This is a genomic window from Aurantivibrio infirmus, assembly GCF_054767315.1.
In genome coordinates this window covers 115344-173014 of the sequence record NZ_BAAFSK010000006.1, presented here as the reverse complement: position 1 = coordinate 173014, position 57671 = coordinate 115344, and the positions used below count along the sequence as shown (strand labels likewise).

The 57671-nt window shown below is 43.6% G+C and carries 52 protein-coding genes and 1 tRNA gene (1 of these 53 only partly in view); 29 read left to right on the top strand and 24 right to left on the bottom strand.

Translation table 11 applies throughout. The features are described from left to right. Positions 1 to 69: 69 nt before the first annotated feature. From ACYUCY_RS14540 to yrfG, 3 genes are read right to left on the bottom strand one after another with little or no spacing between them, the layout of a single operon-like run. Positions 70 to 1551: a S1C family serine protease gene (locus ACYUCY_RS14540; RefSeq protein ID WP_460227241.1), complete on the bottom strand. Its 1482-nt coding sequence runs from the start codon at positions 1549 to 1551 to the stop codon at positions 70 to 72. A gap of 44 nt (positions 1552 to 1595) precedes the next feature. Continuing rightward, entirely contained in the window at positions 1596 to 1994 is a 399-nt protein-coding gene (locus tag ACYUCY_RS14535) for an RNA-binding S4 domain-containing protein (RefSeq protein WP_460227240.1), read from the bottom strand. After that, positions 1994 to 2662 carry a GMP/IMP nucleotidase gene (gene yrfG, locus ACYUCY_RS14530; protein WP_460227391.1) on the bottom strand — a complete coding sequence of 223 codons (669 nt, stop codon included), beginning with the start codon at positions 2660 to 2662 and terminating at the stop codon, positions 1994 to 1996. The genes ACYUCY_RS14535 and yrfG overlap by 1 nt, the downstream gene beginning before the upstream one ends. A gap of 106 nt (positions 2663 to 2768) precedes the next feature. Here yrfG and cysQ point away from each other — a divergent pair, with 106 nt between their 5' ends. Together cysQ and ACYUCY_RS14520 are read left to right on the top strand one after the other, a co-directional pair. Beyond that, a complete protein-coding gene (gene cysQ / locus ACYUCY_RS14525; protein WP_460227239.1) occupies positions 2769 to 3614 on the top strand; it encodes a 3'(2'),5'-bisphosphate nucleotidase CysQ in 846 nt (281 codons plus the stop codon). 155 nt (positions 3615 to 3769) lie between these two features. Continuing rightward, complete coding sequence (locus ACYUCY_RS14520; protein WP_460227238.1) at positions 3770 to 3976, top strand: hypothetical protein; 207 nt, start codon at positions 3770 to 3772, stop codon at positions 3974 to 3976. A gap of 49 nt (positions 3977 to 4025) precedes the next feature. On the opposite strand, the gene ACYUCY_RS14515 is transcribed toward ACYUCY_RS14520, so the two are convergent. From ACYUCY_RS14515 to ACYUCY_RS14500, 4 genes are read right to left on the bottom strand one after another with little or no spacing between them, the layout of a single operon-like run. Then, positions 4026 to 4889: a phosphate ABC transporter ATP-binding protein gene (locus tag ACYUCY_RS14515; protein ID WP_460227237.1), complete on the bottom strand. Its 864-nt coding sequence runs from the start codon at positions 4887 to 4889 to the stop codon at positions 4026 to 4028. A 33-nt stretch (positions 4890 to 4922) separates the two neighbouring features. Then, positions 4923 to 5759, bottom strand: coding sequence for a phosphate ABC transporter permease PstA (gene pstA / locus ACYUCY_RS14510; RefSeq protein ID WP_460227236.1), 837 nt, complete (start codon positions 5757 to 5759; stop codon positions 4923 to 4925). A 31-nt stretch (positions 5760 to 5790) separates the two neighbouring features. Further along, complete coding sequence (pstC, locus tag ACYUCY_RS14505) at positions 5791 to 6675, bottom strand: phosphate ABC transporter permease subunit PstC (RefSeq protein ID WP_460227235.1); 885 nt, start codon at positions 6673 to 6675, stop codon at positions 5791 to 5793. Then, on the bottom strand, positions 6632 to 7447 hold the full coding sequence (locus ACYUCY_RS14500) for a phosphate ABC transporter substrate-binding protein (RefSeq protein WP_460227234.1): 816 nt from the start codon (positions 7445 to 7447) through the stop codon (positions 6632 to 6634). The genes pstC and ACYUCY_RS14500 overlap by 44 nt, the downstream gene beginning before the upstream one ends. A 266-nt stretch (positions 7448 to 7713) precedes the next feature. Between ACYUCY_RS14500 and djlA the strand changes: the two genes are divergently transcribed. Continuing rightward, positions 7714 to 8511, top strand: a complete 798-nt coding sequence (djlA, locus tag ACYUCY_RS14495; RefSeq protein ID WP_460227233.1) for a co-chaperone DjlA — start codon at positions 7714 to 7716, stop codon at positions 8509 to 8511. Positions 8512 to 8655: 144 nt separating this feature from the next. Here the strand turns inward: djlA and trhO are convergent, their stop codons facing one another. From trhO to mutY, 8 genes are all read right to left on the bottom strand, one after another. Beyond that, positions 8656 to 9666, bottom strand: a complete 1011-nt coding sequence (gene trhO / locus ACYUCY_RS14490) for an oxygen-dependent tRNA uridine(34) hydroxylase TrhO (RefSeq protein ID WP_460227232.1) — start codon at positions 9664 to 9666, stop codon at positions 8656 to 8658. Between the two features lie 187 nt (positions 9667 to 9853). Next, entirely contained in the window at positions 9854 to 10948 is a 1095-nt protein-coding gene (locus ACYUCY_RS14485) for a PQQ-dependent sugar dehydrogenase (RefSeq protein WP_460227231.1), read from the bottom strand. A gap of 117 nt (positions 10949 to 11065) precedes the next feature. After that, a complete protein-coding gene (locus tag ACYUCY_RS14480) occupies positions 11066 to 11677 on the bottom strand; it encodes a Tll0287-like domain-containing protein (RefSeq protein WP_460227230.1) in 612 nt (203 codons plus the stop codon). 265 nt (positions 11678 to 11942) lie between these two features. Further along, positions 11943 to 12749, bottom strand: coding sequence for a calcium-binding protein (locus tag ACYUCY_RS14475; RefSeq protein WP_460227229.1), 807 nt, complete (start codon positions 12747 to 12749; stop codon positions 11943 to 11945). 24 nt (positions 12750 to 12773) lie between these two features. Beyond that, the gene (locus ACYUCY_RS14470; protein ID WP_460227228.1) at positions 12774 to 13802 is read right to left on the bottom strand and encodes a hypothetical protein; all 1029 of its coding nucleotides are present in this window, start codon (positions 13800 to 13802) and stop codon (positions 12774 to 12776) included. A gap of 999 nt (positions 13803 to 14801) precedes the next feature. Next, a tRNA-Phe gene (locus ACYUCY_RS14465) sits at positions 14802 to 14877 on the bottom strand. A 100-nt stretch (positions 14878 to 14977) separates the two neighbouring features. Then, complete coding sequence (locus tag ACYUCY_RS14460; protein WP_460227227.1) at positions 14978 to 15262, bottom strand: oxidative damage protection protein; 285 nt, start codon at positions 15260 to 15262, stop codon at positions 14978 to 14980. 13 nt (positions 15263 to 15275) lie between these two features. Continuing rightward, a complete protein-coding gene (gene mutY / locus ACYUCY_RS14455) occupies positions 15276 to 16361 on the bottom strand; it encodes an A/G-specific adenine glycosylase (RefSeq protein ID WP_460227226.1) in 1086 nt (361 codons plus the stop codon). Positions 16362 to 16604: 243 nt separating this feature from the next. On the opposite strand from mutY, the gene gcvT reads away from it, so the two are divergent. Together gcvT and gcvH are read left to right on the top strand one after the other, a co-directional pair. After that, entirely contained in the window at positions 16605 to 17690 is a 1086-nt protein-coding gene (gene gcvT / locus ACYUCY_RS14450; RefSeq protein WP_460227225.1) for a glycine cleavage system aminomethyltransferase GcvT, read from the top strand. Positions 17691 to 17804: 114 nt separating this feature from the next. Next, a complete protein-coding gene (gcvH, locus tag ACYUCY_RS14445; protein WP_460227224.1) occupies positions 17805 to 18197 on the top strand; it encodes a glycine cleavage system protein GcvH in 393 nt (130 codons plus the stop codon). Positions 18198 to 18280: 83 nt separating this feature from the next. On the opposite strand, the gene ACYUCY_RS14440 is transcribed toward gcvH, so the two are convergent. Continuing rightward, on the bottom strand, positions 18281 to 19507 hold the full coding sequence (locus ACYUCY_RS14440; RefSeq protein ID WP_460227223.1) for an imelysin family protein: 1227 nt from the start codon (positions 19505 to 19507) through the stop codon (positions 18281 to 18283). Between the two features lie 23 nt (positions 19508 to 19530). After that, entirely contained in the window at positions 19531 to 20223 is a 693-nt protein-coding gene (locus tag ACYUCY_RS14435) for a histidinol-phosphatase (protein WP_460227222.1), read from the bottom strand. A gap of 448 nt (positions 20224 to 20671) precedes the next feature. On the opposite strand from ACYUCY_RS14435, the gene rppH reads away from it, so the two are divergent. Together rppH and ptsP are read left to right on the top strand one after the other, a co-directional pair. Continuing rightward, positions 20672 to 21277, top strand: a complete 606-nt coding sequence (rppH, locus tag ACYUCY_RS14430) for an RNA pyrophosphohydrolase (protein WP_460227221.1) — start codon at positions 20672 to 20674, stop codon at positions 21275 to 21277. A 3-nt stretch (positions 21278 to 21280) separates the two neighbouring features. Continuing rightward, positions 21281 to 23542, top strand: coding sequence for a phosphoenolpyruvate--protein phosphotransferase (gene ptsP, locus ACYUCY_RS14425; protein WP_460227220.1), 2262 nt, complete (start codon positions 21281 to 21283; stop codon positions 23540 to 23542). Positions 23543 to 23784: 242 nt separating this feature from the next. Here the strand turns inward: ptsP and ACYUCY_RS14420 are convergent, their stop codons facing one another. Next, positions 23785 to 24552 (bottom strand): NRDE family protein, encoded by a 768-nt coding sequence (locus ACYUCY_RS14420; protein ID WP_460227219.1) that lies wholly within the window; start codon positions 24550 to 24552, stop codon positions 23785 to 23787. Positions 24553 to 24728: 176 nt separating this feature from the next. Between ACYUCY_RS14420 and lgt the strand changes: the two genes are divergently transcribed. The 9 genes from lgt (at position 24729) to ACYUCY_RS14375 (ending at position 32432) form a co-directional block, all read left to right on the top strand. Next, a complete protein-coding gene (gene lgt, locus ACYUCY_RS14415) occupies positions 24729 to 25556 on the top strand; it encodes a prolipoprotein diacylglyceryl transferase (protein ID WP_460227218.1) in 828 nt (275 codons plus the stop codon). 28 nt (positions 25557 to 25584) lie between these two features. Continuing rightward, positions 25585 to 26418 (top strand): thymidylate synthase, encoded by an 834-nt coding sequence (locus ACYUCY_RS14410; protein ID WP_460227217.1) that lies wholly within the window; start codon positions 25585 to 25587, stop codon positions 26416 to 26418. 68 nt (positions 26419 to 26486) lie between these two features. Beyond that, positions 26487 to 27011 carry a dihydrofolate reductase gene (locus ACYUCY_RS14405; RefSeq protein ID WP_460227216.1) on the top strand — a complete coding sequence of 175 codons (525 nt, stop codon included), beginning with the start codon at positions 26487 to 26489 and terminating at the stop codon, positions 27009 to 27011. A 288-nt stretch (positions 27012 to 27299) separates the two neighbouring features. Then, complete coding sequence (locus ACYUCY_RS14400; protein WP_460227215.1) at positions 27300 to 28082, top strand: DUF3450 domain-containing protein; 783 nt, start codon at positions 27300 to 27302, stop codon at positions 28080 to 28082. Continuing rightward, positions 28079 to 29467 carry a MotA/TolQ/ExbB proton channel family protein gene (locus ACYUCY_RS14395; protein ID WP_460227214.1) on the top strand — a complete coding sequence of 463 codons (1389 nt, stop codon included), beginning with the start codon at positions 28079 to 28081 and terminating at the stop codon, positions 29465 to 29467. The genes ACYUCY_RS14400 and ACYUCY_RS14395 overlap by 4 nt, the downstream gene beginning before the upstream one ends. A 12-nt stretch (positions 29468 to 29479) precedes the next feature. Further along, entirely contained in the window at positions 29480 to 30010 is a 531-nt protein-coding gene (locus ACYUCY_RS14390) for a MotA/TolQ/ExbB proton channel family protein (RefSeq protein ID WP_460227213.1), read from the top strand. A gap of 71 nt (positions 30011 to 30081) precedes the next feature. Next, positions 30082 to 30486: an ExbD/TolR family protein gene (locus tag ACYUCY_RS14385; RefSeq protein ID WP_460227212.1), complete on the top strand. Its 405-nt coding sequence runs from the start codon at positions 30082 to 30084 to the stop codon at positions 30484 to 30486. Positions 30487 to 30492: 6 nt separating this feature from the next. Beyond that, entirely contained in the window at positions 30493 to 31098 is a 606-nt protein-coding gene (locus tag ACYUCY_RS14380) for an energy transducer TonB (protein ID WP_460227211.1), read from the top strand. Positions 31099 to 31130: 32 nt separating this feature from the next. Next, the gene (locus ACYUCY_RS14375) at positions 31131 to 32432 is read left to right on the top strand and encodes a tetratricopeptide repeat protein (protein ID WP_460227210.1); all 1302 of its coding nucleotides are present in this window, start codon (positions 31131 to 31133) and stop codon (positions 32430 to 32432) included. 112 nt (positions 32433 to 32544) lie between these two features. Here the strand turns inward: ACYUCY_RS14375 and ilvD are convergent, their stop codons facing one another. The 6 genes from ilvD to ACYUCY_RS14345 form a co-directional block, all read right to left on the bottom strand. Further along, positions 32545 to 34389 carry a dihydroxy-acid dehydratase gene (gene ilvD, locus ACYUCY_RS14370; protein WP_460227209.1) on the bottom strand — a complete coding sequence of 615 codons (1845 nt, stop codon included), beginning with the start codon at positions 34387 to 34389 and terminating at the stop codon, positions 32545 to 32547. 179 nt (positions 34390 to 34568) lie between these two features. Further along, positions 34569 to 35885 carry an amino-acid N-acetyltransferase gene (gene argA, locus ACYUCY_RS14365; protein WP_460227208.1) on the bottom strand — a complete coding sequence of 439 codons (1317 nt, stop codon included), beginning with the start codon at positions 35883 to 35885 and terminating at the stop codon, positions 34569 to 34571. Positions 35886 to 36011: 126 nt separating this feature from the next. Continuing rightward, positions 36012 to 37187, bottom strand: coding sequence for an acetylornithine deacetylase (gene argE, locus ACYUCY_RS14360; RefSeq protein ID WP_460227207.1), 1176 nt, complete (start codon positions 37185 to 37187; stop codon positions 36012 to 36014). A gap of 47 nt (positions 37188 to 37234) precedes the next feature. Continuing rightward, positions 37235 to 38017 carry a PhzF family phenazine biosynthesis protein gene (locus tag ACYUCY_RS14355; RefSeq protein WP_460227206.1) on the bottom strand — a complete coding sequence of 261 codons (783 nt, stop codon included), beginning with the start codon at positions 38015 to 38017 and terminating at the stop codon, positions 37235 to 37237. A 205-nt stretch (positions 38018 to 38222) separates the two neighbouring features. Next, positions 38223 to 39494 carry an inorganic phosphate transporter gene (locus ACYUCY_RS14350; RefSeq protein ID WP_460227205.1) on the bottom strand — a complete coding sequence of 424 codons (1272 nt, stop codon included), beginning with the start codon at positions 39492 to 39494 and terminating at the stop codon, positions 38223 to 38225. A 91-nt stretch (positions 39495 to 39585) separates the two neighbouring features. Beyond that, the gene (locus ACYUCY_RS14345; RefSeq protein ID WP_460227204.1) at positions 39586 to 40266 is read right to left on the bottom strand and encodes a TIGR00153 family protein; all 681 of its coding nucleotides are present in this window, start codon (positions 40264 to 40266) and stop codon (positions 39586 to 39588) included. A gap of 276 nt (positions 40267 to 40542) precedes the next feature. Between ACYUCY_RS14345 and ACYUCY_RS14340 the strand changes: the two genes are divergently transcribed. From ACYUCY_RS14340 to hldE, 13 genes are all read left to right on the top strand, one after another. Further along, positions 40543 to 42318, top strand: a complete 1776-nt coding sequence (locus ACYUCY_RS14340; RefSeq protein WP_460227203.1) for a GspE/PulE family protein — start codon at positions 40543 to 40545, stop codon at positions 42316 to 42318. 75 nt (positions 42319 to 42393) lie between these two features. Then, entirely contained in the window at positions 42394 to 45381 is a 2988-nt protein-coding gene (gene glnE, locus ACYUCY_RS14335; RefSeq protein WP_460227202.1) for a bifunctional [glutamate--ammonia ligase]-adenylyl-L-tyrosine phosphorylase/[glutamate--ammonia-ligase] adenylyltransferase, read from the top strand. Between the two features lie 117 nt (positions 45382 to 45498). Continuing rightward, positions 45499 to 46428, top strand: a complete 930-nt coding sequence (locus tag ACYUCY_RS14330) for a branched-chain amino acid transaminase (RefSeq protein WP_460227201.1) — start codon at positions 45499 to 45501, stop codon at positions 46426 to 46428. Positions 46429 to 46559: 131 nt separating this feature from the next. After that, a complete protein-coding gene (waaF, locus tag ACYUCY_RS14325) occupies positions 46560 to 47648 on the top strand; it encodes a lipopolysaccharide heptosyltransferase II (protein ID WP_460227200.1) in 1089 nt (362 codons plus the stop codon). Positions 47649 to 47752: 104 nt separating this feature from the next. Next, complete coding sequence (gene rfaC / locus ACYUCY_RS14320) at positions 47753 to 48790, top strand: lipopolysaccharide heptosyltransferase RfaC (protein WP_460227199.1); 1038 nt, start codon at positions 47753 to 47755, stop codon at positions 48788 to 48790. After that, positions 48787 to 49971 carry a glycosyltransferase family 4 protein gene (locus ACYUCY_RS14315; protein WP_460227198.1) on the top strand — a complete coding sequence of 395 codons (1185 nt, stop codon included), beginning with the start codon at positions 48787 to 48789 and terminating at the stop codon, positions 49969 to 49971. The genes rfaC and ACYUCY_RS14315 overlap by 4 nt, the downstream gene beginning before the upstream one ends. Further along, positions 49968 to 50777, top strand: a complete 810-nt coding sequence (gene rfaP, locus ACYUCY_RS14310; protein WP_460227197.1) for a lipopolysaccharide core heptose(I) kinase RfaP — start codon at positions 49968 to 49970, stop codon at positions 50775 to 50777. Before ACYUCY_RS14315 ends, rfaP begins: the two co-directional genes overlap by 4 nt. Before the next feature lie 53 nt (positions 50778 to 50830). Then, a complete protein-coding gene (locus ACYUCY_RS14305; RefSeq protein ID WP_460227196.1) occupies positions 50831 to 51643 on the top strand; it encodes a lipopolysaccharide kinase InaA family protein in 813 nt (270 codons plus the stop codon). Further along, positions 51643 to 52446, top strand: a complete 804-nt coding sequence (locus ACYUCY_RS14300; RefSeq protein ID WP_460227195.1) for a BUD32 family EKC/KEOPS complex subunit — start codon at positions 51643 to 51645, stop codon at positions 52444 to 52446. The genes ACYUCY_RS14305 and ACYUCY_RS14300 overlap by 1 nt, the downstream gene beginning before the upstream one ends. Before the next feature lie 2 nt (positions 52447 to 52448). Then, the gene (locus ACYUCY_RS14295) at positions 52449 to 53402 is read left to right on the top strand and encodes a glycosyltransferase family A protein (RefSeq protein WP_460227194.1); all 954 of its coding nucleotides are present in this window, start codon (positions 52449 to 52451) and stop codon (positions 53400 to 53402) included. Between the two features lie 40 nt (positions 53403 to 53442). Beyond that, entirely contained in the window at positions 53443 to 54561 is a 1119-nt protein-coding gene (locus ACYUCY_RS14290) for a glycosyltransferase family 4 protein (protein WP_460227193.1), read from the top strand. Positions 54562 to 54646: 85 nt separating this feature from the next. Beyond that, the gene (gene msbA, locus ACYUCY_RS14285; RefSeq protein WP_460227192.1) at positions 54647 to 56563 is read left to right on the top strand and encodes a lipid A export permease/ATP-binding protein MsbA; all 1917 of its coding nucleotides are present in this window, start codon (positions 54647 to 54649) and stop codon (positions 56561 to 56563) included. Positions 56564 to 56610: 47 nt separating this feature from the next. Further along, positions 56611 to 57671: the 5' portion of a bifunctional D-glycero-beta-D-manno-heptose-7-phosphate kinase/D-glycero-beta-D-manno-heptose 1-phosphate adenylyltransferase HldE gene (hldE, locus tag ACYUCY_RS14280; protein WP_460227191.1), read on the top strand. 364 nt of this gene lie beyond the right edge of the window; the window shows 1061 of its 1425 coding nt (coding positions 1-1061); it begins with the start codon at positions 56611 to 56613; its stop codon lies beyond the right edge, outside the window.

Here is a 57671-nt window from a genome sequence, read left to right as displayed (position 1 = left end):
CTAAAAGCAATTTTTTATTTTTTAACTAGCCGATCGCCTGCTTTTGAAAAATAGGACCAAAACAAATAATTAATCAAATAAACCAATCGAATAGGGACTGGGTATTTGATAAAGCTTCATTATCTGTTCTTCGGTTGCGCGGGCTTGTTGGTTATCGATTACGATTTTATAACCATCTTCGTTACTAAAAATTACGTGTGGCCCCACAGAGTTGTGAACTAATTGTGCGAATTGATCAAAATCTCTAATGGGTACGCCATTGACTGAGTCGACAATCCAATTTTTCCAGTCGTGGTAGCCTAAGTTGACGTCTGCCGCCAACACTTTTAGTGCGACCACAACTTCGCGCTTATCTTCGGTGCTCCACTGTCTACGTAAATGTAAAAAATCTATCGGCGCTTGACGGCTCCAGTTACGCCCCCAGCGTTTGATCAAATTCATGTTCAAAGGAACAAAAACGACACCACCAAAAATATAATATTCGGGAAGTTGATCAAATTGTTCGGTGACGACTAAGCTATAACTCGCTAATCGACGTTGCGCGACGATATCAACGTTATGCACTTCTCCATTGCGAGAAATTTTTAATTTGATCGTATCACCGACATGATATTGATCGATGACATATTTGTAATTAGTCCGCAAATCTTTTCTCACTTCTATCGAACTGTCATCAGCGATCTCATATCCGTTGATTGCAAGTAAAACGTCATTTGGTTGTAGAGACTGACTGGCCGGCGAATCTTTAAAAATTTTTGTGAGTAAGATGCCACCTTGGTCTTGTGGTACGCCGTACGCGGCTTTCATTGCCGGACTATCCAAATCTTGGGTACGAAACCCTAAATCCGGGACGCCATCGTGCGTTCCATCTTCTGCGTCTTTAAGCACGTGTTTTATAACGCTGGGTGGAACAAAATAACCCAAGTTTTCACCACCTGGAATACCTTGCATGACGACACCAACAATTTTCTGGTCGACGATTACGGGGCCGCCACTATTGCCAGGGTTGATCGCGGCATCAATTTGTCCGGCCAGTAAATAACTACCGCTGTGTGAGTAATATTGGTGTTCGACTCGCGATAAAATTCCTTGGGTAATGCTCAGCGAATTGCCGCCATAGGGGTAGCCATAAACTGAAACTTCTTGAAGCGGCTCCGGTAGGCTGCCAATACTAAGTGGTTTTAGGTCTTTAAAAAAATCATCGGATTCAACTTCGAGTACTGCGAGATCAGCTTCGTGAGATACAAAAACAACTTTCGCTAAATATTTTCTTGGGTCACCGTTTTTTTGCGCTTGCAGATATCGTGCATCAGCGACAACGTGAGCGTTAGTTAAAATCCGATTACCTTCTATAACTGAACCGGAACCGCTGCTTTGACCCGGGTTGAGCAAACGCCAGGGTGTAAAATAATCCGGCGCCGCCGCAGTTGCGTGAATTTTTACCACCGCACTTTTTAAACGTTGGATTTCTCGTTCATTGGTTTGTGCTTGACTAAAGCTAGCGAGACAAACGCATGCAATTAAGCTTGTCGTTACAAAAAGTTTTTTCATTATTGTCTTTCCGTTGTTAAAGAGCCGTTGTCGAAAATGTGATGTTAGAGATCTTGTTCTCGAAATCGATGAATCTGGCGGCGTTGTTTTTTGGTGGGTTTTTTTGGTGGGAAATCTGACATGTTGTTAAATAACTTGCGTTCACCTGCTTGTTTTTCCCGTTTCGTAATGCTGTCAATGGTTTCTTTATAAAGTAGTTGAGCTTCTGGGGCGCCTCGACGTTGATCAGATAAGGCAATAACCTCGATTTCTCTATCATCCCAGCCAATCTTTATCGTTAACATAGTGCCTATAGTGATGTCACGGCTGGCTTTGATACGTTGACCAAGACTTTTAACCTTGCCGTTTTCAAGCGCGTTTTTTGCTAGGCTGCGAGTTTTATAGAAGCGCGCAGCCCAAAGCCATTTATCAATTCTTACTTTACTAGAATTCGTATCTTTCATTATAGATCGAATGTCGATTGTGGAAATATTTCGTCAAAGTGATTAATGACAGGAAAATCTATAATAGGTTCACGTTCACGCTGACTATCGGGCTGCTGGATACAGAGTAAATGATGTATGCCGAAGGTACTCGCTGATTTAAGTATCCGAGTTGTATCGTCGATGAACAATGTCCGTTTTGGGTCGAAATCTTCTTTTTCCTTAAGTAGCTGCCAAAATTCCTGTTCCTCTTTGGGGTATTGAAATTGATGAGAAGAAATAACCAAGTCTAACCATTGGTCAATTTTGGTAATTTCTAATTTCAAATCAAGACCAAGCGGATGAGAATTTGTAATCAACACCAAGCGTTTCTGCTGTGATCTTAGCCACTTAAGAAATTCAACAGCAAAGGGACGTATTTGTATCTTATGTTTTAAATTCTGTTTTAAATCAATAATATTGAGCTGCAACGATTCCGACCAATGCTCCAAACAATACCAAAGCAGAGTCCCTTCATGGGCTTTTATGTGCGCACGTAATACTTTTTGCGCTTCATCAAGATCTACTTGATGAGCAGCGGCATAGTGTTCAGGTAAATATTTTTCCCAAAAATAGTTATCAAAATGTAGATCGAGTAAAGTACCATCCATATCCAGCAATACGGTATCGATGGCATGCCAAGGGATCAGAGTCGGTTGATTTTTTTGCGTCATAGTGCGTGCAAGTATGACGATTTTTGAGACGATAGAGAACCGTTTTATGTTGCAAATAGTTTATTAAAATTAGGATATTTCCGTGAACAAAGACTTCGATCTACATCTAGATAATGTAATTAGCCAAACACTGCTAGAGCGAGTTCAGTCAATATGTGTCGACGCTGGTATCGCGATAATGGGGATTTATCAAAAGAATACTGAATTTTCAGTTGAGCTAAAAAAAGACGATACGCCGCTTACCCAGGCTGATATGAGCGCACATAAAATATTAGTCGAAGGCCTGAGCCAACTTATTGTAGACACACCAATATTATCCGAAGAAGCAGACCTCCCCCCTTTTGAAGAGCGCCGCACTTGGCCGCTGTACTGGCTTATTGATCCTTTAGATGGCACCAAAGAATTCATTAGCCGTAATGGTGAATTTACCGTTAACGTCGCGCTGATCTATCAGGGCAAGCCTGTGTTAGGTGTCGTTTATGTTCCGGCGAGTGGTGAAAGCTATGTAGGTGCCCGCGGTTTAGGTGCGTATAAAGTGCTTGATGGGGAAAAGAAAACAATATCGGTGCGAAAGCTGGAAGCAAATCAAGACCCCACAATTGTTGCGAGCCGCAGACATGGTGTAGAGCAGGTTGAGAAAATTCTTGCGAAATTAAGAGTGAATTTTGGTGCTGCAAAAGCCATTTCTATTGGCAGTTCGCTTAAATTTTGTCTGATTGCTGAAGGTAAGGCCGACCTATACCCTCGAACTGGGCCAACTTCAGAATGGGATACCGCAGCCGCCCAAGCTGTTTTGGAAGCAGCGGGTGGGCAGGTTGTGGATACCGAGTTTTCACCGCTGGTTTATAACCAGAAAGATAATATTCTCAATCCGAATTTTTATGCAATTGGCGACAAAAATTATGATTGGCGTGCCGTTCTGGCCTGATCTCGCCTAAAAATTGGCGGCCCAGGATTTTCTGGTCTACGCTGACAGAACACCGACTAATTCTGTGATGTTAGAAAGTTTTGAGAAAACGACAAATAAATCAGCTAGATATCGGTGAACCTGAACAGAGATTATAAACTTAAGAGTTACTAAAAATGAGACAACCACGCGCAGCCCACGTCGGAATTACGTTCAACAACATGGTATTTCTTCGTTCACAATTAGAAGATGAGATTACAAAATTGGAACGTCAGTTACAAAGCTTACGACTCGCGGACCAAGGCGCCAATTTCGCCATGGTCGAAAGTTACAAAGAAATGATTCATTCCCGTCGCGGCATGCTTACCGAGCTGCCCCATTAAGTAGCTAAGTTTTTACTCTAATTGCATCAATAAATTGCGTGGTTAATGTTTACCCGCGCATGCCTGATACATATGCCGCCGTTAAATCGCTTGAAGGTTTTTCGAATAAACTTTGACAGCGATTAAATTCGATTAACTTTCCTACTTTTTCTCGCATCCAAAAAAACGCTGCATAGTTAGCAATTCTTCGCGCTTGGCCGAGATTGTGTGTGACGATAACAACGGTAAAGCGCCCTGCTAATTTCTGAATAAGATCTTCAACCACAGCAGAGGCAATTGGGTCTAAGGCGCTACACGGCTCATCCATAAGTAATACCGAAGGCTGTAACACAATTGCTCTGGCAATACATAAACGTTGTTGTTGGCCACCGGACAATGCTAAAGCCGGTGAGTCGAGGCGATCACTTACTTCATCCCACAAGCCGACATCGCGAAGTGCGGTTTCTATTTTGTCATCCAATTCTGCACGTTTTTTAATGCCATGCTCACGTAAAGGCAGTTCAATATTTTTCTTGATCGACAGTGGAAATGGATTTGGTTTTTGAAAAATCATGCCTATTTTTCGTCTTAACATTAAGACATCAGTTTTTTCGTGGTAAATATCCTTTCCTTCAAATTCAATTTGGCCAGATATTTTTGCATCAGAATTTAGTTCTGCGAGGCGATTCAGTGAGGATAAAAAACTTGTCTTTCCACAGCCAGATGGACCTATTAGCGCAGTGATACAACCTTTGTAAATACTAAGCGAAACATCTGCTAACACAATTTTATTTTGATAAGCGACAGTAAGGTTTGAAATAGATAAATGAGCTTGCGGGTCACAACAGGGTGGACCTACTGTAATATTACTTAAAGTGTAAGTTGTCGATTGTTCAGTATTATCTAGAACATCTTGATCAAAATTATTTTTCATAATACCTGCACTTTTTTAAAATACTCTATTCGTTTATTTTGTTGATATTCGTCGTGCTAGCCAGCGGTCTGTCAATGTAATTGCGATCAGATTAAGCATGATAATGAGTAATATTAATACCAGTGCTGAAGCGTACGCAGCTTGATCGCCGCCACTGACGTTCATTGATAAATCGTAAATATGAACTGCGAGTGCCCGTCCGGAATCAGAAAGTGATTCAGGCATTCTGTCAACGTAACCACTGGTAAAAATAAGTGCCGCAGTTTCTGCCGTTGCTCGGCCAATAGCTAAAACTAAACCTGCAGCAATGGCTGGTGCAGCGGCAGGCAACAAAACTTGCCATAGTATCGATGTTCTCGACATGCCCAACGCTATTCCCCCACTACGCCAGTCGTTTGGAATTGCAGCGAGCCCGGATTCCGTTGTGCGAATTATTAGCGGCAACATCATGCAAGCAAGTGTCAGTCCACCAGATAATATTGAAAAACCCAAGCCTAAAAAATTTGCAAAAAAAGCGTAGCCGAATAAACCGAAGACTATCGAAGGCACGCCTGCAAGGACGTCTAAACTTAAACGTACGGAATGAGCGGTTCGATTACCGCGAGTTGTAAATTCCGCAAGCCAAATTGCCGCTGCGACGCCTAAGGGAACAGATGCGAGAATGGCAACAAGTAAAATTAATAAGGTAGAAACAAGTATTGGCGCAATCCCACCGGAGCGGCCAAAATTACTGGGTTCGTCAACGATAAAACGCCAAGATAAGTGAGAGGCGCCCTCAATTATTATATCCCCTAATAAAAACACCAAAAACGCCACAACAGCAACTGCACAGGAATAAATGAGTGATGTGAAAGCTTTGTCTAAAAACATTATTTTGTTCTGATATTTAATTGTGACTAAATCAACGCTGAATATGAGCGTCGTTATGTGCATTGCGATTTGCCAGCCACGCTAAGATAAAAACTAACATCGTTAATAATAAGCCAGAGGCAAATAAACTCGCTCGGTGTTGATCCACAGCATAGGCCATTTCTAAAGCGATATTTGCGGTCAAAACACGGACGGGATCAAATAAGCTGCTCGGCGTGTTGACCACGTTACCCGCTACCATTAGTACCGCCATTGTTTCTCCGAGGGCACGGGCTAGCGCTAGCAATATTCCGCTGAAAATGCTTTTTCTTGCAGCGGGAATAGCGACACCAATAATTATTCCTTTTCGTGTCATCCCCAAAGCGGAAGCCCCTTGTAACCATTGCGTTGGCACGGTGGCGAGGGCTGATGCGGAGGTAATTGCCACCGTTGGTAAAATCATTAACGACAGAATTAAAATCGCCGCGAGTAAATTTGCGCCGGGCGGCTGCAAGTGCGCGAGTATTGGTACTAAGACGGTGAGACCCCATAAACCATAAACAACTGAGGGAATTCCAGCGAGTAAACCGATCAGCGAACGAAATATTCTAGCAACTAGGCCTTCGGCAAAAAAAGTTTGAAAAACCGCACAAGCTAAACCAAGTGGTGCAGCGATAGTAATTGCACCAAACGCTGCGGCCAATGTCGCCCATAACATCGGCAGCAGCGCATATTTGTTTTCCAAGGGGAACCAACCTTCATCCTCAAAAAATAATGTCCAATGCGCATTGTTTAGCGCTGGCCAGGCTTCTTTGACTAAGAAAATAAAAACAAAAATAACAATGATGGCCGCGATTATCGCGAGCAAAAATAAGACGGAAGAGACAGTTTTATCAATTCGCCAGGGGAACAAAATACTGTGCTTCGATAAGATCATTAACAGCCTTCGATTGCGCGAAATCAATAAATTGTTTTGCTAAACCTTGTGGTTCAGACTTACTGACGAAATTTAGCGGCCGAGATAAAGGGTAAGTACCTTCGCGAACGTTACGAACGCTGGCTTCGATATCAGACATAGGTAGTAATTTTATAGGTGTTCCCATCGAAGCCTCATATTCGGCGGCACCAATGGATACATAACCGATAGTTTGAGGGTTTCCAGAAACGGTTTTTATGCCCTGTTGATTGTCACCAATAATGACGCTTGCTTTAATCTGAGAATTTTTTAAGTCGAAGTGCGCGAGAAATAATTCTAATGTTGAACGACCTTCTGCTTTATTAACGACATTGATTATCCCTTGTTTTCCATTCACGCTCTGCCAGTGACTTATTTTACCGGTAAAAATATCGATAATTTGTTGCTCGCTTAATGTGGTCAAATTATTACTAGCGTGAACGATAATACCGATTCCATCTTTGGCGATAGTGTGCGCGATTAAATCAGTTTCATTAGATTTAAGCGCACGAGACACCATTCCTAAATCTGCACGACCTGAACGCGCGTCAGCAATACCTCGTGACGAGCCGCCGGATTGCACATCAATTCGAGTTCCCGGATAGGTTTTTTCAAATCGCTTGGCGATTTCGAGGGCCAAAGGTGCCACTGTGCTGGAGCCGGTTATGGTGAGTCTTTCGTCCGCCGCGAATACAGTCTGAGCCAATAACAGCACGCCGGCTAAGAATAATGTAGAGAATATTGTTTTGCCCATATAAGCCTTTCGTAATTTCGTTCTCGATTCTCATCTCTCGAGTTATTTTCTACCAGACAATCTTCGTCGGCTTATCGTTTAAAGAAGAATGTGGTTCGAGATGGGAGCCATCGACATGATTTTTCCACCGTTGTTCCCTATACTCGCCCATTAACTTGAGTTTACGCACGACGGCCTATTTAGATGCATTGCTTCCGAGGCAATAAAACTGATACGTCGAATGTTAAAAACAAGTTACACATCGAAATTGCAAATTGGGACTTTGAATGATTTTAGGTAAATTAATTGGCGGAATACTAGGGTATTTAATCTATGGCCCCATAACCGCCATAGTCGGTCTTTTTGTAGGCCATATGTTCGATAAGGGCTACGCGCTTATTAAAATGGGCGGTGCGCCAGTTCAGCAAGTCCAGAAACAATTCTTTGAATCTGTTTTTATACTTATTGGCTATCTCGCCAAAGCCGATGGCAGAGTATCAGAAGCTGAGGTAAAACAAACCGAACACTTTATGGAGCAAATGCGTCTGAACGCAGAGCACAAGCGTGAGGCCATTCGCTTGTTTAAGTTAGGCGCCGAACCAAATTTTAATCCCGATGAAGTCATTCAAAAATTTCGACTGAGTTGTGGCCGCTTTCCGAACTTAGTTCAGCTATTGTTGGTTCATCTCATTAATGTTGCTTTGGCAGATGGTCGTTTCGATCCAGCAGAAGAATCTGTATTAAAGAAAGTCGCGCAAGGCTTGGGGCTTTCTCAAGCGGCATTTGAACAAATGCTCCGCATGATTAAGGCACAGGATGCTTTCGGTGGTGCTGGTTACGACAGCGGTAGTTTTGGTTCTGGCGCGTCTCAAGCGAAGGCCGTAGATCTTGCGTATCAGGCTTTAGGTGTCAGTGAAAGTGCGAGCGATAGTGAAATCAAAAAAGCCTATCGAAAACTAATGAGCCAATACCATCCCGATAAACTCATGGGCCAAGGTGTGCCAGACGATATGATTCAAGCGGCGACAGAGCGTTCACAAGAAATCCAACGGGCCTACGACCTGATTAAAAAATCCCGCGCCTGAAGCCTCGTAAAATTGTCTATATTTACCGTTGCGGCGACACCGGTTCTTGTTCCTCGACAATTGCTCTTGCGTTGCTCAAGAACACTTACTGTTAGTGGCCTTATAAGTTACATCTATGTAACGATGCAAAACCTGCCGACAAATTCACTGTTGTTGTTGAATTTGTTGTTGCGCTTTTTTAAGTCGCTCTTTTTCCTTTTTTTCACGTTTTTTTTCTGTTGTCTTGCGTGCGTCTTCGCCCATGTGGAACTCGTTGCGTTGACGCGCTAATTCCATTTGTTTTTCTCTTTCAGCAAAACGTTTTTTCTGGTCTCCGCTGACTTTGCCAAAACAATGCGGGCAACTTACACCTTGCTGGTAATGTTCGCTGGCTTTATCTTCTTCGGTGATTGGCAAGCGACAAGCAAAGCACTGGTCGTAACTACCTTTTTCTAAACGGTGATTGACTGTTACCCGATCATCAAAAACAAAGCATTCACCTCGCCATAGTGAATTTTCTTCAGGTACGTCTTCTAGATACTTAAGTATCCCGCCTTTTAAATGAAAAACTTGATCGAAACCTTGTTGTTTTAAATACGCGGTAGATTTTTCACAACGTATTCCGCCGGTACAAAACATCGCAATTTTTTTATCTTTGCATTCTTCCAAATGATCTTTTACATATTGGGGAAATTCACGAAAGGTTGTGGTGTGCGGGTTTATCGCATTCTCGAAAGAGCCGACTTCAACCTCGTAGTCATTGCGGGTATCAACCAACAGAACATTTGGATCGCTGATTAAGGCATTCCATTCTTGAGGATCAACATAGGCACCAACAGATTCGTTGGGATCGATATCTTCAACGCCCATGGTAACGATTTCGCGTTTCAATTTTACTTTTGAGCGCTTAAAAGGTGGCTTGTCAGTGAGAGACTCTTTGGTGTCAATGTTAGTGAGACGGGGATCTTGATTTAACCAAGCGAACACTGCATCGATACCGGCTCTGCTTCCCGCGATAGTGCCGTTGATACCTTCATGGGCAAGCAACAAAGTACCGCGTACCTGTTGGTTCTCCATTACTTTTTTTAAAGGTTCGCGAAGATCTTCGAAATTATTGAGTGAAACAAATTTATAGAGCGCACAGACCACGATGGGGCCGCTATTGGAAACTGACATGCGTATTACCTTATTCTGCAAGCTGGAACGTAAATCCAGGGCTATAGAAGGGGCGCTATTGTAGCGGAAAATTAAGGGAGGGTGAATGCCGGAAGATTAATGTGGAATTAAAAAAGCCGGAGTAACTTTTTGTTAATCCGGCTTTTAGTTATGTATTGCGAGGCTTATGTGGCTAAAACTAAGGGGTTTACGACTTAGGAATAACGCGCACTATGCCCTTGCCTTCGGTAGCGACATAAATAAAACCGTCGGGGCCTTGGCGAACGTTGCGAACTCGGCCAATATCTTCCATCACTGGTGTTGCGGAAGTCACTGCGTTGCCTTCGACTTTACATAACGCGAGATAACGAAATTTTAACGAGCCTGCTAATACATTGCCTTTCCAATCCGGATACTTATCGCTCGTCACAAAAGTCATCCCGGAGGGGGCAATAGACGGTACCCAATACCAAATCGGGGATTCCATGCCTTCGCGTTCGGTTCCTTTGGCAAATTCAGTTCCGCTGTAATTGATGCCGTAACTTAAAATTGGCCAGCCGTAATTCGCACCCGCTTTAATAATATTTATTTCGTCACCGCCGCGGGGGCCATGTTCGTGAACCCAAATGTCACCGCTTACGGGATTTTTTGCCATGCCTTGTGGATTGCGATGACCATAAGAAAACACTGCTTCTTTAGCCCCTGCTTTGCCGATAAAAGGATTGTCTTGGGGAATTTTTCCGTCGTCATGTAAGCGATAAATTTTTCCGCCATCACGAGTAATATCTTGCGGATTGTCATCACGTTGTCCGCGCTCACCGATAGAGAAAAATAAATAGCCGTCGTTATCAAATTCAATACGGCTTCCATAATGTTGTCGTGCCCCGGTATTTGGCCCAGCCTTGTACAACACTTCTTGTTCAACGAGGGAGTTGCCTTGCAACTTCGCACGCATGATCGCGGTATGGCTTCCACGCCCTTCTCCTTCGGGGCTTGAATACGAAATATAAATCCAACCATTGTCGGTGTAGTTTGGGTGCAGTTCGATATCGAGCAAACCACCTTGGCCATTGGCATGAACTTCGGGTACGCCAGCGATGGTTTTGCTGGGCTTCTCGTCACCTGCTCGATATAGCTCTCCGGCGCGATTAGTTACAAGCATGTCGCCGTCTGGCAGCCACACCATGCCCCAGGGGACAGCAATGTCGTCAATGATCGTTTCGGTGGTGTAGTCGGCAGCAAAGGACAAAGTTGAAAAGAGAAACAGAGTACAAAAGCTTAGAATTGTGGTTATTTTTTTCATGGTGCTCTCGGGTAGTTTTTTAGGAGGATGAGTAAAGTGGAGATGGGATAATAGTCTGTATCCGGGAGAATTGGTTCCCCAAATTCGGATATTTTATATGGTCACGTAAAGAAAGGTTTAAAGATCTCTCGATAAACTAAATGCCCCGCGGACCTGACCGAGAGAGTAGCCGGTCGCTTCATCATCTGGATAAAATTCCTTAATTGCTAGGCTCAACTTGTGATCAATTGTTTCTCCGTGACAAAGCAAACATATACTTTCGACTTTTTGCGCTTTTAAAAATCGAAATTGACCATCGATGATCTCAGCGTGCTGTAAATTATCCGACGATATCGCGGCTATTGGTTGCTGATCAAATTGCTCTAAAATTTTTTCCTCCCAATCGCTGGGTATCGCAGATTGTTTGTTGCGAGGTTTTAAACTGACACGTTTTACTTGCCAGCCACTTTCAAGACTTATTTTTTTTGTGATCATAGGTGCAGTGATCGAGCAAACTTGAATGGCCGCGATTGATCCTTGTTCTTCGATTGTCTTCTTTAATGTTGGTTTTAATTCAGCAACAAATTTACCGACGATAGTCTCTGCCTCAGCTTCCAAGGTCCTTAGGTTTTCCTCCGTTGCTAAATTTTCTACGGTTCTAAAAGAAGTGGGGTCAGAATTTTTTTGGCCGCAGCTGACCAAGGCAACGCAAAATAGCGCCAAGCCAAGCAGTTTCAATAAGATTTGCATTTTTATCTTCCTCAATCTATCTGCGTTCAGGGTAGCGTGTACCCTACCTTAAATTGTTGACACAAAACAATCGCTCGGTCGTTAGTTTTAAAAGACCAAGCGATCGACGAAGATAATACTTTTGATTCAGGTATTTTGCGTCTCAAAGGCTCGATAAAATGAGATTGTTTTATGCGTTGAGAGTTATTAGAAAGTGATCGTAAAGAAAAGAGCAGGGTATTTTCCGCATCTAGAAAATAATCCTGCTCTCATTTTTAGCGCTTATTTATTTACATTGTGTTTTAACCCAGTTTTGGCAATTAGCGCTATTTACCGGGCGAGTGAGACTGCGAGCGGTGTCATTCTCATTGCCACTAGGGCCGCAGATAATTCTGGCGGTACTGCAGCCAGAGCTAATGTTGTCTGCCCCCGCGCCGCCAATCAGGAAGTCATTATTTCCCTTTAGGTCTCTAATGACGTCATTGCCGCTGCCGCCATTTGTCAAGGAACGATTTCCGGTGGAACCAACAACTACATCCGAACCCGATTCACCGAAGCTGTAATTCAAATCACCTTTATTAGCATCGATCCAATCGACGCCACTACCGCCATGAATCTTATCGCGGCCGTTTCCGCCCTTGATGAGATCGTTGCCGCCACCGCCATAGATCGCGAGCCGGTAGCCATTGTAAATAAAAGGGTACAAGGAAATCTTTCCGTTCCCGCAAGAAAAGGTGGTGGTTTTAGTAAGCACTTGTACCTGATCATCCTTATCGCCGAGACATAAATTGGCATTTTCCTGCAAGCCATTTCTGCCACTTTTACCATCGACGGTGAAGGCAAAGTATCCTCCTAGACATTCTCCATTGCGGAATACTACCGAGGTCAAGGTTTTTTCTTGTGAGCCCCGAATATCACCCGCACCCAGAAATAATTTATAGGCCCCATCACTAAAATCGAGATTACCGGTTGATCCTTGTGGTGCCATAATTATTCGATTAGATGAGGGACAGTTAGCGTTTTGTGAAAATACCTGTATCGAAATACTAAACAAACAAATTAGTTTAATAAAATTAGTAATTATTTTTTGCATAACGTTGGTTTTCTCCTGTAGTTTCTAAATATCGATTTGTTGTTGAACTTTTTCCAAGGTGCTGGCGGGTAATTGAAATTTTAGCGCTTCAAAATATTCCTTTCGTTGTTCGTAGGGCGTTACGTTGAGAAACTCAACTAGAAATTCTGGCTGCGTTAGAACTGCGAGACTACTCGTCGCGTCAATGCATGGGAAACCGCAGTGCCCAAGCGCGGGAGCCACTGCATCAATCCAGCCGGGCCATTCCAAGTCATGGTAATGCTGTAACGTCCATACTGTTTGGTTAAGAAAATTGGAAGCTTGATGATTCGCTAAGCTTAGTAAAGCTGCACTATACAAGCGCTGATCCGTATCAGGATTCGCCGCTATGCTTGCGACCCACTGAAGACTCTCTTCACTACCGGAGCCTGCGTAAGTGTAGCGTTGCAGTAATAGTTGCGCTTCAATCACAGGTTTCGCTTCTAAGTCCTGTAATAGCTTATCGGGTAAAACTAAGCTGGATAACTCGGGTAAGCGATTGAGTAGCTGCAATAATGTGACTCTATTTATAGCATCATCGGATTCCAGAAGAAGAGTGGAAAAATAGCGCTGTAAATCTGGTTTTGATGTAGCGTTTATTTCGAGCACAGAGCCGATTTCTTCTATCGCTGGGATCAAAATTAAATCATTGACTTGATACAAAGCAGCGGATAATTCTTCTAAGCACTCGTTTCCAGTGCTTTCTAAGCATTGTAAATACAGTTGGTATTGATAGTTTTCAGAAAGTGCCTGTCGCGTTAAACGATCGAGATGGATAATATTCTGGCGGGTGTCGACCTGTTCGAATTTTATTTCAGTTGTTTCTTGCGTAGCTTGGTTATTAGCTAACTCGGTATTTTCATGTCGGTTATTGACGGGGAGAAAAAATTGCTCGGCGGTCTCAGATTTTTGATGTTTTTTGTGTGCAATAAAAATTATATTTTTATAATTAAACTTCCAAAAAATAGTAACCATCAGTAGTACTAAGGCGGCAACTAGAGCTATCCGAAACCGAGTAGTAAGTGTTTTATTCATAATTAAGCTACAAACTTATAGGCGGTCTTAGATAAAAGCGTTATGAATGTAGCGAAATAAGAAACCTTAAGTCAATGGTGAACTGTAAACCTTCTAAAAAAACCAAACTTTGATTAACATTTGTTAAAAATAAGACCTAAGCAAATTCAGTTTTTGAGTGGAGAAGTAATATTCTGTTTTGGGGAAGTGCATTCGACAGCAAGAAAAACAAATCTTTATTAGTATTTCTTATTTGGAGAAATAATTTTCCTTTATCTCGGAATTTGACGTGCTTACATAAGCCTTGGTTGATGCTGTAAAAACATAATTGATTTTTTAAGAATATATTATCCATTATATATTTATAATTATTTTAGTGGGTCAATGGAGTCTATAAGTGTCGGTATTCCGAAACCCAAAAAAATCATCAATATTTATCAATTTGAATACTCCTGACTACTAAGCACGAAAAGACTTAGCTTTGGAAAAGAGCCCGAGTGGCGAAAATTTTTGCGGTTACTTTATTTAGTAGAGAGTCGTTGAGTAGAGCATCTCGGCAAGAATGAATTTCTCTTTAGTACTTCGAAGTGTTCTATCGGAGTTGTTTCAGAAAAGCTGGATTCGGTGTGCGAAATATATTGATGTTTAATAGTTGTTGCAGGTCGGTATATTGTTCGCTTGGTGGCAAGTTGTAAGACAAGGCCTGAGCTTTCGAGTAATCATTTATTCTTCAATCCGCAAGAATTGACCCCATTATTTTTTAATATCTTTACTTAGTTGATGTAGGTTCAACGTTTGCAGCTTCTGCAGCATTGCGTGCTTCAATCCGGTAGAGCCACATCCTGAAGTTATCTCAGGTGGATCCATACACCTGGCCCTCCGGGTGCTAGGTGGATTAAAACGTTCTCGATGTTGTGTCATCTCCTGTGGGGAACATTGCTAGGCCATCATGCAGTCGTGGACATCATTAAAATCCAGACACAAAAAAACCCGCAATAGCGGGTTTTTTCAGAATTTGAATGGTGCCCAGAGGCGGAATCGAACCACCGACACGGGGATTTTCAATCCCCTGCTCTACCGACTGAGCTATCTGGGCCTTGCTTTATGGCTTGTCTTTAGGAGACCCGCCAGCGAAGAGCCGCGTATTAAACCCGCTCGACTGCTAGGAGTCAAGACAGACTTAACAGCTTGTGATGCTAGTCTTTGGAAGCGTCTGTTGGCGCGACATATCCCTCTGCTTTGTCTACTTCTTCGCCACTGAAGAACTTGCTCATTTGTTCTTGCAAATAGGCGCGCGCCGTCATGTCCATCATATTGAGCTGCTTTTCGTTGATGAGCAGGGTTTGGTGGGCTAGCCATTCCTGCCAGGCCTGTTTGGAGACATTGTCGAAGATGTCTTGGCCTTTGGGGCCGGGCATGGGTGGGAGGTCTAGGCCTGTAAGGTCTTTTTGGTATTTCCGGCAAAACACGGTTCGGGTCATAAGTTGTCGATAATTAGGTTGGTGAGTGGACGTTTATTGTGTCGAGAGATTGTTTGGCAAGCTTGTCGAGCAAGCGCTTTACTGGGGCGGCTAAACCGACGGCAGCGGGTTGGGTCACGTTATACCAAATGCGTTCGTTACTGGCCATGACTTGATGATGGCGTTTTTCTAGCCGAATCCATATTGGCTGAATATCGAGATGATAGTGGCTAAAGGTGTGACGATAGGTCGCCCAACTCTCGATGAGCTTGGCCTCACCGAAATGATCTAGGCAATAATCGAGCGGGTTTTCATCTTGAGTGATTTCAGGGAAGCCCCATAACCCTCCCCAGATTCCAGCGGCGGGTCTTTTTTGTAATAAGTAATGCCCATCCGGGTCTTGGAGCATCAGCATTTGGGTGGCTTTAATGGGTAGCGTTTTCTTCGGTTTTTTACCGGGGAAGTTCTGGATCGTATTTGATGCATAGGCTTGGCAGTGCGAGACTAATGGACAGGTTGAACACTGGGGTTTACTGCGAGTACAAAGTGTTGCGCCGAGATCCATCATCGCTTGGGAGTATTTTCCCGCTTCGTCTTTTGGGGTGAGCGCTTCGGCCTGTTGCCACATTTTTTTAGTGACTTGAGTCTGCCCCGGCCAGCCTTCGATGGCAAAGCAGCGAGCGAGAACACGCTTAACGTTGCCATCTAAAATCGCGGTCGGCAGGTTCCAGGTAATGCTACAAATGGCTCCGGCAGTTGAACGACCGATGCCGGGAAGCTCTGATAGTTCTTCGACGGATTGTGGGAACTCGCCATTGAAATCGGCAACGATTTTTTTAGCGCATGCGTGTAAGTTTCGACCCCGAGCGTAATAACCCAAGCCCGTCCATAAATGCAGTACTTCGTCGAGGGGAGCGGCAGCCAAGGCATGAACATTGGGAAATTGTTGGATGAACTTTTCAAAATAGGGGATCACCGTCGCCACTTGTGTTTGCTGCAACATGACCTCAGACAGCCACACGCGGTAGGCGCTTATATCTTGCTGCCAAGGAAGGTGCGTGCGCCCGTGCTGGTGAAACCAATCAAGTACGGCGGCAGAAAAATTAAAATTGGATGTCATTACTGTCTAATTGAAATAAGGCTAAACGAATTGCGGAAGTACTTTCGCTGAGCTAGGTTTTTGTTTTCCATCGATATTCTTGGGAGTGTATCGACTAATAGAGCATGAAGCTCATATATTTTGTCAGAGAATTTTCGACCTAGCTCAAGCATTCAAAAATTGAGGGCAATCAAGCCTGGGTTTGTCTGTTGAATATCAGTAAAATGCCGATCTCTTTTTCGCAACCAAGTTTAGATGTCTACTATGGGTCAACGAACTCCCCTCTATGATCAACATGTGCAAATGGGCGGCAAGCTTGTCGATTTTGGCGGCTGGGATATGCCCTTACATTACGGCTCACAGCTGCACGAGCATCGACAAGTTCGCGATGTAGTCGGCATGTTTGATGTATCTCACATGACGATCATTGATATCGCCGGTGTTGATGCTGAAAACTACTTACGATTCTTGTTGGCAAATGATGTTGCTAAGTTAGCGAGTGTTCCCGGGAAAGCGCTCTACACCGCTATGTTGAATCATAGTGGCGGCGTAATTGATGATTTGATTGTCTATCGGATGGGCGATTGGTTTCGCACGGTGGTTAATTGCGCGACTCGGGAAAATGATTTGGCCTGGATGCAAGAGCAAGCTAAAGCCTTTGCCGTTGATATTCATGAGCGCCCTGCGTTATCGATGATTGCGGTGCAGGGGCCGAAGGCTATCGAGAAGGTTGCTGAGGTTTTACCTGATTACGCAAAGCCTTTGCATGAGCTAAAAGTTTTTCAAGCGATTGAATGTGATCAATGGTTTTTTTCACGCACCGGCTATACCGGTGAAGATGGTTTGGAAATTATTTTACCGGCAGAAGAATCCGTAAATTTTTGGCAAGCTTTGGCTGCGGTGGATGTAGCACCCTGTGGCCTTGGCGCTCGCGATACGCTGCGTTTAGAGGCTGGAATGAATCTCTATGGGCATGAAATGGATGAAAGTGTTTCTCCATTGGCGGCGAACATGGCGTGGACCATTGCTTGGGAACCCAGTGAGCGAGATTTTATCGGTCGCACGGCTCTAGAAATTGAAAAGTCCAAGGGCGATAGCCAGCAGTTAGTTGGTTTAGTGATGTACGAACGGGGTGTCTTGCGCTCTCATCAACGAGTACTCATTCCTGGTGGTGACAAAGAAGGCGAAATAACCAGCGGCACTTTTTCACCCACTTTAGGCGCGTCAATCGCATTGGCGCGAGTACCTATGCCAGTTGGGGATACTTGTTTTGTTGAGGTTCGCAACAAGCATTGTGAAGTAAAAGTGGTGAAACCTTGTTTTGTGCGAAAGGGACAAAAATTAATTTAACTAGAATTTAATTTATAGATTTTCGCGAAAACAATTATCGAGAATAGTTTTTTCGTGATGATACATTTATTATCCATATAATTTTAAAGTACACACATCGTGAGGGGTGGGAGCATGAGTGAATTTAGGGGCGATCTAAAATATTTGGCGAGCCATGAATGGGCGAGAGTCGAGTCAGATGGAACGGTGACCGTTGGTATTAGTGACCATGCTCAAGATAGTTTAGGAGACGTGGTTTACGTAGAGTTACCGGAGCTCGGTAGTGAAGTTACCGCAGGAGAAGAAGCGGGTGTTGTCGAATCGGTTAAAGCCGCATCGGATATCTTCTCGCCAGTTTCTGGCGAAGTTATCGAGATTAATGAGTTGTTGGAAGAAACGCCAGAAACTGTTAACGCCTCGCCTTATGATGATGGTTGGTTCTACAAAGTTAAGCCTTCGGATCTAGGCGATTTAGACGATGCCTTAGACGCTGATGCTTATCAGGCGGCGATTGAAGACGAAGAATAAAAACCTGAAATATTTATCAATAAAAAAAGCGCAAAGTATTGCGCTTTTTTTATGCTCGATTGTTAAGAGGTTTCTAACCTGTTCTATTCCTCAACACTTGGTGGAGCAATTGCTTCAGCAAATAACGATAAACTGCCTATCATTTCAGCTCGCTCCGTTTCGTTTGGCGGCCAAATAAAATCTTCCGCTGAAATCATCTGAATAGTTTCTTGAAATTGCGCTAATAAGGGTAATTGTTCATTTGATAAAATCCAATCAGCAAAGCCAATATTTTCATCAAATAGAATATTGTTAATTGTGCGTAGCTCTATATAAAATAAAGTCGCCTCGTCGGCGGAGAATTGATTATGCAATATCGGATCGTTGGCGGCGTTGGTACTAGCTTGTTCAATCGTTTCTTCTTGTTCAGAAATCGCTTCCGCTTCACTTGCGTTAAAATTATTTATCCATTCGATACGTTGAGCTAGCATAGAGTAGGCTGCTGCTTGTAATAATTGCATGCGACTTAAGGGTGTCAATGCAGAATAATTCTGTCGAACCGTATCCGCCGGGTTCTCCAATTGTTGTTTTAATTGGCTGATGTCATCGGTTAATAAAACTGATAATAAATTTAACAACACCCGGCGTCGATTATTGGGCAGGTCGATTATTCTCACCCCAGTGGATCTTTGTGTCGTGTCTAGTTCTTGTATATCAAGATAATCATCCGCTAAGCGCGCACCTGTTTCGCCCCATAATAAATACTCAATAGCATGGAATCCCAAGCTCACTTCAGTTTCATCGCTAAAACCATGTTGCGCACGCAGCGATTCTGCGGCTAACGGCATGGCGATATCATTTACGATGCCGCTATTTGCATAGACATCAAAGTAATCAAGATAGCCAGGCAAAATTGGCTGTGCGTCGATCAAAAAATTGGTAGGAATGAGTTGACCAAATAAACCAGGATTACTAAGACCAAGCGTGATAAACATCTCAAGTTGTGTGTAGGTTGTATGTGATGTATGCCAAGACTCCCTCGCTGCTGTCAGTGTTTCGTCGTTGGGATCCTGCAAAAATTTTTGAATAGCATTTTGCAACGATTCAGCTTCATTAACGCTTTCGTTTGCAAAACTAATCCCTTTTAGCCATGCGGCTTCAGTTCTTGGGAGAATGCTCGGGTCAACACTTACGACTTTCTCTGTTGGTGTGACGCTTTCCTCAATCGGTTCTTTTCTATCGCAAGCAATTACTACAAGAAGTAACAGCGCACAACAAAAAAATTGCGATAAAGAAAATCGCGATAAAAAGAGTATCTTGAATATGTCCATAAGACGCCTTTTATTTCTATCGACTAACTAGGGCTCGCATCTCGCAAACTAATAATGGGCCATTGTCGTTCTTTGGCGACTTCTGCCAATTTTTCATCAGGATCTACTGCAAAAGGAAAATTAACTTTTTCCAAAAGTGGTAAATCATTAATAGAGTCACTGTAAAAATAACGGTCCATCTCGGCGATAGGATCTTTTGGGTCTTCAGTTTCCGAAAGTTTGGCGAGCCAACGTTCGAGATGGATGATTTTTCCTGCTTGGTAACAGGGCTCTCCTTCAAGGTTGCCGGTATAATGTCCATCAATAATTTCAAGTTCGGTAGCGAGTAAATGTTCTATCTTCAACAAGCTCGCAATCGGTTGAGTAATAAATCGGTTTGTGGCGGTGACGATTGCGATGATGTCGCCCTTCTCTTTGTGATGCTCAATTAATAACTCTGCTTTAGGAAGTCTCAGCGCTTGAATTTTCTCGGCGATAAACTTTTCTCGAAGTGTAGAAAGTTTGGTGGCTGAAAATTTGCTCAGAGGTTCCGCCGCAAATTTTATGTATGCCTGTATATCCAGCTCGCCACGGCAATAAGCTTGATAAAATTCCTGGTTGCGTTGTTGGTAGGTTTCCGTGTCGACAAGTTTTTGTTCCACCAAAAATTCGCCCCAGCCAAGATCACTGTCACCCGCGATCAAGGTATTGTCTAAATCAAAAAGTACCAATGCCACTGCTATAAGCTCTCCAATTTTTTGTAAACGCTCATTGCTAACCTTGCTTTGCTGAAAATTACATTTTTGTTTGCTTGCTGTACAGGTGTGAACTATGCCGTCGAAACCCGCAAACATTCAAATTAAGAGGCGAGATTTTACACGCCTAGTACCTGGATGTAGACCACGTGAAACCTTTATTTCTTTGCTGGTATAGCGGATTGACGATGGTACACTGCGGTGCGAGAAAGAAAATAAAAAGTAGCGCCCAGATCATTATAATTGCCTGTTTTTCAACAACTTAACAATTAATGATTGAATTGCGCTGAAGTTGTGGAACAATGGACAGCTTCGCTTTTTGCGATCTGGGCATGGGGAATCAGGGGTACAACAGACTATTATTTGCCCCTGTATGGTTTTGGCTGGGAGAGTTTTCCTGGCTTGGCCCAAGAATATTGAGGGTAAAGTCGTGATTGACGTCGATGGTTTTCGACCAAATGTGGGAATAATCCTAACAAACCCACAAGGTCAAATATTATGGGCACGTCGTATAGGTGGCCAAGACGCTTGGCAATTTCCACAAGGCGGCATTCAACAAGATGAGTCTCCTGAGGAAGCTCTCTATCGAGAGTTAACCGAAGAAGTCGGGCTTGAAGAAAATGACGTAGAAGTTTTGGCCTGCACTCGTGGCTGGTTACGTTATCGCCTGCCAAAGAATTTTATTCGCCATCAATCCAAACCAGTGTGTGTTGGCCAAAAGCAGAAATGGTTTTTGTTGAAACACGTGTCTGACGAAAATAGAATTTGTCTCGATGGTGCAGATGACGCAGAGTTTGATGAATGGCGTTGGGTGAGCTATTGGTATCCCCTAGAAAAAGTTATTTCATTTAAGCGTGATGTTTATCGCCGCGCATTGAAGGAGTTAGCACCGGTTTTTTGTGATTTTCAAAAAAAACAAATTAATGGCGAACAGCATAGTCAGGCGAATAGTAGCCAGAAAAATAATAATAAAAAAAATAAAAAAGCTAAGAAATCGAATCATCTAAAAAAAGTCACCTCTTCAGGTAGGTTCTAACTTATGTTGTCGTCGTTGCGCAGTATTGTCCAAGAGCTGAATGTCGCGCGCGATTTGCAATCTGTATTGGAGATCATTGTTAATCGCGTTAAGTCCGCGATGAAAACTGAAGTGTGTTCTATCTATCTACGTGATGGCCAAGGCAGTTATTTAATGATGGCAACGGATGGTTTGAATCCCGACGCCGTCGGCAAAGTTCGCCTGAAGCCTAGCGAAGGTTTGGTTGGTTGGGTTGCGATGCGTGAAGAGCCCATCAATCTCGACGATGCTGAATCCCATCCCAATTTCCAATATTTTCCCGAGACCGGTGAAGAGCGTTATTCCGCGTTTTTGGGTGTTCCTATTATTCATCAACGTGTCGTCTTGGGGGTGCTTGTTGTTCAGCAAGGCGAGCGTCGCCGTTTTGATGAAGGTGAAGAAGCATTCTTGGTGACAATGTCTGCGCAATTAGCGGGGGTCATCGCACACGCTGAGGCGACAGGCTTGCTCAGCAACATGGGGCAGCAAGCGAAGGAAGGTAAGTTTAATGGCGTGGCGGGCGCTCCTGGCGTTGCGATGGGAACGGGTGTCGTTATGATTCCCGCCGCCGATTTAAACTCAGTTGTGTTTCGACAAATCGAAGATATTGATGGCGAGAAACAATTTTTTCAACGCTGCTTAATAAAAGCCCGAGAAGAAATAAAAGATCTCGGTTTGCAATTGAAATCTCGTTTAAACCGCGAAGAGCAGGCCTTGTTTGATGCCTATTTAAGTATGCTCGACGATACATCGCTAGCTGGTGAAGTCATTGAGAGAATTAACCAGGGCGTTTGTGCTTCGTTCGCATGGAGTGAAGTTATTCTTGAGCACGAACGAAATTTCTCAACGATGGAAGACGCTTATCTTCGTGAGCGCGCGGCAGACGTACGAGATTTAGGTCGTCGCGTATTGATGCATCTACAGGAATCATTTCAAGAATTACGTGAATATCCAAACAACGCCATTCTCGTTGGCGAAGAGCTAACCGCAGCAATGTTAGGCGAAGTGCCTAAAGAGCATTTGTTGGGTTTAGTGTCTGTTAAAGGCTCGCACAATTCTCATGTGGCCATTCTGGCTAGAGCCATGGGCATACCGACCGTTGTTGGTGCAGTCGAACTCCCTTTCAAAAAAATCGATGGTCGTGAGTTAGTCGTCGATGGTTACAATGGTGTTGTCTACAGTGACCCCGGCCCTGAATTACGCAAACGTTACCAAGCAATTTATCAAGAAGAACAAGAGCTCGTAAAAGGTTTTGAGGCCTTAAAAGATTTACCTTGTGAGTCGCTAGATAACCATCGTGTTCCGCTTTGGGTGAATACCGGTTTGATGGCTGACGTAGTTCGCTCTTTAGAGCGCGGTGCTGAGGGTGTTGGCCTTTATCGAACTGAGGTTCCATTTCTATTGCGCGATCGTTTTCCTACGGAAGAAGAGCAGCGAATTATTTACCGCGAGCAGTTAGAAGCCTTTGCACCCCATCCAGTTACGATGCGCACCTTAGATATTGGCGGCGATAAATCTCTTCCGTATTTTCCTATTGAAGAAGACAATCCATTTTTAGGGTGGCGTGGGATTCGCGTCACTTTGGATCATCCTGAAATTTTTCTCGCGCAAGTGCGAGCAATGTTGAAAGCCAGTGAAGGTTTGAATAATTTACGCATTATGTTACCGATGATTGCGAGCACATCGGAATTAGAAATCGCGCAAACATTAATTTATCGCGCCTATCATGAATTACTTGAGGAAGGCCACACCATCGACTTGCCGCCAATCGGGGTCATGATCGAAGTGCCTGCTGCTGTTTATCAAGTGCGAGAACTTGCTGCACGAGCAAATTTTTTATCGGTGGGCAGTAACGATTTAACTCAGTACATCCTTGCGGTGGATAGAAATAATGCCCGTGTTGCCGATTTATATAATTCATTTCATCCGGCGGTTTTACGCGCATTGCAATTCATTGTTTCTGAGGCGCATTCCCAAAGTGTGCCTGTAACTATTTGTGGTGAAATGGCAGGCGATCCCGGCGCAGCAATTTTACTGGCGGCAATGGGTTATGATGTATTATCGATGAACGCGACTAACCTACCAAAAGTGAAATCTGTTATTAGAAATATCACTATGGTACAGGCCGAAGAATTACTCGATAAAGTGATGTCTTTAATTGACGCTGATGAAATAAATAATTGCGTAAATGAAATGTTGCAGGAAGCAGGCATTACGCGCTTGTTAAGACCCTCTCGAAGCCATTAATCGCAAGGCTTTTGAATCTCCTTCTGCTATACCCAGTAACACGCGAAAAGCTTTGATTTTCGTTGTCCGGTGTTTCGAACACAGCGGTAAAATTTCTTATGTTATTCCAATTCCAGCAATGATTGGTTCTCAGGCCCTATACACGGTAGAGCGATCAGGTAATTGAATAAATAAAGATTACTTAAGTGTTTTCGCTAAAAATTCTAGCGCAGAAAATTTGTGAGATCTAATTGGCTTGGCTATTAGTCGACGATAAAACTAAAACTTTTATCACCAAAAGGTGCTTCGTAAAAACTGCGTTCTTTGAATTGAACTTGGTTTGAGCTATTAATAATTATCGACGTCGATAAGCAAGTTCCATAGGTTTCAGATTCTATAAACATCGGCGATAAGGTACGTTCGAGTTCAATGTCGATACCAGTGTTTGGTAACTCATGATCGCCTGCGATTGACTTGTCGCCGAGAATTGACAGTAGTTGATCGTTATTAATGGGGCTAGTATTCGAGTGCTTCTGTATAATTTTTTCGAGGCTTTCTTTGCCTCGTATTACCTTAGGCCAGGGCGAATTCAATTTGTGATTACTCAAGCCATAGATGCCGGGAGTCAAAATTTCCAGCGCTTTGTCGTTGTTGCAGTAAACAAATTCTTTTTTGTCGCCGATTAATAAATTGAAACCATTGTAGCGATCGGCTTTGGCAACGACGCTTTCGCAGTAGTCGACGGGGTCGACATCACTAACTAGAAAATCACTAACCAGATGCCCTCTCGATATGAGATCGGCTTGTGTGTTAGCGCCACCTCTTAAATTCGTGATAGCGGCAAATTTGCCCTGTCGAGTGATGCCAAGCCAAGAGCCTCCAGCTTTCATGTCGCGACCGGCGAGCACCTTGGGAGAATCTTGCCAGAATGCCGCAGGGGCAGTTGGGCGATCGTATCGCTCATCTCGGTTGGCGGCCAAGATCAACGGGAAGTCTTGGTGAGAGCGATAGGCAAAAAGTATTAAACACATATAAATTCGGCTTTTTTAATTTCGTCATCTAAAAGGGTCTCGTAGTGTAACAGACGATGTTTTCAGCAATTCTGATCATCCGAGGGCAAGTTCATTGGCATCACGAATTTGGTCAATGGTATCATCTCGGCCTCGCCGAAAAATCGACTAATAACGAAGCAGTTTAGTACCCCTGTATGAGCACCTCATTTATAGACCCCATCGCATTCTCTATCGGCCCTCTATCAATTGCAGGGAAAGAATTTGGCCCTTTAAGCGTTCACTGGTACGGGATCATGTACCTGTGTGCTTTTGCGGCGGCTTGGTTTATAGCCTTTAAACGCAGTGAGCAGAAAAATAGCGCGGTTAAAAAAAACCAAGTTGAGGATTTGATCGTTTACGGGGCCCTCGGCGTAATTGTTGGTGGGCGCCTTGGTTCAGTATTTTTCTATCATTTTGATGATTTTCTAAATGACCCATTGTGGTTATTTCGTGTCTGGGAAGGCGGCATGTCATTTCATGGCGGCTTGCTCGGCGTCATTGTTGCAATGGTGCTCTACGCGCGGCGTATAAACGTGCCATTTTTAAGTTTGATGGATTTTGTCGCGCCATTGGTTCCTTTGGGTTTGGGTTTTGGTCGTTTGGGAAATTTTATTGGTCAAGAACTTTGGGGGCGAGCGACTAGTGTATCTTGGGGGATTGTTTTTCCACGAGATCCAGAAAAAATTCTGCGCCATCCCTCTCAACTTTATGAGGCAGCCCTTGAAGGCTTGGTGCTATTTATTATTATTTTTTGGTTCTCGATGAAGCCAAAACCTCGTGGGGCGGTGTGTAGTTTGTTTGTATTGTTGTACGGTGTTTTTCGTTTCACGATTGAATTTACGCGTGAACCCGACGCACATATATCGTATTTGTTTGGCTGGATGACTCGCGGCCAGCTATTGTCTCTGCCAATGATTATCGTCGGCTTGTTGGTTTTTCTTTGGGCCTACAAAAACAAGCAAGCGAAACTAGGCAGATTGTGAAATTCCTTATCTCAAAAGACTAATTATTATGAAGCAATATTTAGATTTAATGCGCCATGTTCGTGATCATGGTGTGCAAAAAGGCGATCGTACCGGTACTGGAACCAAGAGCGTGTTTGGCTACCAAATGCGATTCAATTTGGCTGATGGATTTCCTTTGGTAACCACCAAGAAGTGCCATTTAAAATCTATTATTTACGAATTGCTTTGGTTTTTAAAAGGCGAGACGAATACGGAATACTTGAAAAAAAACGGCGTAAGTATTTGGGATGAATGGGCGACTGGAGAAGGTGATTTAGGCCCTGTTTATGGTTATCAATGGCGTTCTTGGCCATCACCCAGTGGTGCGGCTATCGATCAAATCTCGCAATTATTAGATCAGATTAAAGCGACGCCCAATTCGCGAAGGCTCATCGTGTCGGCGTGGAATCCCGCACAGTTACCTGATGAAACTAAGGCGCCACAACAAAACGTTGAAGAAGGGCGTATGGCACTTGCGCCCTGCCATACTTTTTTTCAATTTTATGTTGCAGATGGAAAATTATCATGTCAGTTATATCAGCGAAGTGCTGATATTTTTCTTGGTGTCCCGTTTAATATTGCCGGTTACTCGTTGTTGACGATGATGATTGCGCAAGTTGTGGGTTTGCAGCCTGGGGATTTTATTCATACTTTGGGCGATGCGCATCTCTACTCAAACCACAGTGCACAGGTTGAAGAGCAGCTTTCGCGCCAGCCGCGTGCCTTGCCAACGATGAAACTTAATCCAGCGATTAACGATTTGTTTGCATTTGATTTCGACGATTTTGAATTGCAAGGCTACGATCCGCTACCTGGGATAAGCGCTCCCGTAGCAATTTAACTCGGCTATTTAAATTTAGTATTAACAATATAATTTGTTTAAATTAATTCAAATGTTTTGGTAAAAAAATGTTGATCTCTATTATCGTTGCAGCGTCGACAAATAATGTCATCGGCAAAAACAATGAGCTACCGTGGCGAATTTCCGAAGACTTGCAATATTTCAAGCGTAAGACGATGGGTAAAACGATAATCATGGGCCGCAATACATTTGATTCGATAGGTAAGGCGCTTCCTGGTCGCACTAACGTAGTGATTACTCGACAGAAAAATTGGTCCGCGCCGGGGGTAAAAGTCGCTCATTCTATTGCGGAAGCAATACAATTATCTGAAAGTTTGTCGTTGATTGATGGAAACGAAGAGGTTATCGTTATCGGCGGCGCACAGGTTTACCGTGAAGTGTTAGCGATGGCTAGCCGAGTTTATTTAACCAGAGTTCATGCACAAATTGAGGGCGATGCGTACTTTCCTCCGCTGGGCTCTAATGGTGATGAATGGAGGCTTATAAGTAGCGAAGAATTTCCTGCAAGGCTGCCAAATAATTATGATTATGCCTTTGAAGTGTATGAACGCGTTATAAGTAACCAAACGTAACAAGAAATAAATTGATAATAAGCGAGTAGGCACTTGCTAAGCTCGCTAAAGCTAGATAATCCGCTGTGTTTGCGGTGGCTGATAAGGATAATAAGTAGTTGTTACCAAAATACACAAGCGAATTGAAGCGATCACAAATCATTGAATGTTCATGCTAGCTATTATTAAATGTCGCGCTCTTAAACGACATCCGTATTTTATTACAGTTTAATTAATCAAAACCCAGCCTAGACTTGTACGCAATGTGCATTGTTTTTGGCTGATTAAAAGAACCCAATTGGGGGAGCTATGAAGAAGCAACAACTCAGGACCGCAGCGTTGGTAGCAACGTTGTCACTTGGTCTCGGCGCTGGATCCATCCAGGCAGACCAAACTCTCGATGGTATTCTCAAGGAAGGCCAGTCAATCGCAGCAGCAGGTGCTCAGTCTCAACAGCGAATCGATAGGCTGCAAGACGAAACCAGTGACCTGTATCAGCAATTTAAAGTGGTCAACAAAGAGATCGAAGGCCTGAGGGTCTATAACGACCAGCTTCAAAAGCAAATCGATAACCAGCTGGTAGTTATTAAGCAGCTTACTGAATCCATCGACGGCGTAACTGTTCTAGAGAGACAGGTTCAGCCGTTAGTCTTGAGAATGTTGGATGCTCTTGAGCAATTCGTTGAGCTCGATGTGCCTTTCTTGAAGGAAGAGCGTCAAGATCGAATCGCACAACTGTATGAAGTACAGGATCGTGCAGACGTAAACGTTGCTGAGAAATTCCGCCAGGTTCTAGAAGCCTACCGAATTGAATCTGAGTACGGCCGAAACATCCTTACTTATGAAGATACTTTGAACATTGGTGGTGTCGACCTTCAGGTCAATATGCTCATGTTGGGACGTATTGCCTTGGTTTATCAAACTAAAGATCGCAGCTTAACTGGTGTATGGGATTCTCGCGAAAAAGCATGGGTTGAATTAGATCCTGGTACTTACGCGACTTCTATCTCTCAAGGTATTCGTATCGCAAAACAAGAAGCGCCAATTGATATTATCCGCTTACCTATTCCATCTCCGGAGGCAGCCCAATGAAAATGACGATTGTAAAACGCTGCCTATCAGCTGCAGTAATTTCAGCTTTCGCGGTTAACGCCGCAATTGCTCAAGATCAGCCTAAAGCACAGTCTTTAGATGAACTATTGAATATGGTTAAAGAGAACCGAATTCTTGAGACTAGAGAGCATCAACAACGTGAAGCAGAATTCAGACGCCAGCGTGCTAATCAACGATCCGAACTCGATAAAGCGATTGCTACTCGAACTGCTGAAGAGCGTCGTTCTGAGCGTTTAGAGCAGACTTACGAAACTCAAGAAATACAAGTCTCTGAATTGCGTGATCGTCTACAAGAGCGAACCGGCTCTTTGGCTGAGTTATTTGGTCATTTAACTTCGCAGGCCGGTGATACTCGCTCAGTATTAGAGCAGTCTATCGTTTCGGCTCAGCCTGGTTTAAATAATCGAGATGACTTCCTTACGGGTCTAATCGAAAAAATGAATAGCGCCACGCAATTACCATCGATTGGTGAAATTGAGCAGTTGTGGTACGAGATGCAGCGTGAAGCTGTTGAAGGTGGCCGAGTTGTTAAGTTTACTGCACCAGTACAGACAGTAGGCGGTGAGCAAATTGAGCAAGAAGTTGTGCGTATCGGGAATTATCAGCTTGTTTCAGCGGCAGGTAATTATCTATATATGACTTCAGACGGCAAAATCGCAGAACTTCCTCGTCAGCCACAAGGTGGTGTAACTGGAGCAGCAGCGAATCTTGCCGCTTCAAATTCAGGGTTTACCCGCGCTGGTATCGATCCCACAGGTTCTAAAGGTGGTTCTTTCCTAAGCAAAATCATCAACCGACCAAACTTAATCGAGCAATGGCATCAAGGTGGTTATATTGGTTATGCGATCACAGGTTTAGGTGCTTTCGCGATTCTTTTGGCCTTATTTAGAATTCTTGCTCTGTCTGCTACAAGCGGTAAAGTAAGTGCGCAATTACGAGCTAAAAAAGCTAATCCAAACAACCCACTTGGTCGTGTCTTGAAGGTTGCTGAAGATAATCCAAATGCTGACACTGAGTCTTTGGAATTGAAACTCGAAGAAGCCATTCTGAAAGAGCGTCCATCGATTGAAAGCGGCTTAGCTTTACTGAAAGTGATCTACATGATTGCGCCGCTGATGGGTCTTTTGGGTACAGTTGGCGGTATGATTCAAACTTTCCAGGCGATTACGTTATACGGAGCGGGCGACCCTGGAACCATGGCAGACGGTATTTCTTCAGCCTTGGTTACAACAATGGAAGGCTTGATCGTCGCAATCCCAACCATGCTTCTATACACCGTTGTTTACGGTCGTGCTAAGCGCATCCTTCACGTGCTCGATGAGCAAAGTGCCGGTATTGTCGCCGAGAACGCTGAGCGTAAATAGGAGATCGATTAGATGTTGCTGCAGTATCAAGAAGCAATTGCGTCTCTTCTAGCGTTCCTAGACTCTGGTGGCCCAGTGTTGTTGATGGTTTCTGGGCTGGTCTTCGTTATGTGGACTTTGATCTTTGAGCGCATTTGGTATTACAAAGGCGGCTTGCGTAGAGATACGGCGGCTGCCCTAGATGCCTGGGAGTCTCGCGTTGAAAGAAAGTCTTGGGGTGCACATAAGATTCGTGACAAGTTAATTTCTCAAGTAACTCTGCGTGTTAATCAAAACCTATCCTTTATCGCGACTTGTGTGGCTGTATGTCCATTGCTTGGGCTATTAGGAACGGTTTACGGGATGATTGAAGTATTCCAAGTTCTCGGCGTTACCGGTGGAGGTGATGCGAGAGCGATGGCTGGCGGTGTGTCGAAAGCAACAATTCCAACATTAGCGGGAATGGTTGCGGCGATCTCAGGCGTTTTTGGTAATACTATTGTGACGCGCACAGCAGAGCGTGAAAACCAACTACTAGAAGATCATTTGACTATGGATCACTGATCTGTGGTCTGGATGATTGTTTAAGAAAACATGCAACTTTGCACATTTTTGCATATCTATAGAGAAAGATTATGAGTAGGAAAAAGCAAAGACAAGAAGAAGAAGCGGCAATTGACGTAACGCCAATGCTGGACGTGGTGTTCATCATGTTGATCTTCTTTATCGTAACCTCCGTCTTTATTAAAGAAGCCGGTATTGATGTCAATCGCCCAGAAGCTACTACCGCTGAGCCTAAAGATAATGTCAGTATTTTGGTGGCTATCAATAATAACAACGAAGTATGGATCGATAAGCGCCGCGTTGATGTTCGTGCAGTTAAATCTGTGATTGAGCGTTTAAGAGCCGAAAACCCAGAAGGTGGATTAGTTATCCAAGCCGATAATGAGGCTAATGTTAAAACATTAACCGCTGTTGCAGACGCTGCACGAGAATTAGGTTTGTATGATGTTTCCATAGCGACAGAAGACGAGAACTAATCTGACATGAATGTAACTCGACTGATAACTGCCGGTATTTGCGCTGCCTTAACGACGGTTGTGCTTGTAGTCGTGATGTTTAAGCTGGTTGATAAAGAATGGCTACCACCAGAAGAGGTGGATAAAAGAAAAATTGCTGATATTCGGATGCCGGATAGAGAGATTGAAACTCAGTACGATACCTCGAAGCCGGATAAGCCTGATGAGCCTGAAGAAGCTCCTGATATCCCAGAGCCTGACTTTGACGCTCCAGATGTTTCAGCTGATGCTGTAAATATTGCGCAACCTGTAATTAACACCGACATAGCTGTTGGCTTCGGGAACAACTTTAAATCAGATGGTGAGTATCTTCCGATCGTGAGGGTCGAACCACGTTATCCCACCAATGCGGCGAGCCGTGGGATTGAAGGTTGGGTTATCGTTGAGTTTACGGTGACAAGTAATGGCTCAGTTAAAGATCCGATTATCATCGAAAACGATCCATCCAGTATTTTTGATCGCGAAGCAAGAAGAGCTGTGTTGAAGTGGAAATATAAGCCGCGAGTTATTGACGGCAACCCCGTGGAAGTACCCGGTGTTCGTACTAAACTTGTATTTAATTTGGCTGATTAGACTGCCAGTAGAGGTGAGAGATGTTAAGAGGTATGCCCATTAAAAAGTTCATCCTCAATTCCTTAGTTGTTGTGCCAGCATTTGTTTTGGCGCCGATTGCGAGTATAGAGTTTTCTAGCGCTGGCGTTCAGTTACATGTTGCACAGGCGATGAGTCAAACGGTCTCTGAATCAGTGAACAAAAGACTCGCCAAAATTTATGAATTCCTTAATCCTGAAGACGAGAACGCAAAGCCCGACTTGGAAAATGCGCTCAAAGAAGCTAAGGGTGTGAATTCAAGCAGATGGAATGATTTTGAAAAGGCTCAGTTGTATCAAGTATTTGGTAGCATTTATGTGACGATGGGAAATTACCCTGAATCGATCAAATACTATAAGTTGTTTATTGAAACCGAAAGTATTCAACCAGCTGCCGCCTTAAATGTTCAGTACACCTTAGCGCAACTTTATTTAGCAACTGAAAACTATAAAGAAGCTATTCGATTACTTGAAGATTATGTTGCTCGTTCTGAAATTGTTGGCGCGCAACACTATTTCAATTTAGGCCAAGCCTATTATTCGGCTGATAATATTGAAAAAGCGCGAATCAACATCGACAAATCTATTGAGATGTATGAAGGCTCAGATCGCTTGCCACCTGAAAGTGCCTATTCTTTTCAAATGTCTATTTATTACAACAAAGAAGATTATAGAACTGTTGTTAGCGTATTAGAAAAGTTGGTTAGGCATTATCCGAAATTAACTTATTGGAAAACACTGTCTTCTGCATACGCACTTTTAGATCAGACTAAAAATCAACTGGCTGCCTACGAAACTATCTACGGTATGGGTGGTTACACTCAAGAGAAAGAATTGTTAAATATTGCCAGTATGTATCTCGAGGCTGAATATCCCTACAAAGCTGCGAAGGTAATTGAGAAGGGTATTAACGATAAGATTATTGAAACCACTTCTAAAAATTTAGAATTGTTAGGCGCATCTTGGAGTATTGCTAAAGAGCGTGATAAGGCAATTCCAATTATGGAAGAGGCAGCTAAAAAATCCGCAAATGGCGAACTGTATTCTCAATTAGCGCAAATCTATTTGAGTAATGATAACTATCAAAACTCAGTTACCGCGGGACGCGAAGCTTTGAAGCGTACGTTGAGAAAACCCGCAACTGCGCATTTCACCGTTGGAATTTCTCTATATGAATTGAAGAAATACGATGATGCAATCAAGGCTTTCAGAGAAGTTGCCAAAGACAAAACTATGGAAAAACAGGCCCGTCAGTGGATTCAAACCTGTAATTCTGCGAAGTCACGCGAAGAGTCGATGAACGTTGCGTCAAATTAAGCTATAGACTTTAGGCATTTTATTTATCGTTAAAATAAGATGCGCTGAGTAAAATAAAAAAGGCAGATATTTATCTGCCTTTTTTATTTTGAATCTTAAGCACATTTTTTCGTTAAGTTAATTTAGTTAAATCCCTGACTGCTCCTTGATCCGCACTTGTTGCTAGCATTGCATAGGCTTTTAGTGCCGCGCTTATTTTTCTGGGCCGAGGTTTTGCTGGCTGCCAAGCATTTTCACCCAAAGCTTCTCTTGCTTTGCGCCGCGCGCTTAGTTGCTCTTCTGTTAACAAAACATCAATTGTTCTGTTCGGAATATCAATACGTATTTTATCGCCATTTTCAACTAGCGCTATATTTCCACCAGCGCCAGCTTCGGGTGAAACATGTCCGATCGATAAGCCTGATGTGCCTCCAGAAAAACGGCCATCAGTTAATAACGCGCAAGATTTGCCCAAACCTTTTGATTTTATATAACTGGTTGGGTAAAGCATTTCTTGCATGCCTGGTCCGCCGCGAGGGCCCTCGTAGCGAACCACAACAACGTCGCCTTCCTTAACTCTATCGGCAAGAATATTTTCTACAGCTTCATCTTGACTCTCTACAACATGAGCTGGCCCTTCAAATACCCAAATACTTTCATCAACCCCGGAAGTTTTTACGACACAGCCGTTAAGCGCAAGATTTCCGGTAAGTACGGCTAAACCTCCTTCTTGGCTAAACGCATGTTCAACACTGCGAATACAGCCATTCTCTCTATCCGCGTCGAGGCTTGGCCATCGAGTGTCTTGACTAAACGCTTGTTGAGTTGGAATACCTGCTGGGCCAGCTTTAAAAAATTGTTTAACCGCTTCATCCTTGCTTACAACAATATCCCACTTTGCCAAAGCATCACTCATTGTGCTGGAGTGAACGGTTGGAAGTTGGTTGTGCAGCAAGCCTCCTCGATCAAGTTCCCCTAATATCCCCATGACCGCTCCGGCGCGATGAACATCTTCCATATGATATTTTTTGGTGTTTGGTGCAACCTTGCACAACTGAGGGACTGTTCTAGAAAGACGATCAATGTCGGCTAGAGTGAAATTTAGTTCACCCTCTTGCGCTGCTGCTAATAAATGCAGAATGGTGTTTGTTGATCCGCCCATAGCGATATCAAGTGACATCGCGTTTTCAAATGCTTCAAAATTCGCGATGCTGCGAGGTAATACGGAGTAGTCATCATCTTCGTAGTATCTTTTTGCCAAACTGACAATCGTTCGGCCCGCCTCTAAAAATAATTCTTTCCTGTCGGCATGTGTCGCTAAAACTGAACCGTTGCCAGGCAACGAGAGACCCAATGCTTCAGTTAAACAATTCATTGAGTTGGCAGTAAACATACCTGAGCAAGATCCACATGTAGGACATGCAGAACGCTCGTACTCAGCAACTGTTTCATCAGAAGCCGAATCGTCGGCAGCGATGACCATCGCATCGATTAAATCCAAACTATGCTCAGAGAGCTTTGTTTTACCGGCTTCCATCGGTCCGCCGGAAACAAAAATAGTAGGGATATTTAGACGCATAGCCGCGTTCAGCATTCCTGGGGTAATTTTGTCGCAATTTGAAATGCAAACCAGGGCATCGGCACAGTGTGCATTGACCATGTATTCGACAGAGTCAGCGATTAGATCGCGAGAGGGAAGACTGTAGAGCATGCCGTCATGCCCCATGGCGATGCCGTCGTCTACCGCTATGGTGTTGAACTCTTTAGCGACTCCGCCAAATTTTTCGATCTCACGAGCAACTAATTGGCCGAGATCTTTCAAATGGACATGACCCGGAACAAATTGTGTGAAAGAGTTCGAAATCGCGATGATAGGTTTCTGAAAATCATCATCCTTCATGCCAGTGGCACGCCATAGTGCTCTTGCCCCAGCCATATTACGGCCTGCGGTTGAAGTTTTAGAACGATAAGCGGGCATGGAAACCTCTCAAATAAAATAGGAGTGTTACAGATACAAATATACAGGCTGGGTTATTTCGACTTGATACTCAGGCCAGAAAACACCTTAACTTCTGAGGCCGCATAGAATACCAGAAGGGGGGCTGATTGCGAATTCAGCGGACATTGGACCATGCAATTTTGACCAAGCAATTTAGGCTAGGCAATCAGTTGCTTAACGAATACCTTCGAGTTGCGCTGATAGTTATAGAGTTCTTTTTTTGGCGAAGGCAGCATGTCAATGTCGCCTTGTCGAAATCCATGCTCGATGAACCAATGAGCTGTCTGAGTAGTTAACACAAACAGGGAGCGGACATTGAGTCGAATTGCCAGCTTTTCGATATTTTTTAGCAGTTTGGCTCCACGGCCATGGTGTTGATAGTCAATTTTAGTTGCAACACAGGCCAGCTCAGCGGCGTCTTGGTCGTAGGTGTAAAGCGCAGCACAAGCGATAATCGCGCCGTCCTTTTCGATCACATGAAATTGATTTATTTCTGTTTCTAATAACTCTCGCGAACGCCTTACCAGAATACCTTGTTCTTCCATGGGCTCGAGCAGTTCAAGGATGCCACCGACATCATCAATCGTTGCCTGACGTAAAGTCTCGTAACTATCACCGTAAATCATCGTGCCAGCGCCATCGCGACTGAACAACTCTTCGAGTAAAGCACCGTCTTCTAAATAACTGATTAAATGACCCCTGGGCACGCCTGCGCGAGAAGCTTTGAAACAAGCACGTAAACTTTGACTGCAAATCGAATTGTCGTTGCTAGGAATTTTCGCAATTAGTTTCTCACAATCTAATAAATTAAATTCTCTTTGTAAGTTATCGGATTCGTCAACGATACCGATGCCATCTACTAAGCCGATAATTTTGTCGGCATTTAGCGAAGATGCGATGGCAGTGGCAATATCTTCGTATGACAAATTGAAAACTTCACCGGTTAGCGATACACCAAGATTAGAAACCAAAACAACTGCACCATTATCTAAAGCTGATTTAATTCCGTTTGCATCAACTCGTCTGACTTTTCCGGTAAATTGAAGATCGACGCCATCAATAACCCCTTGCGGCATTGCCGTTACAAAATTCCCGCTCACCGTTCGAATGTGCGAACCGTGTAAAGGCGAGTTAGGTAAACCTGCCGAAAGCGCTGCTTCGACTTCAATTTTCAGCGCACCTACGGCACTGTTGATGATGCCCATATGGTTTTCTTCGGTAATTCTTAACCCGTTCTGAAAACTTGAATCAAGATTATTTTTTCCCAGCGCGTCGTCAATTTGTGGGCGTGCGCCATGAACCAAAACGAGTTTAATGCCGAGACTATTAAGTAGGGCAATGTCGTTGACCAATAGATAAAAATTCTCATGATTTATACACTGCCCCGGCAACATAATGACGAAAGTTTTGCCCCTGTGCGTATTAATATAAGGCGAGGCGTTTCGAAACCATTGAATAAAATTATCGTCTTTCATCGGGCACTAAATTCTCAATTGTATATTTTTCACGACTGCAAAAATCGAACAAGTGTGTCTAAGGTATTTAATGATGTCAATCATTTGGCAAATGACATTTAATTTTCTGTTAGATAGTTACCGCAACTAATTCTGTTTTTGCAAACAAAATTGTTGAATTAATTGACCAATCATTTCAATGGCAGGTTGAATCTGATCGAGCGCAATAAACTCGTTAGGTTGATGGGCCTGGTCTATTGATCCTGGACCGAAAACAATTGTTTCCATGCCTAAGGCCTTCATAAAGGGTGCTTCCGTTGCAAAAGCAACGCTTTCGGCGCTATACCCACTAAGTTTTTCCGCCGCTTGAACTAAAGCAGAGTGTGCTGATTCTTCGAAAGCTTCAACGCCGCCAATTAGAGACTCACATTCAATAACGGTCCTTGTTTGAGTTCGTATACGATCTAATCTGCCGTCTATAAGCGTACGTAATTCTTCAATGTCCATTCCGGGTAGAGGGCGCAGATCATAATGCAATTCACAACTGCCACAAATGCGATTGGGATTATCGCCACCATGTATGTGACCTAAATTTAGTGTAGGAACGGAAACATCGAAACCGAGGTTAGAATTTTTTGCCTGCAATTCTGCTCTGAATAACAAAAGATCGCCTATCACCTGATGCATTGCTTCCATTGCATTGTTACCTAATGCAGGGTTTGAAGAATGTCCGGCAAGGCCTTGCACACGAATGGACTCCATGATGATGCCTTTATGCATACGTACGGGTCGCAATCCTGTGGGTTCGCCAATAACCGCATAGCGGGCTTTTGGCTTTCCCATTGCCGCCAGTTCACGTGCGCCGGACATTGAGCTTTCCTCATCCGCGGTAGCTAAGATGATCAGGGGTTGCTGGAGAGGTTTACCGATAATTTTTTTTACCGCTTCAATGACGACAGGAAAAAATCCTTTCATGTCCGTTGCGCCCAAACCGTAAAATCGACCATCTTTTTCCGTTAATGAGAAAGGGTCTTGCAACCATCGATTCTCGTCATAAGGAACTGTATCGGTATGGCCAGCCAATACTAAACCGCCGGGGCCACTGCCTAAGCTGGCGATAAGATTCGCTTTGTTAGGCTGATTGTGCACTGGAATAATTTCGGTATTGAAACCCAATTCAGCGAACCAGGTTGCAAGCAGATCAATAACATTCCTGTTGCCCATATCCCAGCGCGCGGAGGTGCTGCTAACGGAAGGAAGCGCAACGAGTTGCGACAACTGCTGTTGGTAATTCTGATCTAAAAATTTGTTTGAAATCGCCATAAGCTCAATTCAGAGATTTTTTGTTGGGGGGCTTAAATTATCACTCTTTAAACAAGAAAGATTGTTCCTTTTGAGAATAGTGTGACCCTTCCGGAAATCAATACTCGATTAGCGGTCAATTCTACATGAACCGTACCGCCCCGGCGGGATAATTGTTTTGCCACCAGTGTATGTTTCCCGAGCCTCTCCGCCCAATAAGGAGTGATTTTTGTATATGCAGAACCTGTTACTGGATCTTCGAGGACTCCTTTTGCCGGTGCGAAAAAACGACAAACGAAATCACTGTCTTCCCCTGGTGCGGTGATTACAATTCCTCGATAGGGCAGATTCTTTAATTTAAAAAAGTCGGGTAGGAAGCTCTCGATATCCGCTTGTTTCTCGTAAACTGCTACCAGGTCCTCTCCAGCTAATACCTTTGTAGGCGTTGTTCCTAATGCGTCATTAATCTTCTGTGTTAAATCAACTTCAGAAATAGCTTGAACAGGAAAATTCAATGTTAGCCCCTGATGAGAATTGTTAACGTACAAAGGGCCGCTTAGTGATGAAAACTCGATAGTATCAAAGTCATAATCTAATTCCTTGAAGATCACATAAGCACTCGCGAGTGTCGCATGACCACAAAGCTTTACTTCAGTTTCAGGGGTAAACCAGCGAATGTGAAAACGGTCTTCTTCACCAACAAAAAAAGCGGTTTCCGATAGATTAATTTCAGCGGCAATAGACTGCATTGTTTCGTCGGGTAGCCAAGTCAAGAGCGGGCACACTGCTGCGGGGTTGCCAGCGAATTGAGCACTTGAAAATGCATCGAGGTGAAATACGTTTATATTCATGTCTATAGTTCTGCCTGGAAGTGATAACAAAAAATATTAACCGAACTGCAGTAAAAGCTGAATGCGATTTTTAAAGTAAAAATCGATAAAGGTTAATATATTTTTCAAGGCGGGAAATTTAAAGATGACAAAAAATTGTCATCTTTAAATTAGTCAAATTATAAAAATATCTAAAAAACGAATCGTAATGAGAGGGATTTGAACATCAAGACAAAGTTATTTTAAAGATGTAGAAAAATATAATCGCTAAGACTGCACCAATAGGTAAGGTAATTATCCATGACATAAAAATGGTGCCAATGACCTTTAGGTTTAACGCAGCGATCCCCCGCGCCATGCCAACACCGAGTATGGCACCAACAAGGGTGTGGGTTGTCGATACTGGAAGTCCCGTAGCAGAGGCAAATACGACTGTTGCCGCTGCACCAAGCTCGGCAGCAAATCCTCGGCTCGGGGTGAGTTCAGTAATTTTTCGGCCAACGGTGGCAATTACTTTGTAACCGTAAGTTGCGAGACCGGCCACAATTCCCAAGCCACCTAGGAGCAAAACCCAGCTCGGCATCACTGATTTTGCGGCTATGGTGCCGGTATCAATAACGCCATAAATAGCGGCTAATGGCCCTACCGCATTCGCAACATCATTCGATCCGTGCGCAAAGGCCATGGCGCAGGCTGTAAAAATCATTAACACTGCAAATATTTTTTCAACATCGGCAAAGCGATTTCCTTCGTTATTATCTTGTTGTTTTATTTTTCTAAATAAAAACATGCCAAGTAGCGCAACCATGATTCCGGCAATTGCGGAGATACCCGCAGATTCCCAAAAATTAATTTTTAATCCAGCATCGCTAAATACATATTTTAATCCTTTTACCATGGTGACCATCGAAATTAAAAAGCCAACGGCAAACATATAAAACGGAATATAGCGCTTGGCATTCTGAAACGGATTGTTCGAATTAAGAATTAACGCTTGCACGCTGCGAAATAAACCAAAAGAAATTATGCCTGCGAGTAAGGGCGATACCAGCCAGCTCGCAACGATGCTGCCAACTTTCCCCCAGGCGACGGCGTCCGGAGAAATACCAACTGCTGCGAAGCCAACTATCGCGCCGACAATAGAGTGGGTTGTTGAAACGGGCCAGCCCCAAATACTGGCGACTAACAACCATGTCCCCGCCGCTAATAACGCGGATAACATCCCGTACACCAGTAACTCAGGTGAACCCTCTAAGAAAGTAGGATCAATAATTCCTTTGCGAATAGTGGAAGTAACTTCGCCACCGGCGAGGTAGGCGCCCAAAAATTCAAAAACCATTGCGATGCAAATCGCTTGTTTGATGGTGAGTGCTCGTGACCCTACAGAAGTTCCCATCGCATTGGCTACATCATTAGCACCAACACCCCATGCCATAAATACACCGAACACACAGGCAAGGATTAATAGTACGTTGCCGTACTCAGCGATTACCGACATTGATGACCTCTCTCAGACTATCTTTAACTTTTTATTTTTTAAATTTTTAACGAGTTTGCTGTTCAATTTGCAACAAGTTTTTTATGAGCAATTATCTTGCGAGCAGTAACTGCAATCGACTTCCCACTTTCTGTGCGCAATTTGATAGATCCCCAATTAATTCAATCACGCGATATAAGAAAATCACATCGACCGGATTGTAATTGGATTCGATGGCATAAAGCGCGGCACGAATTTCCACCTCAATCTTGTCGGCGTTGTGTTCTCTATCATCAAGCTCTTCAATTAAATTTTCGACAACCGTCAGCTCCTTGCCGCTAAATCCGGTTTCTAGCAATTCATCTAATTCATTAATTGCGACCAAGGCTTGGTTCACGGCATCTACAGCCGATTGCACGAAATTTTGCATTGTTGTTTGAATAGAATCAGGAATTTGCATTTTGCGTCCAAGCATTATTCCTGCGATATCCCGTGAGCAGTTAGCGATCGCATCTTGCATCGATAACAATTCGAGCAAATCCGTGCGGGGTACAGGCAGAAATAAACTTTTCGGAAGATGCATGCGCAAGTTCTTCTTTAGGTCGTCAGCCTCATTTTCTTTATCCGCGATGCCTAACTGTAGTTTCTCCGCCTGGGTCCAATCATTGGCTATAACGGCGGAGAAAAATGGCACGAGTTCGTTGGCTGTGGCACAAGCAACAGTCATATGATCTTGCATGGGCTTGATGGGCGACTTACCGAATAAGCTGGTAAAAGGGTTACTGATAGCCATTTCTCAATTCCTAGGGTTATCGGGCTAAGGGAAAAGCGGCCGTCATTATGGCAAAAATGTGACAGAATGACTCTCGTTTTGAGGCTTAGGCCGCTTTTTTTTATTCGCTCTATGGCGTCGCGCTACAGGCCGCTGTGATTAGCGGCTACAATCCTTAGACAGAACTGCCGCATACTGAGGGATAGTTGGAGTAGACTATTGAGTTTTAGTGAATATGCCACAGTTGAGGATTCTTGGTGTGAGCATAATTATTCAGATAGTTATTAGGAAAGTTATATGAGTGAGGCTGCGTTAGCGGAGCGAATGCTTGATTTGCGTTCTTTATTGGGTGATCTGGTCGCAGATGGGCTCATTGATCAGGAGGAGTCGAACCGGATTTCTGGCGCTGCACGTACTCGCGAACAGGCGGTGATGCATCCCCTGAGTTATATCGGCAGTGAGCAGCTGAAAGACTGTAAACGCCCTGGCAAAACCTTAAGTTTGGATAACCTGACAGAATGGCTCGCCGAAAAAGCGGGTCTTCCTGTCGTACATATTGACCCCCTCAAAGTAAAAGTCGCCGCAGTGACCGACGTTATGTCCTATGCCTTCGCAAAGCGCCACGGCATATTGTGTGTTGACGTTAACGCCGAGCAGGTCACAGTTGCCACAACCCAGCCTTTTGTTAACGCTTGGGAGTCACAGCTAGAGCACACAGCGAGACGTTCGGTACGCCGTGTCATGGCTAACCCTGCCGATATCGAACGCTTCATGGTGGAGTTCTATACCCTATCCCGTTCGGTCTCTGGTGCATCGGGTATGAATACCGCTAGTAGTGCTTCGAACTTTGAGCAGCTCCTAGAATTGGGTCAAATGGGTGATCCAGAAGCCAACGATCAACACATTGTTAATATTGTTGATTGGTTATTGCAGTATGCCTTTGACCAGCGAGCCAGTGATATTCATATTGAACCCCGACGGGAAGTGGGCAAGGTTAGATTTCGAATCGACGGTGTACTCCATCAAGTCTATGAGTTGCCTGCCGTCGTCAATACTGCGGTTACCAGCCGTATCAAAATTCTCGGGCGCATGAACGTTGCGGAAAAGCGCAAGCCTCAAGATGGGCGGATAAAAACTAAGCGTGCCGACGGGAGCGAAGTTGAATTACGACTTTCCACCTTGCCAACAGCATTTGGCGAAAAAATGGTGATGAGGATTTTTGATCCCGATGTGTTATTGCGCTCTTTCACAGAGCTCGGGCTTACCGGTGAGGACTATGCTAAATGGCAATCGATGGTCACCAAGCCCAATGGCATCGTGTTAGTCACCGGGCCAACCGGCTCAGGTAAAACCACCACGCTGTATTCGACACTTAAGCAATTAGCAACGCCTGAAGTCAACGTCAGCACCATCGAAGATCCAATTGAAATGGTTGAAGAAGCCTTCAATCAAACTCAAGTGCAAAGCCAAATTGGCCTCGACTTCGCTGCTGGTGTCCGGACTTTAATGCGACAAGATCCAGACATCATCATGGTGGGTGAGATCCGTGATCTGGAAACGGCACAAATGGCTATTCAAGCCTCGCTCACTGGCCATTTAGTATTATCGACTTTGCATACCAATGACGCGCCGACATCGTTAATGCGTTTGCTTGACTTAGGTTTGGCAACTTACTTGGTGAAATCCACTTTGTTGGGCATTGTTGCCCAGCGTTTAGTGCGAACTTTATGTCCTCACTGCAAAAAAGAGAGTGAAATTGATCAAACTGCATGGCGAGATCTTGTTCGGCCGTGGAAAGCGCCCGGCCCGGAAAAATTATTCAAACCCGTCGGCTGTTTAGAATGCCGAAATACTGGGTATTACGGTCGACAGGGTATTTATGAAATTTTACCGCTTAGTGATTCAATTAAAGAACTCATTACAGATCAATGCGATTTGATGACTTTGAGAAAACAGGCGATGAAAGAAGGTATGCGTTCTCTGCGTTTGGCGGGGGCTCAAAAAGTTGCCGCTGGTGAAACGACAATGGAAGAAGTTATGCGCGTGGCACCTCCTCCGAATATAGCAATTTAAGTTGATTGCAATCACTAACAAATAGCCGAACCGAATTAAACTATCTCGCGTTTTTATAATTGACCGCATCACAATATGCTATCTACTCCCGAAATCCCTTCCGAATTATTGGCAACATTTGACCAATTTAAAAATGATTGGTTTGAATTTTGTGTTGAAGAAGAAAAAAATCTTTTCGAGAATCACATTGTAAATAATGAAACATTGCTTACGCAGTTAAAAACGGCTGTTGTTGGTAGCGAGTTTGTCACCAAACAACTTTTATCCTTGCCCAACTTGATGAGTGAGCTGATAAAAGATGATCTCAATGTTTCAAAATATTTTTCTAGAGAGTCTATAGATGACTATTTAGAAAAAAATCTTATTCAAGATAGCAAAGAAAATTTCGATAAAAGTTTACGCCATTGCCGCCGACGTTTTATGGCGAGGATAATTTGGCGAGATTTCAATAGGATCGCCGATCTCGATGAAACTACCAAAGAACTAAGCGAGTTTGCCGCTGCCTGTATTCAACGATGTGTTGATTATCATCAGTATCAATTATCTGCACAATGGGGTTTGCCTGTCGATTCAGCGGGCAATGTGCAAACGTTTCTAGTGGTGGGTATGGGAAAGCTTGGTGCATTTGAATTAAATGTATCTTCCGATATTGATCTAATTTTTAGTTATCCGGATTCGGGAAAAACGTTGTCGAAGAATAAAATTTTGAGCAATCAAGAATACTTTATTCGTTTAGGGCAAAAAGTTATCCAATCTTTGGATACGGTTACCGTCGATGGATTCGTGTTTCGCGTTGATATGCGCTTGCGACCTTACGGACAAAGCGGCCCTTTAACTGCCAACTTCGACTCTTTTGAGAATTATTATCAAACTCAAGGTCGCGAGTGGGAACGCTATGCGATGATCAAAGCACGTGTCGTTGCGCAAAGTTCTCAACAATCTCTAAAAGTCTTAATAGATGAATTAAATCTAGCAGAACAAGTAAGGTTAACAGCTGGTACAGTATTTCAAGAGCAACTGATGGCTCTACTACAGCCATTCACTTATCGTCGGTATGTGGATTATTCAGCGATAGATTCAATGCGCGCAATGAAACAGTTGATTCAGCGAGAAGTTGCTCGAAAATCTATAACCAGCGATGTGAAGCTTGGTGCTGGAGGGATTCGAGAAGTTGAATTTATTGTTCAGATATTTCAATTGATCCGCGGCGGTCGAGATCTACAGTTGCGAGAGAGGCACTTGTTAACAGTATTGCCGATGTTGGCTGAGCTCGGTTGTTTGCCGGATAATATCGTCACGAAATTATCAGAAGCTTACAAGTTTTTGCGCAATACTGAACACGCGATTCAAGGTTTCCAAGACCAGCAAAGCCAACGTTTGCCTGTTGATAAAAGCGATTGTTTGCGGCTTGCATGGCTGCTGGGTTTTTCAAGCTGGGCGGAATTTCAAGAGCAGTTACAAACTCATCGCGACTTTGTTAACCAACAGTTTCAATCTGTAATTGCCTCGCCTGAGAAAAAAACGACTGATCATGCGGCACGAAGTCCAGAGTGGGAGTTGATCTGGCAAGGTACCTTGATTGAAAAAGCCGCGACTCAATTTATTACCCAGCAAGGTATTGAAGACGCAGACACAGTGATCACTTGTCTGGATGAGTTGCGTAGTAGCCGACACGTTTTGAGTATGCAGGCAGGGGCGCGTGATCGTTTAGATACTTTAATGCCAATGTTTTTGCAGGAGCTGTCGCAGATCGAAAATCCTAGTACGAGCTTGCAACGCATCTGCAAAGTTCTCGATGCGGTGGCAAGGCGAAGTGCTTACATCGTTTTACTGGTCGAAAATCCCGTAGCACGCACCCAGCTACTAAAATTGTGCGCCGCTAGTCTTTGGGTGGCAGATCAAATCGCAGCGCATCCGGTTTTGCTTGATGAGCTACTTGATGTCCGTCATTTATATTCCCCGCCTGATGTCGAAAAGCTGAGAGACGAGTTACAGAGAGAGCTTTTACGATACGGTTGGGATGATTTAGAAAATCATATGGAAACATTGCGTTACTTTCGTCTATCGCACGCTTTAAGGGTTGCCGCGTGTGAAGTGACGGGCGCCTTACCCTTGATGAAAGTTAGTGATTATCTAAGCAATATCGCCGAGGTCATTTTACAAAGTGTGTTCGAGCTTTCTTGGCAACAATTGATTGCCAAATATGGCAGGCCTCGACGTGCCGACGGCAGTGTTTGCGATCCAGGATTTGTAATTGTTGCCTATGGCAAACTCGGTGGGATCGAACTAGGCCATGGGTCAGATCTGGATTTAGTGTTTGTGCATAATGCCGATTCTTTATTGGATACCGATGGCCCAAAACAAATTGATAACGCGACTTTTTTTGCGCGTTTGGGCCAAAAAATTATTCACATTTTGAATACTCAAACTCCTTCCGGCCAGTTGTATGAAGTTGATATGCGCCTACGTCCTTCCGGCAACTCCGGTCTCTTAGTGTGCTCCCTGATTGCGTTTGAAAAATACCAACAAAGCGAAGCCTGGGTATGGGAGCATCAGGCCTTAGTAAGAGCGCGGGTTGTTGTTGGTTGCGACCAGCTGCGTCAAGACTTTGAAGAATTGCGTAAAAATGTCCTTTGCCAGCCACGTGATATCGCCGAACTGCGAGAAAAAGTGATTGATATGAGGTTGAAGATGCGCGCCCAGTTGGGCAGCAAAAATATTCATGGCGCGGACGGCGAGTTAAGCGAGCAGTTTCATATCAAGCACGATGCGGGTGGTATCGTAGATATCGAATTTATGGTTCAATACGCGGTTCTAGCGTGGGGTGACCAGCATCCTCTGCTAGCGAAATTTACAGATAATATTCGAATCCTTGGCGTCCTCGCAGAAGCCGATTTAATGAGTCGGGAACAGGTCAACAAATTAATCGAGTGCTATAAAACTTATCGGTCTACCGTGCATCGTTTAACCTTGCAGGGTAGCTCAAGTGCGGTATCTGGCGAGCAATTTTTGGAGCAACGCAAAGAGGTGATCAACATTTGGCAGCAGTTGATGTTGAGCTAATTGATGCTGAACTAAGTGTTCTTCACCTTGTTCTTTTTGAATTAAATTTTTGAAAGGTAATTCGAGATAAGTAAAAAACTTTTCGAATTAAAAAATATAAAGTTTTAGGAGACTTTAATGTCATTTGCAGATAGAGACGGTGTGATTTGGATGGACGGTGAATTAGTGGATTGGCGCGATGCCAAAATCCATGTCCTCACCCATACATTGCACTATGGCATGGGTGTTTTTGAAGGCGTTCGTGCTTATGACGCCGGTAAATACGGAACCAGTATTTTTCGCTTGCTTGATCATACTGACCGACTATTTCGATCTGCGCATATCATGGGTATGGACATGCCCTTTAGCAAAGACGAATTAAACGCGGCACAAAAACAAGTGGTTCGAGAAAATAAATTGACCGAAGGCTATCTTCGTCCGATGGCTTTTTTGGGCTCAGAAGGAATGGGATTGCGAGCCGATAATTTAAAGACCCATGTTATGGTCGCAGCCTGGGAGTGGCCTTCATACATGAGCCCGGAAGCAAGAGAAAAGGGAATTAAAGTTCGAACCTCTAGCTACACCCGGCATCACGTTAATATTTCAATGTGTAAAGCAAAAGCAAACGGTCACTACATTAATTCTATGCTGGCCTTGCGTGAAGCCTTGGAGAGCGGTTGTGAAGAAGCCTTGTTGTTAGATAACGAAGGCTATGTCGCAGAAGGTAGCGGAGAAAATATTTTTATTGTTCGCAATGGTGAACTTTACACGCCTGAACTGACTTCCTGTCTTGATGGTATAACCCGCGATACGGTTTTCAAATTAGCAGCCGATTGTGGTTATACCATTCATGAAAAACGTATTACTCGCGATGAAGTTTATATCGCCGACGAAGCATTTTTCACTGGTACAGCTGCAGAAGTTTTGCCGATCTGTATGCTAGACGGACGCGTCATTGGTGCCGGCAAGCGCGGCCCGATCACAGAAAAACTACAATCAATGTTTTTCGATGCCGTACGAGGCGGCAATGATGAGCATCCAGAATGGCTTGATTCCGTTCACGAATAAATCATCTATTGCAGAGTGAAGAAAGTAGCTTTCCGAATCTGCGTTTCAACTTCTTGTTCTCGGTCATGAGCGATTGAGAACACTGGCCAAGGGCGTACAATGCGCCCTTGGCTTATTCTTCCTGACATCCTATGACTGAAACACCAACTCAGCGAATACTAATCGTCGGACCCTCTTGGGTAGGCGACATGGTGATGGCGCAGCCTTTATTTCGATTGCTGAAATCTAAACATCCCAATTCAGAAATTCATGTTCTTGCGCCCGCCTGGACACGCCCTCTTAGTGCTCGCATGCCCGAAATTAGTGGCAGTATCGATATGCCAATTGGACACGGAAAATTGTTAATTGGTGAGCGTTACAAGCTTGGTCGATCACTGAGAGATAAATTTGATCAAGCGATCGTGTTGCCTAATTCTCTAAAATCCGCGCTGATCCCGGTATTTGCGAAAATCCCACTGCGCACCGGTTGGCGTGGCGAAATGCGTTTCGCTTTGCTCAATGACATACGATTGTTAAATAAGAGTAAATACCCCTTAATGGTGGAGCGTTTTCTCGCTCTCGCTTTGCCAGTCGGTGCAGAGCTACCCTCTCCATTACCGCGCCCTAAACTCACCATCGATCAGCATCGTCTGCCGGAACTCATCAATAAAATGGGTTTAAGTCGAGATAAGCCCGTTTTGGCTTTGTGTCCGGGTGCAGAATTTGGCGCCGCAAAACGCTGGCCCGAACAACATTACGCCAACGTAGCAAAGCAAAAAATATCGCAAGGTTGGCAAGTGTGGGTCATGGGCTCGGCTAAAGATCGTGAAGTCGGCGAGAATATTCGGCAGCACCTTGGTGAAGAGTATGGTTCAGATTGCGTCAACTTAGCGGGAAGCACCGAGTTGGCAGAAGCCATTGATATTCTTTCAATGGCGGATGCTGTCATCAGTAACGATTCGGGATTGATGCACATCGCCGCTGCTCTAGATAAACCTTTGGTTGCGGTTTACGGTTCGACCTCCCCGGGGTTTACTCCCCCGTTGAGTGAAGCCGTGTCAATTGAATCAATTGCTGTAGAATGCGGCCCTTGCTTTAAACGAGAGTGCCCATTGGAACATTTAGAATGCCTGACAAACTTATCCCCACAGCAAGTATTGCAGGGTTTAGATAAAGCCTTAGCTATCGCTCAGGGCCGCGCGCGAACTATCGATGTGCAGGAACTGAATTCAAGGGTTTAAAGAAACACCCGTTTAAGTTAAGGGATCGGCCAAAAACGATTTTAAAATTTTGTAAGTTAGGTCGCAGTAATACAAATTAATTTATATTCAAGAAAAGTAACAGCATGCGTGTATTGGTAATAAAAACTTCTTCAATGGGTGATGTCATTCATGCTTTGCCCGCGTTGACCGATGCTAAACGAGAACGACCGGCGATCACTTTTGATTGGGTTGTTGAAGAGGCGTTCACAGAGATCCCCCGCTGGCATCCCGCCGTCGATCAGGTTATTCCTGTGGCTATTCGACGTTGGCGGAAAAATATTTTTAATATTCTTGGTTCAAATGAATGGCGTCAGTTTAAAACCCAGTTACGCAAACAACATTACGATTTGGTTATTGATTGCCAAGGCTTAATTAAGAGTGCTTGGATTGGCCGATTAGTTAAAGCACCGGTTGCAGGCATGGATAAACATTCCGCACGCGAACCCATTGCAGCGTGGTTTTATCGGCATAAATACTCCGTTGATAAAAACATGCACGCGATAGAAAGAATTCGCCAACTTTTTGCTGATGCTTTGGGGTATGAAAAACCGAAAAGTCGCGGCGATTACGGTATTGATAGGCAAAGTTTTTACGGCGCTTCTTTGGAGTCTGCCAACATTGTTTTTTTACATGCGACTACACGCGACGACAAGCTATACCCGGAAGCGTATTGGCGCGAGCTGGCAAAAAAACTTATCGCTGATGGTTATCGAATACGGTTGGTGTGGGGCGAAGAGCATGAGCATGCACGGGCTTTACGCATTGCTGAAGGAATCGAAGGCGTAGAAGTTTTGCCCAGGCTTAATCTACATGGCGTCGCGTGTGTGCTTGCACAAGCTAGCGCTGTAGTAGCGGTTGATACTGGCCTTGGGCATTTAACAGCAGCACTAAATATTCCCGCGATTTCTCTTTACGGTCCGACAAATCCAGACTTAGTGGGTGCCTATGGTGAAAACCAATTCCATATTTGCAGTGCTAGTGACCAAGAGAACAAAGCTGAATCTGGTTCTGAAACGGAATCGGCCGGCTTGGCAAAACTCGAGCCCGATACGATTTATGATTTGTTACAAAGAAAAATTCTCGCGCAAAGCGAAACAGTTGTTTTTCAAAAGTTGTCATGAATTTAGCTTTTGTCCTTTTTAAATATTTTCCTTTTGGCGGTATGCAGAGAAATATGCTGGCCATCGCTAAAGCCTGCGTCGCACGGAATCATACGGTCACTATTGTCTGCAGTGAGTGGCAGGGGGAGAAGCTCGATTCGGTTCAAGTAGAGATTTTTCCTATCGGCGGCTGGAATAATGGTTTGCAGATGGAGAATTTTTATAACAAATTTAGGGATTACAAAAAAAGTCAGCGATTTGATTTAGTTGTTGGTTTTAATAAATTTCCTGAGCTAGATGCTTATTATGCTGCTGATTCATGTTTCGCCAAAAAAACCTTTGAAGAAAGTCCCTGGCTTGCAAAATTCACCAAGCGTTCAAAAATATATTTAGAATATGAATCGGCGGTTTATGCAAGCGCGGCAGAAGGCAATAAAGGCACTCAAATCTTAGAGGTGTCGTCTAGTGAGCGTCCGATCTATAGGAAATACTATAATACCGAGGCCGAGCGCTTCCACTTGCTTCCTCCAGGTATAAGTAAAGATAGAATTGTTTTTGAATCGAAAATAAAGAATAAGAATGAAGTACGGCGTGAATTGAGTGTGTCCGCAGATGCTACTGTTTTTATTGCAGTTGGCTCAGGCTTTAAGACCAAAGGTTTGGATCGAAGTCTTCAGTTGCTCGCTGATTGGATTAATAAACACGACACTAATTCTTACTTGATTGTCGTGGGGCAGGACCGACCTTTTTCGACAAGACGATTTAAAAAATTTGCGGAAAAGTTATCAATTACAAAGCACGTCAAGTTTTTAGGTGGGCGCGACGACGTCCCGCGATTACTGCAGGGAGCCGACGTGCTATTGCATCCTGCTTATAAAGAAAATACAGGTAACGTATTGTTGGAAGCTATGCTCGCTGGTACCCCGGTTGTGGCGAGTGCGGCCTGCGGTTACGCGCATTATTTAGAGGGTGCTGAGATGGGTGAGGTCGTGATGAATCCGTTTTCGCCATCATCTTTTTTGAGCGCAGTCGAAAAAATTATGGCGGTAAATACCTCCGTGTGGCAACAGCGAGCTGCTAGACTCGCTACAAATGAAGAGCTATTTTCTAGACCTCAGCGCGTAGTGGATTTGTTGGAATTGTTTCAAGATACTTTGCAAATTAATAATGGCCTAGAAACGGCCCAGGCGACCTTGTCATGATGATAATTTTACGCGGTGCATTTGCTAAAGACTGGACGCAAAATAATGCTTTTGACCGGGTTAAGGAAATTCGTGGTCAAGAAATTCGAAATAAAGAGGGTCGCCGGACGGTGCGATTCGAATACAACTCGAAATTTTATTATTTAAAGCATCACACAGGAATTGGTTGGGGCGAGATAGTTAAATGTCTCAGTCAACTAAAACTACCCGTTACCGGCGCAGCGAATGAGTGGCGTGCAATTAATCGCTTATCTAGCCTCGGCGTAAAAACATTAACACCTCTAGCTTATGGCTTGCGTGGCGCTAACCCCGCTAAGATAGAATCGTTTTTAATTACAGAAGAATTAACAGGGACGATTTCTCTCGCAAAATATACCGAACGTTGGCCACAATACCCGCCTACTTTTAACTCTAAACAAAAAATTATTGAAACCGTTGCGACAATATCGAGAGCTATTCATCGCGATGGAATTAATCATCGTGATCTCTATATTTGCCATTTCTTATTAAAACGTCAAATCGATTTGCTTTCTGGTCCGGTGATGCATTTGGTTGATTTGCACCGTGCTCAGTGTCGGTCAGCCGTGCCAAAGCGTTGGTTAGTTAAAGACCTGGCGAGTCTTTATTTCTCGTCCTTAGATATCGGATTAACTCGTCGCGATATTTTTCGATTTCTCAAAATTTATTTTAATAAGCCTTTAAAAGAAATAATAACTTCCGACGGCGAATTACTTACTGCGGTTCGACAGCGTGCCTTGCAATTATATCGTCGAGACTTTGGTCAAGAACCCGCTGTGATTTATTAGCAGCTATTTAGTTTGAGTAAAGCACCAGTCAAAACGTGGCGGCTAACTATTCTATGAATCGTCAGTATTTTGAGAAAATTGCGCAATCACTGGCTTCGGGAAGCCTGCAAGATGAAGCTTGGCAGCTTGTGCCAAGCTCTATCTCGGCACGTGTTGCAAAATCCTATGATGAGAAAAGTGGCGAGTTTATTTATTGCAAAGTGTTTTTGCCTCGCAATACACTGGAAATAGTAAAGCAATACCTACGTGGTAGCCGAGCCAGACGCGCTGGGGATAGCGCTAGTCTGTTAACGCAGCTAGGGTTTGAAACGCCGAAGGTAATCGAAAGCGGCACGCGTACAGCTTATAGTTGGCTTGTTACCGAAGGTGTAAACGCTGTAGGCCTTGGCGATTATGTAGATAAGTGCCTAAGGGGAAAGCTGTCACCTGAGCGGATACGATGGAAAAGAAATATTATTACCGCGCTCGGTACTTTGGTTGGTAGGCTTCATAAAAAAGGTATCGTTCATGGCGATTTGCGCTTGAATAATATATTAATTGATACCCAGAGCATAACGCCTAGGTTCTACCTTGTTGACAATGAAAGAAATCAATATTTTTCGAACAAAAAAGTGTTGCCAAAAGAATTAATGATTAAAAATTTAGTGCAAGTCGCATTGTTATTTCCACCTTACGGATCGCGACTAGATCAATATCGATTCATTAAAGCGTATCGACAACAAATGAATAGTCTAACTGCAGGCCAATTTAATGAAATGCTACAGACGGTAGACAACAAAATAGCAGAGCGCCTAAAAAAATTAGCGAAAAAACCCGCTTGGCAAAATTCATTGGATCTACGTGTAATTGAGAACCTTCCTGACTAATGATACCGATTAAATTAAAACAACTGAGTAACCAGCATTTGCACGGTTTCGTCGTTGATCTCCCTTTGGTAAAGGAGTGTTTCCTTAGCGATGATTTCTCAAAGGTATGGATAGAAAGGCAGATTATAAAACAAGATGCCCATCGTTCAGTAAGCATATTGCGTTTTACAGATGATAAAGAATATTTGGTGAAAGCCAGCGAGAATACATATCTGAACCGTTGCAAAATTGTACTCGGCGTAAAACCCAGCGGTAAAACGGTACTTGCACGAATGCTAGCCATAAAAGCAGCGGGTGTTTCGATTCCCCAACCCTTGGCTAGTATCGTTTTTGCGTCACCTGAGTCTCTTGAATTACAAGTGATGGAATATTTACCTAAGGCAGTAACTCTGCACGCTTGTATCACTCGTTTACTTAACGAAGATCTTTCGGCAATTAACCAGTTGGTGAAGGCTGTTTTATCGGAGCTTGTTATACTTCATCGCATCGGCCGCATTCATGGCGATATGAAATTGAATAATGTAATCCTGGCGCGAGATTCGATTTTTCTGGTCGACATTGATGGCCGGTTAGCCAAAAAGAATGGACGATTATTTCAAAAAGATCTCGCGCGTTTTTTGGTCGGTTTGATAGAAGTTAAAGCGCCTCAGGAAGTCTGTCAAAGCGTGGTGAAGGCTTACGCAGAAGCGATGGATATTAATGATGAGTATTTTTTCGATGGTGTACGCGGTTTTGTGAAGAAAATAATGAAGCGCCACAGTATGAAAAATACTAATCTACCAGAAAATACGGCGACCCAGTAGCAATGAGCCGAGTATCGCAATCAGAAATCAGTTCACCCAGTGTCGCGGTGGTGATTCCTACACATAACCGTTGGCCGATGTTAGTCGACGCTATCGATTCAGTTCTTAATCAAAGTTATAAAAATGTCATCTGTGTTGTAGTTGATGATGCCTCCACTGACAACAGCGTTCTAGAGCTGAAAAGAAAATACGGAGATAGTATTCGCTTATTGGTAAATCGTAGTAATAAAGAAAAATCCGCGAGTCGAAATAGAGGTGTAATTGAAGTTGAAGCCGATTTTGTCTGCTTTCTCGATTCCGACGATTTACTCACGAAAAATTCTATAGAATCGAGAGTAAGGGTTTTTCAATCCGATCCGCAGTTTAAAGGCGTTTCATTTGGTGATACCTGTAGAGGAAGTACACAGGAAAACAAAGATAAGACCATTGATAAGCTAAATATAAAACTAGACTTACAGAGTTATATTAATAATAAAGAAACTGTCCATACCAGTGGTTTTTTGATTCCCCGGGCAGCTCTATTGGCTGAAGGCTTGTTTTGTGAGTCCCTAACTAACCGAGAAGATATTGAATTGTTAGTGCGCCTTTTCAACAAATACGAGTTTCGTCATTGTGGTGAGTTTGTTTCAATACTGCGAACTCACGGTGACAATCGCGCTAGAAGCAATTGGGATAAAATAATTCGTCAAGGTAATGCGATGAGTCATAGTCTAGAAGCAGCGCTTGGCGATAAGCCCACCGAATCGATGAAAGAGGTTTTGCTGGGCTTAAAGCGGGAAGAGTATGAGGAATTGCTACGAGCACTCTATCGAAAAAAATATTATTCAGAGTTCATCGTGCTGTATAAAAAGGCAAAAAAAGAAAATCTTATTTCAGAAAACCTCCAGTGGCTAAAAAGGAAGTGTTTGGCCCAATTATTGGCTCCGTTCAGCTCAGGCTCGACCGGTACACACTAAGCTTGGTTTCAAAGTAAAAGAAAAACATGGCTATCAACGAATGAGTATAAATGTACTGCAACTGCTAAAAAAATACGAAAGTAATGCGCCGTTGATAAATAATATGGTCAAACAGGATAGTGCAGAGGTGAATACCTATGCCTGTTACCTAAGTGGCGAGCCTGGCGGCAACGATATGGATACTATCGCTAAGAAAGTATTCTATTGTCGGATTAGAAAAAAAGATAATAATTGGAATAAATTATCGACACTTAAAAAAGTCGCAAAGATTATCGATGAAAATTCTATTGATGTTGTGGTTTGCCAATTTAGGCGCCCTATACCCATCGGCGTCTTAGCCGCAGCTATATCAAAACGAAAACCCAAGGTCGTTGGCGTTTTGCACGGCATAGTCGGTGGGAAAGTCGGCGTTGTGCGGAAGCTAATAAATTTTTTTGTTTATCGTCGTTTGGCAAAATTAATATCCGTTTCTAACAATGGTATAGCTGACATCATGAAGCACAATGTCGGTTTGCGTGCAGATTCTATAGCCGCCGTACAGAATGGCTTAGATTGCCAACGTTTTTTGTTACCGCGAACTGAGGCCCGAGTAGATATCGTCAAAGAAATAGAAGCTGATGATTTTGTGTTCGCTATGATCGGGCGTTTAGCCCCGGTGAAAAACCACGTACGACTGATCCATGCGTTTAATGCCGTTGCCGCGAGCATGCCGGAGGCAAAGTTATTGATAGTGGGTAGTGGTCCTTTAGAGGCACAATTAAAAAGTATCGTGGCAGAGCTGCCCACGCGATCTCAAATCAAATTTCTCGGTTACAGAGAGGATATTCCGGCACTTCTCAAGTGTATTGACGTTTATCTTATGCCCTCAGCCCGCGAAGGCTTACCAATGGCGCTGATGGAAGCGATGGTCTCCGGCGTTCCGGTCATCACCTCGGATCGCGGTGGCATGAAAGAGGTTGTCGGAGACACTAAATGCGGCTATTTGATTGATCCAGACTCCATCGATAATATGGCCGCCGCGCTATCGAAAATGCTGGCTCATTCTGCGACAGAACGCGAAGCAATGGGTAACAATGCCAAAACACGCATTCTGGAAAATTTCACTGCTGAAAAAATGGCCGATGCTTATGAAACTATTTATAAGCAGGTGACGAATTAAGCCCACCCCGAGCACTTAATTCACAGTTGTTCAGATTCGTCGACAGCAAAAAATCCAGAATTTTAAAATAAACATGAAGAATTTAATGGTCGAGACATTGCCCTTGAAAGATAAAGAAGTAAAAAACAATCAATCAGGAAACAAAGACCGGGAAATTAAAAATGGCATGACGGTCTACTTACGTTTGCTCGCGTATGTTAGACCCTACTGGTTTATGTTTAGCCTCAGTGTATTGGGTTTCTTTTCTTTGGCGGCAACTCAACCCCTGTTAGCATTTTTGTTTGGCTACATGATTAAGGCCCTGGAAGGCGATTTAGGCGCAGAAGCAGAAGACGTGAGTGCGAGCGCTGATCCGTTTTCTTATTTAGCAACAAAATTGAATATTAGTTTTGATTGGGTTCCCTCTATTGCTGATACCAACTTGCCTAACGAATTACATCTCATCCCAGTTTTTGTTTGTATTATTTATTTAATCCGTGGCCTTGGTTTATTTATTGGGAATTACGCTATTTCTCGTGTTGCTGAAAATGTTGTTTATACCTTACGAACGCAAGTTTTTAATAAGCTTACCCAGTTACCTACCGCGTTTTTTGACCTAAATAATTCCGGGCAACTGATTTCCAAAATTACCTATAACGTCGCTCAAGTTACCTTGGCGGCAACTGACGCTTTGAAAATTCTTTTGCGTGAAGGCTTATCGGTAATTATCTTGTTCATTGTTCTTATTATTGTGAATTGGCAATTAACAATGATTTTTGTGGTCATCGCGCCTTTATTGGGCTTATTGATTTCTGCTGCTAGTCGTCGGCTTCGCCGTATCAGCGGGAAGGTTCAATTCGCCATGGGTTCAATTACCAGTATCTCCTCAGAAATGATCAGTGGCCATCGAGTTATGCGAATATTTGGCGGCGAAAAATATGAAAAAGATCGCTTTGATGATGTGAGCAAATATGCGCGAAATCAAAATATTAAAATGGTGTTTACACAAAGTTTAGCGATTTCGATCAACCAATTTATCGTCGCTATCGCATTGGGCATTTTGATGTACGTCGCATTGTTTGCGCTGAACCCTGATGGTGCCGCAGATGTAGTGGTGTATATGGGTATGGTAGCGATGTTGCCAAAATCATTGCGGCAAATCAGCGATGTCTATGGCAAGATTCAGCGCGGCTTAGTTGCTGCACATAGTTTATTTGAACAACTTGATGAACCGGAAGAGAAAAACGAAGGCACAATTATTTGCCAACGCGCTTCCGGAAAATTGCAATTTAAGGACTTAAGTTTTACTTACCCAGGGTCTGAACAAGCCGCTTTGCAAGATATCAATCTGACTGTTGAGCCAGGTACCACGGTTGCATTTGTTGGTCGCTCTGGTAGCGGCAAATCAACCTTAGTTAGTCTGATACCGCGATATTATGACCATTCACTTGGCGAAATCTTAATGGATGATTGCGAAGTGAAAAAGTTTGAATTAGAAAGCTTACGACAGCAAATTGCTCTCGTGACTCAGGATGTTGTGCTGTTTAACGATACGATACAAAACAATATTGCCTATGGCGCTTTAGCGACAAAAACCGATAGCGAAATAGACCAAGCCGCGAAGAACGCCTATGCACTAGAATTTATCGATAAATTACCTGAAAAAATGCAAACCCAAGTTGGTGAAGATGGCGCACGTTTATCAGGTGGCCAACGACAACGCTTATCAATTGCTCGGGCATTTTTGAAAGACGCACCTATATTAATCTTAGATGAAGCGACATCCGCTTTAGATAATGAGTCAGAACGTTTAATTCAGGCGGCATTAGAAAATGTAATGAAAAACCGCACGACATTAGTTATTGCACATCGACTTTCAACCATTGAAAGTGCAGATAAAATTGTTGTGTTGGAGGCAGGCAAGATTGTAGAAATCGGTACTCACCAAGAACTACTAGAAAAAGGTGGGCATTATACAAAATTACATGCGACGGAATTTGAAGATGATACGAGCGCTGAATGATAATCCAGAACGCTTTAGTTCAAGAAAGTTAAGCGGGAGATAAATTTGTGAAGTTAACTATGCCGCGATTTGATAAGTCCACTGTTTTGGTGGTTGGCGACATCATGTTAGATAGTTATTGGTACGGGGATACTTCGCGTATTTCACCAGAAGCGCCTGTGCCTGTCGTGAAGGTGGGCAAACAAGAGGATCGCCCAGGTGGCGCGGCGAACGTTGCACTCAACATTGCTGCTCTAAATTCTCAGGCTGCACTTGTCGGCGTTGTCGGTAATGACGATGCGGCGACGACCCTAAAAAATCGTATGCTGGCAGCAGATATAAAAACATATTTTTATTGCTCAGAAAAAAATCCAACAATTACCAAATTACGTATTATCAGCCGTCACCAACAATTGATTAGAATGGATTTTGAAGAGCAGTTTTCTGAATCAGACAGCCTCGGTTGTTTGGCAAATGCCAAATCAAATATTAACAACGCGAATGCAATAATCATCTCCGATTATTTAAAAGGTAGTTTGGTGGATGTATCGGCGTACATTCAGCTCGCTAAGCAACGAAAAATCCCGGTTCTCATTGATCCAAAAGGAACTGATTTTTCACGTTACAAAGGTGCTTCAATTTTAACTCCCAATCTAAACGAATTTGAAACCGTGATGGGAAAATGCGCAAGCGAAGAAGAACTTGTTACGAAAGGCCATCAGCTAATCGGTGATCTGGAACTAGAAGCTCTGTTAATTACGCGCGGCGAACGTGGTATGACCTTGTTACTACCCGGTCAAGCAGAAATGCATTTGCCTGCACGAGCGCGTGAAGTGTTCGACGTTACCGGTGCGGGCGATACCGTTATCGCCGTGCTGGCAGCTTCGCTTGCCGCTGGTGAGTCTTACCAACATGCGGTTGGTTTGGCGAATTTGGCGGCGGGAATCGTCGTTGCAAAACTTGGTACCGCCGTGGTGAGTGGGCCGGAATTACGCAGAGCAATTCAAGCAGAAAGCGGTTCCGAAAAGGGTGTGGTGAGTTTAGAACAATTGTTGATTGCGTTAAGCGATGCAAGAGATCAAGGCGAAAATATTGTTTTCACGAACGGTTGTTTCGATATTATCCACGC

Coding starts and splice junctions, on each gene's coding strand:
- ACYUCY_RS14540 (WP_460227241.1), bottom strand. CDS start 1,551: ATGAAAAAACTTTTTGTAACGACAAGCTTAATTGCATGCGTTTGTCTC.
- ACYUCY_RS14535 (WP_460227240.1), bottom strand. CDS start 1,994: ATGAAAGATACGAATTCTAGTAAAGTAAGAATTGATAAATGGCTTTGG.
- ACYUCY_RS14520 (WP_460227238.1), top strand. CDS start 3,770: ATGAGACAACCACGCGCAGCCCACGTCGGAATTACGTTCAACAACATG.
- ACYUCY_RS14515 (WP_460227237.1), bottom strand. CDS start 4,889: ATGAAAAATAATTTTGATCAAGATGTTCTAGATAATACTGAACAATCG.
- pstA (WP_460227236.1), bottom strand. CDS start 5,759: ATGTTTTTAGACAAAGCTTTCACATCACTCATTTATTCCTGTGCAGTT.
- pstC (WP_460227235.1), bottom strand. CDS start 6,675: ATGATCTTATCGAAGCACAGTATTTTGTTCCCCTGGCGAATTGATAAA.
- ACYUCY_RS14500 (WP_460227234.1), bottom strand. CDS start 7,447: ATGGGCAAAACAATATTCTCTACATTATTCTTAGCCGGCGTGCTGTTA.
- djlA (WP_460227233.1), top strand. CDS start 7,714: ATGATTTTAGGTAAATTAATTGGCGGAATACTAGGGTATTTAATCTAT.
- trhO (WP_460227232.1), bottom strand. CDS start 9,666: ATGTCAGTTTCCAATAGCGGCCCCATCGTGGTCTGTGCGCTCTATAAA.
- ACYUCY_RS14485 (WP_460227231.1), bottom strand. CDS start 10,948: ATGAAAAAAATAACCACAATTCTAAGCTTTTGTACTCTGTTTCTCTTT.
- ACYUCY_RS14480 (WP_460227230.1), bottom strand. CDS start 11,677: ATGCAAATCTTATTGAAACTGCTTGGCTTGGCGCTATTTTGCGTTGCC.
- ACYUCY_RS14475 (WP_460227229.1), bottom strand. CDS start 12,749: ATGCAAAAAATAATTACTAATTTTATTAAACTAATTTGTTTGTTTAGT.
- ACYUCY_RS14470 (WP_460227228.1), bottom strand. CDS start 13,802: ATGAATAAAACACTTACTACTCGGTTTCGGATAGCTCTAGTTGCCGCC.
- ACYUCY_RS14460 (WP_460227227.1), bottom strand. CDS start 15,262: ATGACCCGAACCGTGTTTTGCCGGAAATACCAAAAAGACCTTACAGGC.
- mutY (WP_460227226.1), bottom strand. CDS start 16,361: ATGACATCCAATTTTAATTTTTCTGCCGCCGTACTTGATTGGTTTCAC.
- gcvT (WP_460227225.1), top strand. CDS start 16,605: ATGGGTCAACGAACTCCCCTCTATGATCAACATGTGCAAATGGGCGGC.
- gcvH (WP_460227224.1), top strand. CDS start 17,805: ATGAGTGAATTTAGGGGCGATCTAAAATATTTGGCGAGCCATGAATGG.
- ACYUCY_RS14440 (WP_460227223.1), bottom strand. CDS start 19,507: ATGGACATATTCAAGATACTCTTTTTATCGCGATTTTCTTTATCGCAA.
- ptsP (WP_460227220.1), top strand. CDS start 21,281: ATGTTGTCGTCGTTGCGCAGTATTGTCCAAGAGCTGAATGTCGCGCGC.
- ACYUCY_RS14420 (WP_460227219.1), bottom strand. CDS start 24,552: ATGTGTTTAATACTTTTTGCCTATCGCTCTCACCAAGACTTCCCGTTG.
- lgt (WP_460227218.1), top strand. CDS start 24,729: ATGAGCACCTCATTTATAGACCCCATCGCATTCTCTATCGGCCCTCTA.
- ACYUCY_RS14410 (WP_460227217.1), top strand. CDS start 25,585: ATGAAGCAATATTTAGATTTAATGCGCCATGTTCGTGATCATGGTGTG.
- ACYUCY_RS14405 (WP_460227216.1), top strand. CDS start 26,487: ATGTTGATCTCTATTATCGTTGCAGCGTCGACAAATAATGTCATCGGC.
- ACYUCY_RS14400 (WP_460227215.1), top strand. CDS start 27,300: ATGAAGAAGCAACAACTCAGGACCGCAGCGTTGGTAGCAACGTTGTCA.
- ACYUCY_RS14395 (WP_460227214.1), top strand. CDS start 28,079: ATGAAAATGACGATTGTAAAACGCTGCCTATCAGCTGCAGTAATTTCA.
- ACYUCY_RS14390 (WP_460227213.1), top strand. CDS start 29,480: ATGTTGCTGCAGTATCAAGAAGCAATTGCGTCTCTTCTAGCGTTCCTA.
- ACYUCY_RS14385 (WP_460227212.1), top strand. CDS start 30,082: ATGAGTAGGAAAAAGCAAAGACAAGAAGAAGAAGCGGCAATTGACGTA.
- ACYUCY_RS14380 (WP_460227211.1), top strand. CDS start 30,493: ATGAATGTAACTCGACTGATAACTGCCGGTATTTGCGCTGCCTTAACG.
- ACYUCY_RS14375 (WP_460227210.1), top strand. CDS start 31,131: ATGCCCATTAAAAAGTTCATCCTCAATTCCTTAGTTGTTGTGCCAGCA.
- ilvD (WP_460227209.1), bottom strand. CDS start 34,389: ATGCCCGCTTATCGTTCTAAAACTTCAACCGCAGGCCGTAATATGGCT.
- argA (WP_460227208.1), bottom strand. CDS start 35,885: ATGAAAGACGATAATTTTATTCAATGGTTTCGAAACGCCTCGCCTTAT.
- argE (WP_460227207.1), bottom strand. CDS start 37,187: ATGGCGATTTCAAACAAATTTTTAGATCAGAATTACCAACAGCAGTTG.
- ACYUCY_RS14355 (WP_460227206.1), bottom strand. CDS start 38,017: ATGAATATAAACGTATTTCACCTCGATGCATTTTCAAGTGCTCAATTC.
- ACYUCY_RS14350 (WP_460227205.1), bottom strand. CDS start 39,494: ATGTCGGTAATCGCTGAGTACGGCAACGTACTATTAATCCTTGCCTGT.
- ACYUCY_RS14345 (WP_460227204.1), bottom strand. CDS start 40,266: ATGGCTATCAGTAACCCTTTTACCAGCTTATTCGGTAAGTCGCCCATC.
- ACYUCY_RS14340 (WP_460227203.1), top strand. CDS start 40,543: ATGAGTGAGGCTGCGTTAGCGGAGCGAATGCTTGATTTGCGTTCTTTA.
- glnE (WP_460227202.1), top strand. CDS start 42,394: ATGCTATCTACTCCCGAAATCCCTTCCGAATTATTGGCAACATTTGAC.
- ACYUCY_RS14330 (WP_460227201.1), top strand. CDS start 45,499: ATGTCATTTGCAGATAGAGACGGTGTGATTTGGATGGACGGTGAATTA.
- waaF (WP_460227200.1), top strand. CDS start 46,560: ATGACTGAAACACCAACTCAGCGAATACTAATCGTCGGACCCTCTTGG.
- rfaC (WP_460227199.1), top strand. CDS start 47,753: ATGCGTGTATTGGTAATAAAAACTTCTTCAATGGGTGATGTCATTCAT.
- ACYUCY_RS14315 (WP_460227198.1), top strand. CDS start 48,787: ATGAATTTAGCTTTTGTCCTTTTTAAATATTTTCCTTTTGGCGGTATG.
- rfaP (WP_460227197.1), top strand. CDS start 49,968: ATGATGATAATTTTACGCGGTGCATTTGCTAAAGACTGGACGCAAAAT.
- ACYUCY_RS14305 (WP_460227196.1), top strand. CDS start 50,831: ATGAATCGTCAGTATTTTGAGAAAATTGCGCAATCACTGGCTTCGGGA.
- ACYUCY_RS14300 (WP_460227195.1), top strand. CDS start 51,643: ATGATACCGATTAAATTAAAACAACTGAGTAACCAGCATTTGCACGGT.
- ACYUCY_RS14295 (WP_460227194.1), top strand. CDS start 52,449: ATGAGCCGAGTATCGCAATCAGAAATCAGTTCACCCAGTGTCGCGGTG.
- ACYUCY_RS14290 (WP_460227193.1), top strand. CDS start 53,443: ATGAGTATAAATGTACTGCAACTGCTAAAAAAATACGAAAGTAATGCG.
- msbA (WP_460227192.1), top strand. CDS start 54,647: ATGGTCGAGACATTGCCCTTGAAAGATAAAGAAGTAAAAAACAATCAA.